Annotated in this window: 44 protein-coding genes and 1 pseudogene (1 of these 45 only partly in view); 12 read left to right on the forward strand and 33 right to left on the reverse strand. The window is 58.2% G+C overall.

Annotated elements, in window-relative coordinates; all coding sequences use genetic code 11:
* The 3 genes in view from lacZ to H7B67_RS15845 are tightly spaced (at most 38 nt apart) and all read right to left on the reverse strand, a layout consistent with a single transcriptional unit that may run on beyond the window.
* Positions 1–804 carry the 5' end (the start) of a beta-galactosidase, LacZ type gene (lacZ, locus tag H7B67_RS15835; protein WP_185120805.1) on the reverse strand. Its footprint begins 2,331 nt before the window's first position, so 804 of the gene's 3,135 nt are visible here — the first part of the coding sequence; the start codon lies at positions 802–804; the stop codon falls past the left edge of the window.
* 38 nt (positions 805–842) lie between these two features.
* Positions 843–3,242, reverse strand: coding sequence for a glycoside hydrolase family 95 protein (locus H7B67_RS15840; protein ID WP_185120806.1), 2,400 nt, complete (start codon positions 3,240–3,242; stop codon positions 843–845).
* Positions 3,243–3,246: 4 nt separating this feature from the next.
* Complete coding sequence (locus tag H7B67_RS15845; RefSeq protein ID WP_185120807.1) at positions 3,247–5,289, reverse strand: beta-galactosidase; 2,043 nt, start codon at positions 5,287–5,289, stop codon at positions 3,247–3,249.
* A 128-nt stretch (positions 5,290–5,417) separates the two neighbouring features.
* On the opposite strand from H7B67_RS15845, the gene H7B67_RS15850 reads away from it, so the two are divergent.
* Entirely contained in the window at positions 5,418–6,242 is an 825-nt protein-coding gene (locus H7B67_RS15850) for an AraC family transcriptional regulator (protein ID WP_245363647.1), read from the forward strand.
* Between the two features lie 22 nt (positions 6,243–6,264).
* A complete protein-coding gene (locus H7B67_RS15855) occupies positions 6,265–7,269 on the forward strand; it encodes a phosphotransferase enzyme family protein (protein WP_185120808.1) in 1,005 nt (334 codons plus the stop codon).
* Positions 7,270–7,374: 105 nt separating this feature from the next.
* Here the strand turns inward: H7B67_RS15855 and H7B67_RS15860 are convergent, their stop codons facing one another.
* The 11 genes from H7B67_RS15860 to H7B67_RS15910 all read right to left on the reverse strand — a co-directional run bounded on the left by H7B67_RS15860 (position 7,375) and on the right by H7B67_RS15910 (position 19,568).
* Positions 7,375–8,367, reverse strand: a complete 993-nt coding sequence (locus H7B67_RS15860; protein WP_185120809.1) for a sugar kinase — start codon at positions 8,365–8,367, stop codon at positions 7,375–7,377.
* On the reverse strand, positions 8,364–9,002 hold the full coding sequence (locus H7B67_RS15865) for a bifunctional 4-hydroxy-2-oxoglutarate aldolase/2-dehydro-3-deoxy-phosphogluconate aldolase (RefSeq protein WP_185120810.1): 639 nt from the start codon (positions 9,000–9,002) through the stop codon (positions 8,364–8,366). The genes H7B67_RS15860 and H7B67_RS15865 overlap by 4 nt, the downstream gene beginning before the upstream one ends.
* Positions 9,003–9,310: 308 nt before the next feature.
* Positions 9,311–10,099 (reverse strand): hypothetical protein, encoded by a 789-nt coding sequence (locus tag H7B67_RS15870; RefSeq protein ID WP_185120811.1) that lies wholly within the window; start codon positions 10,097–10,099, stop codon positions 9,311–9,313.
* Between the two features lie 588 nt (positions 10,100–10,687).
* Positions 10,688–12,607 (reverse strand): ABC transporter ATP-binding protein, encoded by a 1,920-nt coding sequence (locus H7B67_RS15875; RefSeq protein ID WP_185120812.1) that lies wholly within the window; start codon positions 12,605–12,607, stop codon positions 10,688–10,690.
* The gene (locus H7B67_RS15880) at positions 12,604–14,346 is read right to left on the reverse strand and encodes an ABC transporter ATP-binding protein (RefSeq protein WP_185120813.1); all 1,743 of its coding nucleotides are present in this window, start codon (positions 14,344–14,346) and stop codon (positions 12,604–12,606) included. The genes H7B67_RS15875 and H7B67_RS15880 overlap by 4 nt, the downstream gene beginning before the upstream one ends.
* A gap of 123 nt (positions 14,347–14,469) precedes the next feature.
* Positions 14,470–15,549 (reverse strand): Ger(x)C family spore germination protein, encoded by a 1,080-nt coding sequence (locus H7B67_RS15885; protein WP_185120814.1) that lies wholly within the window; start codon positions 15,547–15,549, stop codon positions 14,470–14,472.
* Positions 15,524–16,615: a GerAB/ArcD/ProY family transporter gene (locus tag H7B67_RS15890; protein ID WP_185120815.1), complete on the reverse strand. Its 1,092-nt coding sequence runs from the start codon at positions 16,613–16,615 to the stop codon at positions 15,524–15,526. Before H7B67_RS15890 ends, H7B67_RS15885 begins: the two co-directional genes overlap by 26 nt.
* Positions 16,608–17,939 (reverse strand): spore germination protein, encoded by a 1,332-nt coding sequence (locus H7B67_RS15895; RefSeq protein ID WP_185120816.1) that lies wholly within the window; start codon positions 17,937–17,939, stop codon positions 16,608–16,610. Before H7B67_RS15895 ends, H7B67_RS15890 begins: the two co-directional genes overlap by 8 nt.
* Positions 17,940–18,100: 161 nt before the next feature.
* Entirely contained in the window at positions 18,101–18,676 is a 576-nt protein-coding gene (gene clpP / locus H7B67_RS15900) for an ATP-dependent Clp endopeptidase proteolytic subunit ClpP (protein ID WP_185120817.1), read from the reverse strand.
* 32 nt (positions 18,677–18,708) lie between these two features.
* Complete coding sequence (locus H7B67_RS15905) at positions 18,709–18,960, reverse strand: hypothetical protein (RefSeq protein WP_185120818.1); 252 nt, start codon at positions 18,958–18,960, stop codon at positions 18,709–18,711.
* A complete protein-coding gene (locus H7B67_RS15910) occupies positions 18,957–19,568 on the reverse strand; it encodes a winged helix-turn-helix domain-containing protein (RefSeq protein ID WP_185120819.1) in 612 nt (203 codons plus the stop codon). The genes H7B67_RS15905 and H7B67_RS15910 overlap by 4 nt, the downstream gene beginning before the upstream one ends.
* A gap of 172 nt (positions 19,569–19,740) precedes the next feature.
* Here H7B67_RS15910 and lplA point away from each other — a divergent pair, with 172 nt between their 5' ends.
* Positions 19,741–20,727: a lipoate--protein ligase gene (lplA, locus tag H7B67_RS15915; RefSeq protein WP_185120820.1), complete on the forward strand. Its 987-nt coding sequence runs from the start codon at positions 19,741–19,743 to the stop codon at positions 20,725–20,727.
* 46 nt (positions 20,728–20,773) lie between these two features.
* Positions 20,774–21,601 (forward strand): aldo/keto reductase, encoded by an 828-nt coding sequence (locus H7B67_RS15920; RefSeq protein ID WP_185120821.1) that lies wholly within the window; start codon positions 20,774–20,776, stop codon positions 21,599–21,601.
* 105 nt (positions 21,602–21,706) lie between these two features.
* On the opposite strand, the gene H7B67_RS15925 is transcribed toward H7B67_RS15920, so the two are convergent.
* The 6 genes from H7B67_RS15925 to H7B67_RS15950 form a co-directional block, all read right to left on the reverse strand.
* Positions 21,707–22,861, reverse strand: coding sequence for an ABC transporter permease (locus H7B67_RS15925; protein WP_185120822.1), 1,155 nt, complete (start codon positions 22,859–22,861; stop codon positions 21,707–21,709).
* A gap of 28 nt (positions 22,862–22,889) precedes the next feature.
* On the reverse strand, positions 22,890–23,813 hold the full coding sequence (locus tag H7B67_RS15930) for an ABC transporter ATP-binding protein (RefSeq protein WP_185120823.1): 924 nt from the start codon (positions 23,811–23,813) through the stop codon (positions 22,890–22,892).
* 22 nt (positions 23,814–23,835) lie between these two features.
* Positions 23,836–24,576, reverse strand: coding sequence for an ABC transporter permease (locus tag H7B67_RS15935; protein ID WP_185120824.1), 741 nt, complete (start codon positions 24,574–24,576; stop codon positions 23,836–23,838).
* Positions 24,577–24,591: 15 nt separating this feature from the next.
* Complete coding sequence (locus H7B67_RS15940) at positions 24,592–25,287, reverse strand: ABC transporter ATP-binding protein (protein WP_185120825.1); 696 nt, start codon at positions 25,285–25,287, stop codon at positions 24,592–24,594.
* Positions 25,287–25,676: a GntR family transcriptional regulator gene (locus H7B67_RS15945; protein WP_185120826.1), complete on the reverse strand. Its 390-nt coding sequence runs from the start codon at positions 25,674–25,676 to the stop codon at positions 25,287–25,289. Before H7B67_RS15945 ends, H7B67_RS15940 begins: the two co-directional genes overlap by 1 nt.
* Positions 25,677–25,806: 130 nt before the next feature.
* Positions 25,807–26,778, reverse strand: coding sequence for an RluA family pseudouridine synthase (locus H7B67_RS15950; RefSeq protein WP_185120827.1), 972 nt, complete (start codon positions 26,776–26,778; stop codon positions 25,807–25,809).
* A gap of 217 nt (positions 26,779–26,995) precedes the next feature.
* Here H7B67_RS15950 and H7B67_RS15955 point away from each other — a divergent pair, with 217 nt between their 5' ends.
* Entirely contained in the window at positions 26,996–27,442 is a 447-nt protein-coding gene (locus H7B67_RS15955; RefSeq protein WP_185120828.1) for a MarR family winged helix-turn-helix transcriptional regulator, read from the forward strand.
* A 22-nt stretch (positions 27,443–27,464) separates the two neighbouring features.
* Entirely contained in the window at positions 27,465–28,694 is a 1,230-nt protein-coding gene (locus tag H7B67_RS15960) for an MFS transporter (protein WP_245363649.1), read from the forward strand.
* A gap of 93 nt (positions 28,695–28,787) precedes the next feature.
* Here H7B67_RS15960 and H7B67_RS15965 read toward each other — a convergent pair whose 3' ends face one another.
* The 5 genes from H7B67_RS15965 to H7B67_RS15985 all read right to left on the reverse strand — a co-directional run bounded on the left by H7B67_RS15965 (position 28,788) and on the right by H7B67_RS15985 (position 34,700).
* On the reverse strand, positions 28,788–29,753 hold the full coding sequence (locus tag H7B67_RS15965; protein WP_185120830.1) for an ABC transporter permease: 966 nt from the start codon (positions 29,751–29,753) through the stop codon (positions 28,788–28,790).
* A gap of 1 nt (position 29,754) precedes the next feature.
* Positions 29,755–30,858 (reverse strand): ABC transporter permease, encoded by a 1,104-nt coding sequence (locus tag H7B67_RS15970; protein ID WP_185120831.1) that lies wholly within the window; start codon positions 30,856–30,858, stop codon positions 29,755–29,757.
* A complete protein-coding gene (locus H7B67_RS15975) occupies positions 30,855–32,399 on the reverse strand; it encodes an ATP-binding cassette domain-containing protein (RefSeq protein WP_185120832.1) in 1,545 nt (514 codons plus the stop codon). The genes H7B67_RS15970 and H7B67_RS15975 overlap by 4 nt, the downstream gene beginning before the upstream one ends.
* A gap of 160 nt (positions 32,400–32,559) precedes the next feature.
* Positions 32,560–33,672, reverse strand: coding sequence for a BMP family lipoprotein (locus tag H7B67_RS15980; protein WP_185120833.1), 1,113 nt, complete (start codon positions 33,670–33,672; stop codon positions 32,560–32,562).
* 98 nt (positions 33,673–33,770) lie between these two features.
* Entirely contained in the window at positions 33,771–34,700 is a 930-nt protein-coding gene (locus tag H7B67_RS15985) for a nucleoside hydrolase (RefSeq protein ID WP_185120834.1), read from the reverse strand.
* Between the two features lie 282 nt (positions 34,701–34,982).
* Here H7B67_RS15985 and H7B67_RS15990 point away from each other — a divergent pair, with 282 nt between their 5' ends.
* On the forward strand, positions 34,983–35,357 hold the full coding sequence (locus H7B67_RS15990) for a DnaJ family domain-containing protein (RefSeq protein WP_185120835.1): 375 nt from the start codon (positions 34,983–34,985) through the stop codon (positions 35,355–35,357).
* Between the two features lie 51 nt (positions 35,358–35,408).
* Complete coding sequence (add, locus tag H7B67_RS15995; protein ID WP_185120836.1) at positions 35,409–36,437, forward strand: adenosine deaminase; 1,029 nt, start codon at positions 35,409–35,411, stop codon at positions 36,435–36,437.
* 87 nt (positions 36,438–36,524) lie between these two features.
* On the opposite strand, the gene H7B67_RS16000 is transcribed toward add, so the two are convergent.
* The 5 genes from H7B67_RS16000 to H7B67_RS16020 are packed head-to-tail and all read right to left on the reverse strand — an operon-like array spanning position 36,525 to position 42,606.
* The gene (locus H7B67_RS16000) at positions 36,525–37,052 is read right to left on the reverse strand and encodes a YfiT family bacillithiol transferase (protein ID WP_185120837.1); all 528 of its coding nucleotides are present in this window, start codon (positions 37,050–37,052) and stop codon (positions 36,525–36,527) included.
* 18 nt (positions 37,053–37,070) lie between these two features.
* Positions 37,071–37,955 carry an ABC transporter ATP-binding protein gene (locus H7B67_RS16005; protein ID WP_185120838.1) on the reverse strand — a complete coding sequence of 295 codons (885 nt, stop codon included), beginning with the start codon at positions 37,953–37,955 and terminating at the stop codon, positions 37,071–37,073.
* A gap of 4 nt (positions 37,956–37,959) precedes the next feature.
* Positions 37,960–40,857 carry an ABC transporter permease gene (locus H7B67_RS16010; RefSeq protein ID WP_245363651.1) on the reverse strand — a complete coding sequence of 966 codons (2,898 nt, stop codon included), beginning with the start codon at positions 40,855–40,857 and terminating at the stop codon, positions 37,960–37,962.
* Between the two features lie 29 nt (positions 40,858–40,886).
* Positions 40,887–41,930 carry an efflux RND transporter periplasmic adaptor subunit gene (locus H7B67_RS16015; protein ID WP_185120840.1) on the reverse strand — a complete coding sequence of 348 codons (1,044 nt, stop codon included), beginning with the start codon at positions 41,928–41,930 and terminating at the stop codon, positions 40,887–40,889.
* Positions 41,914–42,606 (reverse strand): ABC transporter ATP-binding protein, encoded by a 693-nt coding sequence (locus H7B67_RS16020; protein WP_245363676.1) that lies wholly within the window; start codon positions 42,604–42,606, stop codon positions 41,914–41,916. The genes H7B67_RS16015 and H7B67_RS16020 overlap by 17 nt, the downstream gene beginning before the upstream one ends.
* Before the next feature lie 314 nt (positions 42,607–42,920).
* Here H7B67_RS16020 and H7B67_RS16025 point away from each other — a divergent pair, with 314 nt between their 5' ends.
* On the forward strand, positions 42,921–43,256 hold the full coding sequence (locus tag H7B67_RS16025) for a LytTR family transcriptional regulator DNA-binding domain-containing protein (RefSeq protein WP_185120842.1): 336 nt from the start codon (positions 42,921–42,923) through the stop codon (positions 43,254–43,256).
* A 102-nt stretch (positions 43,257–43,358) separates the two neighbouring features.
* Complete coding sequence (locus tag H7B67_RS16030; protein WP_185120843.1) at positions 43,359–44,330, forward strand: aldo/keto reductase; 972 nt, start codon at positions 43,359–43,361, stop codon at positions 44,328–44,330.
* Between the two features lie 45 nt (positions 44,331–44,375).
* On the opposite strand, the gene cls is transcribed toward H7B67_RS16030, so the two are convergent.
* Complete coding sequence (gene cls, locus H7B67_RS16035; protein ID WP_185120844.1) at positions 44,376–45,836, reverse strand: cardiolipin synthase; 1,461 nt, start codon at positions 45,834–45,836, stop codon at positions 44,376–44,378.
* 181 nt (positions 45,837–46,017) lie between these two features.
* Positions 46,018–46,503 carry a nitroreductase family protein gene (locus tag H7B67_RS16040; protein WP_185120845.1) on the reverse strand — a complete coding sequence of 162 codons (486 nt, stop codon included), beginning with the start codon at positions 46,501–46,503 and terminating at the stop codon, positions 46,018–46,020.
* Positions 46,504–46,641: 138 nt separating this feature from the next.
* On the opposite strand from H7B67_RS16040, the gene uraA reads away from it, so the two are divergent.
* Both uraA and H7B67_RS16050 read left to right on the forward strand, forming a co-directional pair.
* Positions 46,642–47,931: a uracil permease gene (gene uraA / locus H7B67_RS16045; protein ID WP_185120846.1), complete on the forward strand. Its 1,290-nt coding sequence runs from the start codon at positions 46,642–46,644 to the stop codon at positions 47,929–47,931.
* A 104-nt stretch (positions 47,932–48,035) separates the two neighbouring features.
* Positions 48,036–48,308, forward strand: coding sequence for a CBS domain-containing protein (locus H7B67_RS16050; protein WP_185120847.1), 273 nt, complete (start codon positions 48,036–48,038; stop codon positions 48,306–48,308).
* 99 nt (positions 48,309–48,407) lie between these two features.
* Here H7B67_RS16050 and H7B67_RS16055 read toward each other — a convergent pair.
* Positions 48,408–48,969: pseudogene (locus H7B67_RS16055) on the reverse strand (alpha/beta hydrolase).
* Between the last annotated feature and the right edge of the window lie 123 nt (positions 48,970–49,092).

Raw genomic sequence — 49,092 nt, forward strand, 5'->3', positions numbered from 1 at the left:
GCGCGTCTCGGACTGCTCTTCCGGGTAATCCTCTACTTTGGCTTCGATTCGCAAACGGCCGTTTCGAAGCTCCTCGTCGAGCTCGGGACGGGCGAAGAAGTCCACGATGCTCGTCGCCCGGGAAGAGTACAGATAAACCTCGCGGAAAATCCCGCTTAACCGCCAGAAATCCTGGTCCTCCAGCCAGCTCGCGTCGCACCAGCGGTACACTTCGACCGCAAGCGTGTTCGTCCCCTCGACGAGATAGGGGGTCAAATCGAACTCCGCCGGGGTGAACGTGTCCTCGCAGTATCCGACCAGATCGCCGTTAAGCCAGACGTAGAAGGCCGATTCGACGCCCTGGAAGCTGATGCGAACGGGCTGTCCCTCCCAATGGCTCGGCACCTCGAAAGTCCGCAGATAGGAGCCGACCGGGTTGTACTTCGTGGGAGCGAACGGCGGGACGAGCTCCTCTTGGCGAATCCAAGGGTAATTGACGTTCGTGTATTGCGGGTAGTCGTACCCTTGCAGCTGCCAATGCGACGGAACCGGGATGTCGTCCCAACCGGAATAATCGAAGCCTTGCTCGTAGAAGTTCCGGACTCTCTCTTCCGGATTCTTCGCCCAAGAGAACTTCCAAGTGCCGTTCAGCGACAAGTAATAGGGAGATTGCTCCCGTTCGCCTCGCAGCGCTTCCTCCAAGGTGTCGTAGCTGATCAGGGTGGCATGGGCCGGAAGACGGTTCAGCTGGAAAATGTCCGGGTTGTTGTTCCATTCCGGGTACCCGTTCTCGGGCGGCGTGTAGCGGAATTTCGGTCGAGTCATGGTTATCTTTGCCCCGCTTCGCTTAAGATTGTCGTGCTTTACCGGTTCGTGCGAATCTCGTAGCATAAGCCTGCTTCGGTCAGCCATGTCGCATAGCCTTCTTGATCGCTGACCGCAAGCAGTCGTCCGTCCTGCGAGAATGCCGAGATGGACGCCTTGTCGCTTGCTCGCGCTTTAATCGTGCCGCCGAGCAGCGCACGGATCTTGGCGGTCAGCAGCCGTCCGTCCTTCCATTCCAGATCGACTTCGAACCCGCCGCGCGCGCGCAGACCGGAGATCGAGCCGTCCGGCCATGCGCTCGGAAGCGCGGGCAACAGCTCCATGCAACCCAAATGGGATTGCAGCAGCATCTCCGCGATTCCGGCGGTCGCCGCGAAGTTGCCGTCGATCTGGAACGGCGGGTGGGCGTCGAACAGGTTCGGATAGACGCCTCCGCCTTCAGGCTTCTCGCTATTCGAGCGAACGAGCGTCAGCAGGTTGGAAACCAGCTTCAGGGAGCGGTCTCCTTCCCGGAACCGGGACCAGAGGCCGATTTTCCAACCGAGGCTCCAGCCGGTGCCGGCATCCCCGCGGCGCTCCAGCGAGCGTCTGGCGGCCGCGAACAAATCCGGCGTCTCCTCCGCCGTCAGCTGCCTGCCGGGATAAACGCCGAACAGATGGGACACATGGCGGTGATGGACGTCCTCGTCCTCGAAGTCTTGGGACCATTCCTGAAGCTGGCCGTACTTGCCGATCTGAAGCGGAAGCAGCTTCTCCAACGCATCCGCCAGCTCCTCCCGGAAGCTCTCGTCGATTCCAAGGTCCGAGGCGGCCTGACAGCAGTTCGTGAACAAGTCCCAGATGAGCATGAGATCCATGGTGGAGGCGATGCTCAAACTCGTCCGGGGTCCGTCCGGATCGTGAGGATTGACGAATCTGTGCTCCGGCGAAGTTGACGGCGCCGTGACGAGTCGGCCTTCTCCGTTGTCATATAGCCAATCCAGGCAGAACAGGGCCGCTTCCTTCATGATCGGATAGCCCTTCGCTCGCAGCCACTCCTTATCCGGATGGAAGGCATAATGCTCCCATAGATGCTGCGAGAGCCACGCTCCGGCCATCGGCCAGAAAGCCCAGGACGGATCGCCGTGGCCGAAAGCGCCGACGGGGTCGGAGTGGGCCCAGATGTCCGAATTGTGGTGGGCGGTCCAGCCTCTCGCGCCGTAGTTGACCTCGGCCGTCCGGGCTCCGGTTACCGACAGGTTGCTTATAAAATCGAGCAGAGGCGTATGGCACTCCGCGAGATTGCACGTCTCCGCCGGCCAATAGTTCATCTCGGCGTTGATGTTCAGCGTCCAGTTGCTGCTCCACGGCGGACGGGTCTCCTCGTTCCAGATGCCCTGCAGGTTCGCGGGCTGGGTCCCGGGCCTGGAGCTGGCGATCATCAAATAACGCCCGTATTGGAACAGCAGCTCGACCAGCCCCGGATCGCCGGCGCCGAATCGCTCGATTCGCTCGTCGGTCGGCAGGTCCGGCTCGGCTACGGAAGGTCCCAGGTTCAGCTTCACCCGGCGAAAAAGGCTGCCGTAATCGGCTTGGTGGCCGGCCAGCAATTGCTCGTCCGAGCGGCTCAGGGCAGCCCGCAGCGCCGATTCCGCCTTGCCGAGCTCGTCGATGTCCGTCCGCCCCGGGACGCGGTCGAAGCAGCCGAAGCTTGTCGCCGCCGTCAGGATCAGCGTCGCGTTCGTCGCTCCGCATACGTACAGTCCTCCGGCATCGACTTCGGCTTGCCCGCCTTCCAGACGCACGCCCAGGAGAGCGGCGAAGCGCATTCCGTCCGTTTCTCCGGCGGCGTCATAAACGAACGGGGCATCGCTCGGATAATAGTTCGGATCGGCATGCTTGGGCGCGACTCCTCTCAGGACGAGATGGGAGCCCGGCGCCGACGTTCTCGAACGAAGCAGACTGTCCAGTCTCGCCGCGAAGCTCAACGCTCCGGGTTTGCTGCAGGACAATTTCAAGACGATTGCCTGATCGGGATGAGAGGCGTAAATCTCCCTCGTATACGTCGCGTCCCCGAGATCGTACTCGACCCGTACGACAGCATCGTTCAGGTCGAGCTCCCGCGTATAACGGGAGCGCGCGAAGTTGCCGTGCTCGAAGCTGATCGTCAGATGGCCGAGGGGCAAGTAAGATTGGGCATACGGGCCGAGCATCTCGCTGCGGCACCGCTCTACCGCCTCCGCGTATTTCTCCTCGGCGAGCAGCCTCCGGATTTCGGGCAATGCGGCCTTGGCCCGAGGGTTCGTGCCGTCCTTCGGCCCTCCCGACCACAGCGTGTCCTCGTTCAATTGAAGCTTCTCGGTCTCGATTCCGCCGTAGACCATCGCTCCCAACCGGCCGTTGCCGATCGGAAGAGCTTCGGTCCATTCCTTGGCTGGTTTGCGATAATGGAGTTTCATCGGTTTAGAGCACGGCTCCCTCTCTCTCGATAATCAGAACCCCTCTTGCCGGCACGACGACGGTGCCGGAAGCCTCCTTGCCCGTCAGCAGATCGACTCCTCCCGCGTTCGGTTCCAATTCGACCTTCGAATCCTCCGCGTTGTGGTTAAGCAGGAACAGGAACGACTTGTCTCCCTTGACTCGTTCGGCGGCTTCGACGCCGGAAGGAACGTTCGCCAGCGGCCTGATCCCCTTGTCCGCGCACAGCTTCGACATGAAGTCGACCATGAAGCGCTCGTCCGGGCTGGTCGCCACGTACCAAGCCTCGCCTTGGCCGAACTTGTTCACCGTCAGCGCCGGCATTCCCTTGTAGAAATCGGAGCCGTAGGAGGCCAGAACCTCCGCCCCTTCGGAGTGGATCAAGTCGCACAGAAGGCCGCATTCGTACGTTCCGTTAAGGGCGCCGTTCGATCCGTTCATGACGACCTGGTTGGTCGCTCCCGGGAATAGGGCATCGATCTCTTCGGCCCAGATTCCGAGCACCTTGCGAAGCTCGCCCGGATACCCGCCGACCGTGACGAGATCGTTCTCGTTCACGATGCCGCTGAAGAACGTCGTGACGAACGTGCCGCCCGCTTCCACGAACTTCTCGATCCGCTTGGCGTAGCCTTGCTTCACCATATACAGAACCGGAGCGATGACGATGTCATAGCCGGACAGATCCGTCTCGACGCCGATCATGTCCGCTTGGATGCCGAGCTTGAACAAGGCGTCGTAGTATTTGTGGACTTCGTTCTGATACTTCAGGGCGACCGTCGGACCGCTCGTCAGATCCGTCGCCCACCGGTTCTCCCAGTCGTAGACGAGCGCGACGCGCGCGTTGGGACGGGAATCGAGCAGGCGGTCTCCGAGCCGCCGAAGCTCGCGGCCCAGCTCGGCGGATTCTCGGAACACGCGGGTATGCTCGTGGCCGACGTGCTCGATCACCGCGCCGTGGTACTTCTCGCAAGCGCCGATCGAACGGCGGAGCTGGAAGAACATGACCGTGTCCGCGCCGCGGGCGACCGCTTGGTAGCTCCAGAGGCGCATGACGCCCGGGCGCTTCAGGGAATTGTACGGCTGCCAGTTCTGTTGGCTCGGCGTCTGTTCCATCAGCATGAACGGCTGGCCTTGCTTAAGCCCGCGCATCAGGTCGTGCGTCATCGCCGTCAGGCTGACCGGCGTATCGAGAGACGGGTAGTTGTCCCAGGAGACGACGTCCATGTGCTTCGCCCATTCGAAATAATCGAGCTCCGGATAGAAGCCCATCAGGTTCGTCGTGACCGGCACGTCCGGCGTATGCTTCTTGATGGCGTCGTATTCCAGACGGTAGCAGTCGAGCAGGCTCTCGGATTGGAAGCGGCGGTAATCGATCGAGATGCCTTGGAAGTTCGTGCGGTTGCCGTCCCATTCTTCCGACAGGGCGTTCGGAGGCACGATTTCGTCCCATTCGTAGAACGTATGGCCCCAGAAACGGGTATTCCACGCTTTGTTCAAGGCGTCGATCGAGCCGTAACGCTTCCGAAGCCAGACGCGGAACGCTTCCGCGCAGTTGTCGCAGTAGCAATAGCCGCCGTACTCGTTCGAGACGTGCCAGATAAGCAGAGCGGGATGATCCTTGTAGCGCTCCGCGAGCTTATCCGCGATTCGGGCGGAATACTTGCGGTAAACAGGGCTGTTCGGGCAGGAATTGTGCCGGCCGCCGAACTTGCGCTTGCGTCCGTTGTAGTCGACGCGCGTCACCTCCGGGTACTTCTTCGCCATCCAGGCCGGATGGGCTCCGGTGCTCGTCGCGAGGCAGATGCCGACTCCGTTCTTGTGGAGACGCTCGATAGTCTCGTCCAGCCATGCGAAGTCGTACTCGTCTTCGCTAGGCTGGCTCAGCGCCCAGGAGAATACGTTGATCGTCGCGACGTCGATGCCCGCGAGCTTGAAGAGGCGATCGTCCTCCGCCCATGTATCCGCTTCCCATTGTTCCGGGTTATAATCTCCGCCGTACCAGATTTTCGGCAATTTGTCGTTTATCAAGATGGACACTCCTTCGAAGGTAATGAGGATGATATAAGGATATCTCTATATTAATTCATGCCGGAGTGCGCTAAAATATAATCATCTTGTAGGCGAATATAAGAATATGACAAAGGAGTCGGAAGCCATTGAGAAGATTCGTGCTGACGAACGGACAAGGGCATACCCTGCCGATCTTCGTCGAGACGGTCGGATCGGCCAGGGAAGCGGACAAGATGATCCGCAGCGACGGATATCCTTATTATCACTGGCTTCAGACGGTCGGAGGCGAGGGCGTATTCAGCGTCGGCGGCCGAAGCTTCTCCCTTCCCGTGAACAGCGGCATCCTCGTCCAGCCCGGAGTCCCTCATTCGTACGAGACCAAAGGCAGCTCCTGGAATACCGCTTATCTCACGTTCGGAGGTCCTACCGCGCGCGAGCTGCTTCAATCCCTCAATCTGCTCGAGACGGCGCCTTTGCACTGGGAAGAGGACTCTCCCCTTCCGGACTTTCTCGAAGGGATGCTGGACCGGCTGGAGGAAGGCAATGACCTGTTCGGCCTCTCCGCTTCGGCGGATGCCTACCGCTTCCTCATCACGCTGCGTCAATACGGCTCGCTCGACAGCCGTTCCGCGATGATGCGCAGCTCCGAGAAGCTTCGTCCCTTGCTGGAATGGATGGAACGCAGCTACGTCAACGCCGATATCGGCCTCACCGAGATGACCGAGGTGCTGGGCATGCCCGCCAGCACGCTTAACGTCTTGTTCCGCAGCACGTTCGGCGTGTCGCCGTACGTCTATCTCATTCAGCTCCGCCTTCGCAAGGCGAAGGAGCTGCTGATCAACGAGCCGGGCGCCGCCGTGAAGCAGATCGCCGAGCTCGTCGGCTTCCGCGACTCCAGCCACTTCGTGGCCACGTTCAGACGCAAGACCGGACTGCCTCCGGAGCAATACCGCCGGCTGTACGGAAGTTAAGATGAGGAGGCCGATTCGGCAAATGAACGACGACAACCGAACGACAAAGACCTGGGCCGAGGAGATCTCCGCTCACTTGAAGGACCGATTCGGCTTGAAGGTTCTCGAAGCGTTCCCTATCGACAAGGGATGGATCAACGTGAAGTGGCGGATGATGACCGACGACGGTCCTCGTTTCGTTAAGTTTTATCATCCGGACCGGTACAAGCTTCATCTTCGGCCGGAACGCAGAAGCGCGATGGAGAACACTCTCCGGCTTCAGCAAGGCCTGCATTCGAACGGAGTGCCGAGCCCCCAAGTCTATCTGCATGAAGGGAAGGCTTTACAACAGACTCGCTCCGGGCTGATCTATACGTTGCAAGGATGGGCTGACGGCGCGACGCTCGAAGCCGGCGCCTTCAACTGCGCTCAGATGGCCGATCTGGGGGAAGCCGCCGGGCGAATGCATCGTTGGCTCGCTCAGGTTCCTCCCGCGGACAAGCCGGCATGGCAGCCGGACAAAGCCGCTTATCTGGAAGAATGGAAGAACAATTGGCGCAAAGCAGCCGAGGCGGGCGACCAAACGGTGCTGGGGTGGCTCGAACGGTCGCGAGCGCGGGTAGCGGCGATGGATTTCTCGTTGTTCGAGAACAGTCCGACCGGCTGGCTCCATTGGGACCTCTGGTCCGACAACCTGCTGTTCCGGGATCAGCGCCTCGCCGGCATCGTCGATTACGACCGCATGGCGATGGCTTATCCGGAGATCGACGTCGCCCGCGCGATTTTGTCCGGCGCCTTGCAGCGCGGCGAGCTTCGTTCGGACGCCGTTCAAGCTTTCATGGAGGGCTACCGCGCCCATCATCCCGCCCCTCCCGGCATGGTCTCGCGCGCGATTCGGATGCTCTACCTAATCGAATCCATCTGGTGGCTTCGCGCCGACGTCCGGCAAGAAAGCGAGCTGACCGGCTTGCTTCGGCGATTCATCGAAGAGATCCAATGGATCGAGGAGCATATGGACGAGCTGGCGGAGATGCTGGATGGAGAGTAGAAAAGAAGGAGATAGACGGAGGCGCCTCCTCCCAGATTGAATCGTACGCCATACGTTGTAAACAGAAACAGCGCAAGGATCGCTCCCTGCGCTGTTTCGATATTCTTATCGCGTCGTCTCACGGCCGCCGGACAGAAGCCTCTCGACTTCGGCCAGCTTCGGCAGCCCTTCCCAGTCGCCCTTGTATTGGGTAGCGAGCGCCCCCATCAGATTCGCTCGGTTAAGCGCATGCTGCAGCCGTTCGGCATCCTCGCCTTCCGGATCGCGAGTGAGCCAGGAGGACAGGAAGCCCGCGGCGAACGCATCCCCCGCGCCGACCGTGTCCACCACATGCTTGACCTTGCGCGGATTGGCCCGGTAGGCGGCCATCGGCGTGAAACCGATGGAGCCTTCTTCTCCAAGCTTGAGCACGACAGCCTTCGCTCCGAGAGCCAAAAAGTGGGCGCCGTAGCCCTCCTCCGTCATCTCGCCGACCAGGAATTCGGCTTCTTCCAGTCCCGGCATGAAAACGTCGCACAAGGGAATCAAGGAAAGAAGCGTTTCTCGGGCCAGCTCCTCGCTCCAGAGCTTGCGGCGCAGGTTCGGGTCGAAGGAGACCGTCAGACCTTGCTTCCGCGCTTCCTTCATCGCCGCTCTTACCGCATCGGCCGTGCCGTCTCCGAGAGCCGGGGTGATTCCGGTCACGTGAAGATGGCCCGCCCCTTCGAACCATTCGGCTTGGACATGGTCTGCCGTCAGCTTGCTGGCAGCCGAGCCTCTGCGGTAGTAATAGACGTTAGGATCGCCGTATCCTTTGAATTCCTTGAAATAGACCGCCGTCGGGAAAGCGCCGTCTCTCTCGGCCAAGCCGACGTCGATTCCTTCGCCCGCCAGCGTCGAGAGGATCAGATCGCCGAACGGATCCGTGCCGAGCCGGCTGATCCAGCGCACCTTCAAGCCCAGTCGGGAAAGGCCGATCGCCACGTTGGATTCCGCCCCCGCAATCGAACGGGTAAATAGCGGCGCGTAGGCAAGAGGCCCCTCGTTCATCGGCTGAAGGAGCACCATGCTCTCTCCGATCGTAACTACGTCCACGCTCCGTCCGTTGCCGTTGGTCATTTTGTCCCCTTAACCTCCGCAACGAACGCTTGGGCCAGCTTGGTCAGCTCGTCGAACTTGCCGTCCTTCACGAGCTGCTTGTCCACCAGGTTGCCTCCAAGACCGACGGCGATGGCCCCCGCATCGAGAACCGTCCGGATGTTGGTCAGATTGACGCCGCCCGTCGCCACCATCGGAATATGGTTCAACGGAGCCCGTACTTCCTTCAAATAATTCACGCCGAGAGCCCCCATCGGGAAAACCTTTACCGCGGACGCCCCCGCCTTATAAGCGCGAACGATCTCGGAAGGCGTCATCGTTCCCGGCCAGACGTCGACTCCCTGCTCCACGCCGTAATAGACGACCTCTTCATCCAGGTTAGGCGAAATGATATATTCCGCGCCGGCCGCTACCGCTTCCTTGGCTTGACCGAGGTCGAGCACCGTGCCCGCTCCGATTCTCATGCGTCCTTCATACTTTTCCTTAAAACGGGAGATCATGCCTAGCGCGCCGTCCGTATTGAGAGTGACCTCGAGAAAAACGATCCCCCCTTGGTACAGCGCCTCCGCTGTCGCGTCTCCGGACTCGGCGGAGATTCCGCGGATGATGGCGACGATTTTCTCTTCGGACAAAGCTTGCAATAAGTTCGTGGACATTGGATCAGATACCCCTTTCGGCCAAGTCTTGCGATAACTCGACCCTCGCTTTATTCTTATGTGCTCGCACTGTCAAGCCTTTCGTCAACAGTTTACCACTACCTGCGGAAGATTGGGAAGAAAATAAACCGAGTTCATCCATCACTTTTCCGCGTAAGACGGCCTATTCCGGACCGAGTAGCTTCATTGTAATCCGGCCTTGCGCAAGACGAAATAGCTCCTATTGACGCGAAAGTACTCTTTTTTAACCTAAAAAAGGCTCCCGCTCCATAGCAAGAACGGAAACCCGGTCATGATTCGTTTGGCGATTACTGGGCGGCTGACGAGCCCGAAGCGGCGGCTTGCTCGCCGGCTTGTCCCTGGCCTTGTCCTTGAGGTCCGCCTTGGCCGCCGCGCCCCATGCCCCCGCCGAAGCCGCCGAGCTTGATCGTCGCCGCTTCCTGCGTTCCTTCGGTCAGCCAGATCGTCAGAACATCGTCCGCCTTAAGTTCGGATAACGCCACGTCCGTCGTCGTCACTTCGTTGTTCTCGAAGGAAGTCTTCTGGATGACGGTGGCGTCGGTCACCGCGATGTCGACCGTCTCCTCCGTGAACATGTTCGCCATCCCGCCGCCTTGCGGGCGTCCTCCGCCGTTGCCGCCGTCCGGCGCTCCGCTCGGAGCCGCCTGTCCATCCGCCGCGGCTTGCGCGTCTGCCGAAGCTTGCCCATCGGCCGGAGCTTGTCCGCCGTTCGCGTCCGGAGCGCCGCTTGGCGGTTGTCCCCCATCGCCTCCCGGACCGCCCTGCCCTCCTTGGCCTCTCATGCCGCCGCCCATTTGGCTTGGATCGATGCTGGACTTATACACCGTGATCGTGTTGCCGTTGATGCTCTTGATCTTGCCCAGCATGTCCGCGGCATTGCCGTTCTCGTCGACCATGCCCCCGCCGAAGCCGCCGCCGGGTCCGCCTTGGCCTTGAGCCTGTTGAGTCGCGCCGGCGTCCGCCTGTACCTGGGCTCCTTCGCTTGCCGCGTTATCCGTATTGTTCGATCCGCAGCCGGACAGCAAGGCCACCGCGAGCGCGCCGCCAATCGCCAGATTCCATTTCTTGATCGCCATAGATTTATCTTCCTCCCATTTCGCTAACTAATAGGGAAGGTACCACGCTTGTGTGAACGGACGATGAATGGCAGCTTAGCGGCGGCTAAAAAATCTTCCCGCATTTGGCGGCGCCTGCGACGAGAAGTCGAGGGGGACGCGCTAGCGCGATGAGCGGGTCGGCGGCACTTGACGGAATCTCGCCTCAAGAGCCGTGCAGCGTTACTGCGAACATCGCCTCAAGAGTTGTTTAGCGATACTGCGAACATGAAATTTCATGTTTATTAAGCCCCCGGCACCCGATTCCGCCCCGCTGGACATGAAATTTCATGTTTATTTCGTTCCCAGCCTCCGTATTGCCTCGCTAGACATGAAATTTCTTGTTTATTCAGCCCCCGGCACCCGATTCCGCCCCGCTAGACATGAAATTTCATGTTTATTCCGTTCCCAGCCCCCGTTTTGGCTCGCTGGACATGAAATTTCATGTTTATTCAGCCCTCCCGCACCCACTCCCCCTCCATTCCCCCTTCATTTAAGCGTACCCCCGTCACAAAGCAAAAAAAGCCTCCCGGCCCTAAATCAGCCGGGAGACCCCGAATCCTTCTGCTCTTACATCGCGCCGGCGGCGCTCGCGGCCGCGCCGCCCGTGAACTGGCTGTTGTAAAGCTCCGCGTAGAAACCGCCTCGCGACAGCAGCTCCGCGTGCGTCCCCTGCTCGATGACCGTTCCCTTGTTCATGACGAGAATGAGATCGGCGTCGCGGATCGTCGAGAGGCGATGCGCGATGACGAAGCTCGTACGGCCTTCCATGAGACGGTTCATCGCCTGCTGAATGTGAATCTCGGTCCGCGTATCGACGCTGCTCGTCGCCTCGTCGAGGATAAGAATGGCGGGATCGGCGAGAATCGCGCGGGCGATCGTCAGCAGCTGCTTCTGGCCTTGGGAGATGTTCGACGCTTCTTCGTTCAGAACCGTATCGTAGCCGTCCGGCAGCGTGCGGATGAAGTGGTCGGCATAAGCCGCCTTCGCGGCCTGCACGACATCCTCTTCCGTCGCCCCCTCGCGTCCGTAGGCAATGTTGTCCCGGATCGTTCCGTTGAACAGCCACGTGTCCTGAAGCACCATGCCGAACAGGCTTCGCAGATCTCCTCTCTTGAGCTGCGCGATGTCCCGGCCGTCGATCGTGATCGAGCCCGAGTTTATCTCGTAGAACCGCATGAGCAGGTTGACGAGCGTCGTCTTGCCCGCGCCCGTCGGTCCGACGATCGCGATCGTCTGCCCGCTGCGAACGTCGATGCTCAGGTCGTCGATCAGCGGCTCTTCTTCCTTATAGCTGAAATTCACATGACGGAAGCGGACGTCCCCGTGAACCTCGGACGACTTCAATCGGCCCTGCTGCTCCGGCACCTCTTCCGGTTCGTCCAGCAGCTCGAACACCCTCTCCGCCGACGCGATGGTCGACTGGATGATGTTGGCGATGTTCGCCGTCTGGGTGATCGGCATCGTGAACTGCCTGGCGTACTGGATGAACGCTTGGATATCGCCGACCGTGATCGACTGCCTCGTGACCAGGATCCCGCCGACGACGCTGATGGCGACATAGCCGATGTTGCCGATGAAGCTCATCAGCGGCATCATGACGCCGGAGACGAATTGCGCCCTCCAGCCGGCTTGGTACAGCCTGTCGTTGATCTCGTTAAACTTCGCCTTGGACTTCTCCTCGTGTCCGAACGCCTTGACGATCGCATGTCCGGTATACATCTCTTCGACATGCCCGTTCAGCTGCCCAAGCTCCGCCTGCTGGTTCTTGAAGTACGTTTGGGAACGGCCGGCGATCGCCTTGATCACCAGGAAGCTCAGCGGCAACGTGAGCACCAGGATGAGCGTCAGAAGCGGACTGATCGTCAGCATCATGACGATGATCCCGACCAGCGTGACCACCGAGGTGATCATCTGGGTAAGGCTCTGCTGGAGCGTGTTCGCGATGTTGTCGACGTCGTTCACGACCCGGCTCAGAATCTCCCCGTGCGTCTTCGAGTCGAAGAATTTCAACGGAAGGCGATTAAGCTTCGCATTCACTTCGTTGCGAAGATGATACACGGTACGCTGAGCGACGCCCGCCATCAGGAACTGCTGAACGTAGGTGAACAGCGAGCTGACCACGTACAAGCCCGCCAGGAGCACGACGATCTGCCAGATGCCGGCGAAGTCGATGCTCGCGCCCGCTTCGCCTTGGATCTTGGCCATGATTCCGTCGAATAGCTTGTCGGTCGCTTGGCCGAGAATTTTGGGGCTGAAGATGGAGAAAACGGTACTTAAGATGGCGGTAATAAGCACGGCGAGCAATTTGAAGCGGTATGGACGCAAATACCCGAGCAGCCGCCGGAACGAGCCCTTGAAGTTCTTCGCCTTCTGGCCCGGCATCATCATTCCGGGAGGGCCGCCGCCGAAGCCGGGACCGGGACCTCTAGGTCCTCCATGCCCCTTGCCGCCCGGACCGCCGGGAGGACGGTTGTCGTGGTTGCTCATGCGATCTCCTCCTCCGACAGCTGCGAAGCGACGATTTCTCGGTAAACCTCGCAGGATTTCAGTAGCTCTTTATGCTTGCCGATTCCGACGACCCGCCCCTCGTCAAGGACGATGATTTGATCCGCGTCCATGATCGTGCTGACCCGCTGCGCGACGATCATCACGGCGGCTTCCGTCGTCTCCGATCTCAGCGCCGCGCGCAGCTTGGCGTCGGTCTTGTAGTCGAGCGCCGAGAAGCTGTCGTCGAACAGGTAGATGTCCGGCTTGCGGACAAGGGCTCTCGCGATCGAGATCCGCTGCTTCTGCCCTCCGGAGACGTTCGAGCCGCCTTGCGCGATCGGCGAGCCGAAGCCTTCCTGCATCTCCTCGATAAAGCCCGAGGCCTGCGCGATCTCCGCCGCGTGCCGGACCTCATCGTCCGAGGCGTCTTCGCGGCCGAACCGGATGTTGTCGGCGATCGTTCCCGTGAACAGCACCGCTTTCTGGGGGACGAGACCGATCTTGGCGCGAAGCTGCTCTTGGGTATAGTCGCGCACGTCCCTGCCGTCGATCCGGACGCTTCCGGAATCCGCGTCGTAGAAACGGGGAATCAGGTTGATGATCGACGATTTGCCCGAGCCGGTGCCGCCGATGATGGCGGTAATCTCTCCCGGATTCGCCTTGAAGGATATTCCGCTGAGCGCGGGCTGCTCGGCGCCCGGATAACTGAACGTGACGTCAGCGAATTCGATCGTGCCGCGTTTGGACTGAAGCGATCCCGCTCCGGCCCTGCCGGCGCCGTCCGTGTCGCGAATGACCGCCTCTTGCTGCAGCACTTCGTTGATGCGCACGGCGGAAGCGGACGCTCTCGGCACCATGACGAACATCATCGACATCATGAGCAGCGAGAACATGATCTGCATGCCGTATTGAAGGAACGCCATCAGGTCGCCGACCTGCATATGTTCGTGGCTGATTCGGATGCCTCCGAACCAGATGATCGACAGCGATACGAAGTTCATGATGAGCATCATGAGCGGCATCATGAACGCCATGATCTGATTTACCTTGATAGAGGTATCCGTCAACTCGGCATTCGCCGCCTCGAACCGTTTCTTCTCATGCTCCAGCCGATTGAACGAGCGGATGACCCGGATGCCGGTCAGCCCTTCCCGAAGCACCAGATTAAGCTTATCCAACCGTTTCTGGATGGATTTGAAGTGCGGCATCGCCTTGCGGACGATCAGGTAAATCGTCAGCGCGAGCACCGGAATGGCGACCGCCAGCACGAGCGTCAGCTTGGCATCCTTGGATAAAGCCATGATAAGTCCGCCTATGGACATCATCGGCGCCATGATCATCATCCGCATCATCATGATGAGAACCTGCTGGACCTGGTTGATGTCATTGGTGGTGCGGGTAATGAGCGAAGCCGTCCCGAGCTTGTCGAATTCCTGCAGCGAGAAATTCTCCACGTGGGAGAACACTTTGCCGCGAACGACGAGGCCGAAGCCGGAAGCGACTTTGGAAGAATAGTAGCTCGCCAGAATGGAGAAAGCCGTTCCTCCCAGCGTCACGAGAAGCATGAACCCTCCCATTTTCCAGATGTAGCCCTGATTCTCTCCGATGACCCCCTTGTTAACGATATCCGCCATCAGAGTCGGCAGATAAAGCTCCGACAGAGACTGCAGGAGAACCAGCGCCATGACAAGAGCGACGCCCCAGCGATAGGGCCTCAGAAACCGAAACAGCTTTAGCATTTGATCACACTCCAATAGGTTCGATCCTCTTGATCTCAAAGCAATAAAGTAACCCGAAAATATGAACTGAATATGAACTGGGCTTGCGGAGAGGATCTGCCGGGAATACGGCTGACGTTGAGGCTACTTTTGCTTCGTCTTGATGTAGCCGTCGTTCTCTATGTCGACGCGGGCACGAAAGTCGACCTTCAGGCGGCCGTAATCCTCTTCCCTCCAGTCGCGCAGCCGTTCCCTGGGAATGCAGCGGCGGAAATCCTGCCCGAAGGCGAAGATGTCGGCCTTCTCCTTGCGGACTTGCTCGAACAGGCGGTCGAAACGGCTCTTGAACTGCTCGGACAGCTGCCTCATGACCTGATCCTCGGTCATCTCTTCCTTCAGCTCGATCAGGTCCACGGATAGGTTCAAGGTCGCGGCCAGGCGGGGAGTGTCGCCGTCCATCCATCCCCTTCTCTTCACGCGGGTGCCGCTGATCATGACGCTCGCGTTCTTCATCACTTCGATTTTACCCTGTCCGCTCTCTCCGTTGAACACGTTGAACAAAAGAGTTTCGTCGGGGCTGATCCGGCCGACCATTCTTCCGTTGCGGATGACGGCGGAGCCGATGTGCTCGATGGTCGTTCGGCCGCCGGACCGGATGATCGGAACCACGACGTCCCGGGTATACGAATGAACGCTGCGGTACACCTGCCAGACCCGGGACAGCGCGATCTGCGGACTCCAGCCGGCGTTCTTCTCGAAGAAGTCGAACAGGTTGCTGACGTTCGGATCGGCCCGCTGCCCGATCTTCCGGAAGAACGGCTCCAGCTCTTCGTCGCATATAACGACGAGAGCCTTCGGGGAAATGTCGCGCGCCCGCATAAAAAATTCAAAAACGTCGCCCATCCCCATCTGCGCCAAATTCACGTGGACCAGGATGATTTTCAAATGAAGCAGATCCACCTCGGACTCCAGATTCATCGCCATCTGGTCGATCGCTTTCGTAATCGTATGCCCCTCCGAAGAAACGACCTTGACGTCGGTCCCCTTCTCCTTGGGCTCCGGCAGCTTGAGAAACACTCGGTACCCCTCCTCCACCGTCTGCAAGCCGAGCACGACCGGAAGCGACCTGTGGTTGATGTCCTTGTAATCCCAGCAGCCGGTGCCGGCTGCGACCGTCAAGCCTAACGCCGCGGCGAGCTTAAGAATTCGTTGGAATGCTCTCATAGTCCGGTTCCTTCTTCGCCCGTCTCCCGATCCAGTATACCGTAGCCGGGACGACAAGCATGATATAGGCGCGAATCCAAGTGTTCCACATGAACAGGAGCTCGATATCGTGCCAGGATCTGATTCTCAGGCAGCATCCGAAGACGATCGCCGACAAGACGAGAAGCGTCCACCCCCTGTTCATCCTCGGAAAAAATCGCACGGCAAGCTCGACGGACTGCCATAGCACCAACGCGACCAGCAGCATGACGAACGTAAGCAGGCTCATGAGAAAAAACACGGTGACCCGCTCGAACATAAGCCAGTTGATTTGGAGCGTATCGAGGGTGACGACGAACGGATAATGGAAGTTGGAAGCGGTCGCCTCCCCGAACGTAAGCACCGGTATGTAGACGGAGAATAGGAAAAACGGGACCAACAGGACCGATGCCCACATCAAGCCGCGGATGCGAAACGTAAAGTACGGCTGCACGAAGCCGAGGAACAAAAATACGCCGGCGAACGCGAAAAAGCTTTTGTAGAACGACGAATCCCATAAAAAACCGTAATGGCGGTCGAACAGCGGAAAAAAATAACGCCAATCCACGCTTTGGAACGAGGCGGCGAATATAAACAGAAACAACGGAAGGCAGACGATGGCGACCAGCGCCGTCGCATAGAAGATCGGCCGAATGCCGGCGTTCGCCAGCCAGACGGGAATCAGGAAAAGCAGCGCCATGACCGCCCATAGCGGCGTTTTCTCCAGGAAAACGATCGAGACGATCTCGGAATAGGCGCGAACGGTGATGACGTCGACCATGGCGTAATAGACAAAGACGGGCAAGAGCAGCAGGACGGCCGGCGCTTTGCCAAGCCCGAGGTATAGGCTCACCATATCCCGATTGCCGCCCAAGCTTAACCCTTTAACGAACAGCCAAAGAAAAAAAACATGCACGGCGAAGCCGACCAGGATCGGAACCCAGTGGCCTTCTTCCGCGCACGCGATAATATCTTCCGGGTAGATAAAAAAAATCAATCCCAAATGAGCGACGAAGTAGAACAGCAGGACGTGAACGCTCCTACTCATGGCGAACCTCGTCCTTCCATCCGGGAAACTGGAGGTAGTTGACGCCGTACGTGCTCTGGCTCGCGAGGTAGCCGCAGATCGCCAAGAACCCCGCGAAGATCCCGATGATCCCGAAGATCGCCGACAGGACTAGCGTCACGTACTTCAATACGCGAATCGCATACGAATTCTGAAACCCGGCGATCGTCGAATTCGCGATCGTCGTGGCCGCAAGCACGATGATGAGAAGATTGCTGACCAGCTTCGCGGAGACGACGGCTTGTCCCAGAATGATGCCTCCGACCATCGTGATCGTCGGGCCGACGCTCTTCGGCAGCCGGATGCTGCCCTCCAGTATCAATTCGAGGACAAGGAGCATCGTCAACGTTTCGAGGAAGGCCGGATAAGGGACGCCTTCCCGGCTCTGCGCGACCGACAGGGCGAGCTGAATGCGAAGCGCCTCGGGATTGATCGCCACGAGGGCGACGTATAGCGCGGGGAGAAGGATCGTCATCAAGGCGCCGATGACGCGTATCGCCCGAATTCCGTACATGATGTAGACGGGGAAGTTCTGATCGCTCTCCAGGGCGAACAGATCCCATAGAAGCGTCGGCATGATGAGCGCGTAAGGCATCCGGTCGACAAACAAGATGACCTTGCCCTTGCGCAGCATGCAGGCCGCCTCCGACGGCAGCTCGGTCGAATTCAGCTTGGTGATGAGGGAACGCTTGGGATAGCCGAGCGCCGCGATCAGGCCCTGCAGCGTGGATACGTCCTCGATCTTGTTCGTCCTTAGGTTCTCGTCCAGCTTGCGGACGAAATCAGGATCGGCTCGGCCCGCCATGTACAGAATGGCGACTCTCGTCGGGGAGTCGCGGCCTGTTCGAACGACATCGACTTTGAGCATGGCGGATCGAAGAAACTGGCGGGCGATGCCGATGTTGGTGTCGACGTTCTCGGTGAAGGCCGAGGCGGGACCCCGGATGACGTTCTCCAGATTCGGGCTGCTGACGGGCCTCTCCAGCATTCTTGCGACGGGTGTCAGCACCCAGCAAATTCCGTTCTCCTTCTCCGGAACGACAAGCAGCTTGCCGTCCAATACGGCTTGAACGGCTTCCTTGGAATCGTTGGCCGAGCTCTCGAAGCCGAGCAGCCGCTTCTCGGACAGGCCGTCTCCGGGCGTCGACGCCGCGAACTTCCAGACGGCGGATTTGGTCTCGGCCAGATCGACGAGCGAGCCGAAACCGAGCAGCCGTACCGTTTCCCCGAGCAAATCGTCGCGTTCGTCCAGCCAATCGATATCGTCCTTAAAGCGCCGCGACAGCTCCTCGATCCAATCCGCCATGCCCCGCCCTCCGCTTTGTGGGTTTTCTTCCAGTTTCTGCAGAGGGTGCTCTTTCTATTCGGCGGTTGCGGGAGGGCGTGACGGATCGCAACGAAGAGGCGGATCGCAGCGAAGGGCGGTAAAAAGAAAACGGGGCGTAAATCTCTCCGGAAAATCGATCGTCAGGCCAGGATCTTGTCGATCAACCCGTACTCGAGAGCTTCCTCGGCCGACATGAAGTTGTCGCGGTCCGAGTCCTTCTCGATCTTCTCGATCGGCTGCCCCGTACGTTCAGAATAGATCCGGTTAAGCCGGTCGCGAGTCTTCATAATATGGCGGGCGCGGATCTCGATGTCGCTCGCCTGCCCTTGGGCGCCGCCGAGCGGCTGGTGGATCATGACCTCGGCGTTCGGCAGCGCGAAGCGTTTGCCCTTAGCGCCGGCCACCAGCAAGAACGAGGCCGCGGAAGCCGCTATGCCCACGCAGATCGTCGAGACGTCGGGCTTGATGAACTGCATCGTGTCGTATATGGCGAACGCGGCCGAGACCGAGCCTCCCGGAGACTGAATGTAGAGGCTGATGTCCTTCTCCGGATCGTCCGCGGCCAAGAACAGCATCTGGGCGATAATGGCGTTGGCGACGTTGTCGTCGATCGCCGTTCCGAGAAAGATGATTCTGTCCTTCAGCAGGCGGGAGTAGATGTCATAAGACCGTTCTCCGCGGTTCGATTGTTCGACGACGATTGGCACAAAGCTCATGGGGATTCCCTCCTTTGGTTAGTAAAACGTTCTTATGCGGCGCTGCGAAGGCTCGCGATCGGGCCGCTTCCAAGCTTGCTTCTTCCCGCAACCGCTTGACCGAACCCGGATGCATGCACGCGCAGCAACGGAGCGTTAGGCTCGCCTTGCTCCCCTAACGGGACGACGGCGAAGGTCGCCTCCGATTCCCAGATCACGATGCTTCTCTTCCCTTGCGGCGCCGACTCCCTCGGCTCCGCTTCCTTGACGGCATCCTCTTGCTTCGTCTTCACGCTGTCGCTCATGGTTTGCTTCCTCCTTGATCCAATTGGGGGTAAACGGCGAGAATCGCCTTGAAGCCGCCTTCCTGCGCGCCTTGCGCCCGATACTTCCGGACGACCGACCGGACCGCTTCCTCGTAATCGCGCAGGAACTGCTCTCTCGTCTTCTCGTCCGGAAGGCTGAGGTCCGTCTCCAGCACCGCGCTGGGAACCTCCTCTTCGGAATCCGACACCTCCATGAGCCGCAGGGCATCCGTGCGGATCCGTTCGGATACGTTCACCAGCTGCCGCAGCGCCCCTTGATCCTTCATCCGTTGCGTCAGATCCTCGGACCATCCGAACGAATCCGGGATGACGTAGGAGCGCGCGATCGCTTGGTACAGCGCCTCGATGAGATTCTTCACCTGGCGCGTCCCGCTTCTTCGGATCAGGCCGACTTTCTCCAGGCTCTTCAGATGGTAATTCAGCTTCTGCGGCGTCTGGCTCATCTGCCGGGCCAGCTCCGCGGCGGAGGCGGGTTCCGCCAGCAGCTGAAGAATCTCCGCGCGCATCGGGTTCAGCAGCGCCAAGGCTTGCTCCGGAGTTTCCAGCCGGTATACGTCCGCAATGGGACTCGAGTTCGTCTTCGACATCCTGCTCATCACCATAAAAATTAATTTTTACGTAAATTCATTTTATTGCGACTCTCCCGGAAAGTCAAGGGCATGAGTCCTGCGCGCCGCCCATTTGTTCTGATTCCCGTCCTGGCGTAAAATAGAAGCATCATCGCTAATTAATCGCCCACAAGAAGGAGGAAGCTACGAGTTGTTATACGTCGATAACGGCAATGGGCACGACCCTTCTCTGAATCTGGCGTTGGAAGAATACATCCTGCGCAAGCTGCCCGCGGAGAACGATTATCTCTTGTTCTATATTAACGAGCCGTCCATCATCATCGGCAAAAATCAAAATACGGCGGAGGAAGTCAATTCCGAGTATTTGCGCGAGAACGGCATCCATGTCGTTCGCCGCTTAAGCGGAGGCGGCGCCGTTTACCACGACCTGGGCAACCTGAACTTCAGCTTCATCACCCGGGACGACGGCCAATCGTTCCATAACTTCATGAAGTTCACCCAGCCCGTCGTGAACGCGCTGCGCAAGCTCGGCGTCGATGCCGAGCTGAGCGGCCGCAACGACCTACAGGTAGGCGAACGCAAAATTTCCGGCAATGCTCAATTCTCTACCCGCGGACGCATGTTCAGCCACGGCACGCTCCTGTTCGATTCCCGGATGGAGAACGTGGCCGCCGCGCTCAAGGTCAACCCGATCAAGTTCGAGTCGAAGGCCACGAAGTCCGTGCGCAGCCGGGTCGCGAACATCGCGGAGTTCCTGAAGGAGCCGATGACGATCGAAGAGTTCAAGCAATTCGTGCTGGAATCGATCTTCGACGGCCAGCCGATCGAACGTTACGAGCTGATGGAAGCGGACTGGGCGGAGGTGCGCAAGCTGGCCGACGAGCGGTACCGCAGCTGGGACTGGAACTTCGGGCAATCCCCGGCCTTCAACGTGCAGAACGTGAGAAAGCTGGCGGCAGGATTGTTCGACGTTCGTCTCGAAGTGGTCAAAGGGGAGATTCGCGGGGCCGCTGTCTTCGGCGACTTTTTCGGCCGCGGCGAAGTGTCGGAAGTGACGGACAAGCTGATCGGCATCCGGTACGACAAGGAATCGATCGAACGGGCCATCGACGGCATCGACCTTGCCTTCTACTTCGGTCCCGTCGAGAAGGAAGAATGGCTCTCCCTGCTGCTCTAACTCGACCATAGAAAGTACATATCGAAGAGATCAAGGAGGAGAAAAAATGAGTTTGACCATCAAAAGCACGACGACGCTGAACAACGGAGTTCAAATGCCTTGGCTGGGCCTTGGCGTATGGAAGGTAACCGCGGAAGGCGAGGCGCGACGCGCCATTCATGCGGCTCTCGAGGCCGGCTATCGAAGCATCGACACCGCTCGCATCTACAAGAACGAGGAAGACGTCGGCGATGCGATCCGCACGTCGGGCGTCCCCCGCGACGAAATCTTCGTCACGACGAAGATTTGGAACGAGGACCAAGGCTACGACCGGACGCTGGTCGCCTTCGAGGAGAGCCGCAAGCGGCTCGGCCTTGACGTAATCGACCTCCTTCTCATCCACTGGCCGGGCACCGACAAGTTCCAGGACACCTGGAGAGCGTTCGAGAAGCTGTACAAGGATGGCTTCGTCCGCGCGATCGGCGTCAGCAACTTCAAGGTTCATCATCTGAAGAAGCTGGCCGAGACGAGCTCGATCGTTCCCGCGGTCAACCAGGTCGAATACCATCCCCTGCTTACGCAGAAGGAGCTGCTCGCCTACGCGAAGCAGAACGGCATCCAGCTCGAGGCCTGGAGCCCGCTCATGCAGGGCAATCTCGACCAACCGGTGCTGCAGGAGCTTGCCGCCAAATACGGGAAGACCGTCGCGCAGATCATCCTTCGCTGGGACATTCAGAGCGGAGTCGTGACGATCCCGAAGTCCGTGACTCCTTCCCGCATCGCCGAGAACGGCAACCTCTTCGACTTCTCGCTGTCGGACGAAGACATGGCGAAGATCGACGGCTTGAACCAGGATCATCGCTTCGGCTCGGATCCAGATAAGCTATTGTTCTAAAACAAAAAATAAGCGCCCTCCGTTTGGCTTTAAAGGCCGACGGAGGGCGTTTGTTTTATCTTGCTAAGTGTTGCCTATTTTGACCCGTGATCGTCTCGGCCGAGATTATCCACTTAGAGCCGACTTCATAAAGCCGCGGAACCTTAGCAGCGCGATCGCGATGCAGGCGACGGCGAAAGCCGCGAGCACCGCGAGAGACGGCAGGATGCCTGACAGATGGTCGCCCCGCACCATTATGTCCTGGAACGCTTTCTGCGCCCAATATTGCGGGATGAAATGGCTGACCGTCTGCATCGCCTTAGGCATATATTCGAGCGGGAACCACAGCCCGCCGAGCACCGCGCCGCCCATCGTGATCAGCTGGACGAACGCCATGCCCTGATTCTCGCCGCGCACGACCATCGACAACGCGAGGCCGATCCCCGTGCCGCACAGCGCCAGCATAAAGACGAGAGCCGCGATAGCCGACAAGTCGCCAAGCTGTACGTCGTACGCATAGTGACCGAACGCAAGCAGTACCGTGCATTGAACGAGCGCGACGCCCAGGTAGGCAAGCCACATGCCGAGCAGGTAATTCAGCGGACTCATCCGGGTCGTGCGAAGGCGAGCGGTCATTCCGGTGGTCTTATCCGTGACGAAGCGGCGAATCATGGAGATCATGACGAAGAAGACGAACATCACCGTATATCCCGGCACGACTTGGGTCACCGTGTTGCTTTCCGTCGAATTCTGCGGCTTATCCTCGATCCGAAGCGGCGATTGAAGCGCCTGCTTGCGCGACTCCTCATTCGCGCCAGCCGACTTCAACGCATCGTCGATCCGCTGCTCGCGATAATCGCTCGCCACGTTCTCGAGGGTGGTCCTCAGTCCGGCGACCGTGTCGGACGCGGCGTCGCTGTAGAGTACGACCGACGCTTGGCTGTTGCCCCCCTCCGCCAGCGCGCCGTCGAACCCCTTAGGGATAACCAGCAGGGAGCTCAGCTTGCCTTCGCGGATGCGGGACAGTTCGTCGTCCAGCGTTCCGGCATCCTTGGCCTCGAGCTTGTAGCCGCCCTTTGCTTCCAGTGAGGCCAACAAGGCTTCGGAAGCGCTCGAGCGATCCATATCGATGTAAGTCAACGTTTGAGGAGTGCTGCCGAGTTGGCCGAGCACGGTGCCGAACAGGACGATGAACATGACCGGCATCAGCAGCAGCCAGAAGAACGTTCCTTTCTCTTTAAGAAGCAGCTTCCACTCTTTCGTCGCGATACTGAATATCATGTCGTTAATCCCCTTCCGTAATCGATCGTCAATTGTCCCTTAGGGTCGTGCCGGTCAGCGTCAGGAAAACGTGTTCCAGGGACGGACGAACCATCTCCAGCCGCTTGACCTTGAGCGATCGCTCCTTGCACACTTCCGCCCAATCGGCAAGCGCGTCGAGCGGCGTTGCCGTCTCCAGAATCCAACCGCCGTCCTTGGCTTCCGCCTTGCCGTATTCGGCCAATGCCGGAGGCGCCTTCCCGTCCTGAAGCTCCAGGTACACGGCTTGCGTGCCGAATCGATCCATCACCTCGCCGAGCGTGCCACCCGCGATGACCTGGCCATTATCGACGATCGCAAGGCTGTCGCACATGGACTCGACTTCTTCCATATAGTGGGTGCTGTACAGAACGGTAACGCCCGATTGCTGCAAGGAACGGATCATCTCGAAAATATGATTGCGGGACTGGGGATCGATGCCGACGGTCGGTTCGTCCATGATGATCAGTTTAGGCCGGTGAAGCAACGCGGCCGCGATGTTAACTCTTCGCTTCATCCCGCCGGAGAATTTCTCGACTGCGTCCTTCGCCCGATCGGCAAGGCCGACCTGCTCCAAAACTTCATCGATTCGGCGCTTCAGCTCCTTGCCCTTGACACCGTACATTTCTCCGAAAAAAACCAGGTTGTCGGCGGCGCTCAGTTTCTCGTACAGGGTGATGGATTGGGGAACGTAACCGACCTGTTTTCTCACTTCGTTCGCCGCCGTGCCCAGATCGTTGCCGAAGATGCGAGCTTTGCCCTGATCGGGCTCAAGCAGTCCGGACAAGATTTTCATCGTCGTCGATTTGCCCGCCCCGTTCGGGCCGAGCAGGCCGAAGCAGCTCCCGGCTTCCACCTTGAATCCGATTCCTCTCAAAGCCGCCTTGTTCTCGTAAGATTTCGTCAGCTGCTCGACTTCGATCGCGTAGCTCATGATTGGCTCTCCCATCCGTCCTTTACAGGACCAAATATTTCTTGCAGACGTTCACGGCTCCCGCGAACAGCAGCGCGGCAACCAACCAGATTACCGGTACAGCCAGCCAAATCCAGCCCGTCACGGAACCGCCGAACAATCCCCAGGCTTCGCCGTGCTCGATGTCGGCTGGTCCGTTGAGATAATTCAACACGTTGCCGAACAAGCCGAACGTGATCCAGAGCAGCGGAGTCAGGGGCCTTAAGCTCGACTTGCTGACAGCCGCGATCAACAATCCCAAAGCCTGCATTATTGGAGTTATGACGACGAGAATCAGCAGGAAATGCAGTTCAAGCTTGACGAACTTGCCGAAGCCCCCGAAGCCAAGCCGGTGTACGAGCAGGTTGAACGTCTCGACGATCGCCACGCCCGCGAAGAACAGAACGGAGATCCCGACAGCCAGCCCGAACGAAGCGGCAAGCTTGGCCAGCAGAAGCCGCGAACGCGGATACGGCAGCGCGAGCCACCAGCCTAGCGTGTTGCCCGTCCATTCCCGCTTCAGCTTCTGGAACGCGATCATGCAGAAGACGAACGGAAGCCCGAAGCTAAATAACAGCAGATATTCGGACTTTAAGCCCTCCGCTCCTCCCCATATCGCTACCGCGACAAACAGTACGACCGCTACTGCCGCTATATAAATCCAGTACCAGGATCTCGCGAATCGCTTGCACGATTCGAGCTTAAGTTCATGCCGGATCAAAAAAGCAAATTGCCCGTTGTTCATCGAATCCTTCTCCCCCTATCCGTAAATGCGGCGGTAGATGTCCTGCATGGATCCCCGTTCCGCGCGGAGATCTTCGACGCTTCCGGCCAAGGCCGTCCTGCCGTCGTTGACGAACACGGCATGGTCGAACAAGCTTTCCGTCTCCGCGATCTCGTGCGTGCAGATCAACACCGTCTGCCTCCGCGTCGAGAACGAATCGATCAAGGCCGCCACGATTTTCTCTCTTGACAGCATGTCGATGCCGGAGAAAGGCTCGTCAAGGATGAGCAGAGGCACTTCCCGGGCGAGGCACAGCGCCAGCATGAGCCGGGCTTCCTGCCCCTTGGACATGCCTTCCGTCTCCAGATCGGCTTCAAGCCCGAGCGAGCCCGCAAGCTCCCATGCCTCGTCCTTCCGGAACTCCGGCAGCAGCCGAGCTCCCCATTCGATCGCTTTCTCGACCGTGTGTCCCTGATACCATCGGGCCCGGTCGGGCAAATACGAAATACGGCGATTATTCTGCCAGGACGGCCGTTCGCCGAGCACCGTCAGCGTACCGGAGTCCGGTTCGACCATGCCGGTCAGCATCCTCATGAACGTCGATTTGCCGGCTCCGTTCGGGCCGAGGATGGCCGTAATCGCGTACTCCGGCACTTCGATGTCGAAGCCGTCCAGCGCCCGCCTCTTGCCGTAACTCTTCGTGATTCCCGCTCCCTTGATCGCGACGGTCATTATCCCTCGCCCCCTTTGGCTCTCAGAATGTTAGCGATGTCCGCCGCCGTGAAGCCGAGGCTGCTCATCCTTGCAAGGAATTCTTCGACCGCCTCTTCGGCAAGACGATGCCGGATATGGCTCACTTTATCGGCATCGGTCGTGATAAACGTTCCCTGTCCCCGCCTTGTCTCTGTCAATTGATCCCTCTCCAGCTCCTGATAGGCTCTCATAACCGTATTCGGATTGATCTTCAGCGCCTGCGCCATCTCCCGGACGGAAGGTATTTTCTCTCCCAATGCGATCTCACCCTTCGCGATCGAACTTCTCACTTGCTCCAATACTTGTTCGTATAGCGGCTGGCTCAGATCGAGCGCGAACCGCATCCCGCCGACTCGTATCTCATTCAAGCGGGCACCTCCTCGCTCACGTATATCACTTGACTTAAGTGTATTATATCACTTAATACACTTAGTGCAATAGGAAGCCATAAAAAAACCAGCCGAATCCTTCGGCTGGCTTAACGATCATTAAAGATGATCAAGATTCATTTTGGAGAGACTGCATGGACAGCCCCGCCCGCTCCATCGTGGATCTCATGAGAGGGGGGACGGGCGCGCGGAATTCTCGCCCGTCGGGAAGCTTGACTCTCCAGGCGTGAAGCAGTTGATGGTTGACGCCGCCGAACGGCTTGCCGCCGTACTTCACGTCGCCCAGCAGCGAATGGCCGATGCTCTGCAGGTGGGTTCGGATCTGGTGGGTACGGCCGCTGACGAGTTCGACTTCGATCAGCGTGTATCCTTTGCCGTGCTGCAGGACCCGATAATGCGTAGTCGCCGATTTCTCCTGCTGCGGAATGACGCCGAGCCGCTTGCCGTTGTCGGGGCCGGCCACGATCGTCCGATTGCTTTTCTCGTCGCGGATCAGGCTTCCGGTTAACGTTCCTTCCCCTTCCAGACGTCCTTCCACGATCGTTATGTAATACTTCTCCATCTCGTGCTTCTGAATCCACTGATTCAGCTGATGAAGCATGCCTGCCGTCTTGCCCACGAGCACGATGCCGCTCGTGTTGCGGTCGAGCCGGTTCGCGGTTGCCGGCATGAACAATGCGCTGTCGAGTTCTCCCTTGCGGTACAAATACGCATGCACGCGGTTGACGAGCGTATCCTTCTGGTCCGAGCTGTCCGGATGCGTGAGCATCCCGGCCGGCTTCAATACGACGAGCAGCTGCTCATCCTCGTAAATGACGTCGATGTTCGCGTTGACGCCGATGTACTTCGTTTTTTTCTGCCCCTTGGAGGCCTCTTCGTACTGGGATTCCTCCACGTATAAGGTCAGCTCGTCACCGGCGGCGAGCTCGTAGTTCTGGTTCTTGCGCTTGCCGTTCACTTTCGCTTTGCCTTGATCGATCATCTTATAAATCTGCCCTAACGGAATGTTCGGCATCAAGTTGCGCAAGTAACGATGAAGCCGCTTGCCGCTCTCCGATGCGGTAATCTTACGGGTAATCATGAACGCTGCCACTCTCCATCCTATCGCTTAGCCTGACAACAGATTATCAACAACGAAAGGAATGTTCAAGTCGCCATGCAGAGCACACTAGGCATAAATATCATAAACGAAGCTTTTCGCGCGACCTCATTTACTTGCTATAGCAATATTGACAATTGAAACTATCGGATCTAAAATTAATTGCTATGACAACTACTTTGGAAGGAGGCTTATTCACATGCTGCTTGACGACTCCATCGGCTTTCTCATTAGCCGCACCGGCCGAAGAGTAACGCAATTGCTGGCTTTGCATCTGGCCTCCACCGGCATTACGACCGAACAATGGTCGGTCTTGGCCCGGCTATGCGAGGAAGACGCCCTCAGCCAGAAGGAATTGGCTTCGAGAGTCAGCAAGGATCAGACGAACGTCACGCGAATTCTGGATCAGTTGGAGCGCAAGGGATTGATCGTTCGCGTCGTGAACCCCGAGGATCGCCGTTCCCATCTGCCTTCGGTAACCGCGGAAGGCCGGGCCGCCTACGGAGAGATCGCTCCGCTGGAGGAGAACGTCATCTCGCTTGTCACCGAAGGACTTACCCCGGCGCAATTATCCACCCTCAAGGAGCTGCTGAATCGCATCGCCGATGCTGCCGGCCGCCATCTTAATGACAACAAACCAGAATAACAGCAAAGAAGGCGAATACATCTTGGACAGTAAGCAAAGTTTATGGACACGCAATTTTTTCAGCATCTGCTTCAGCAGTTTTTTTATTTTCATTACTTTTTACGCGATGACGGCCACCCTTCCGACCTTCGTCACCGACGAACTGGGGGGCAACCAGCAGCAAGCGGGCTGGGTGCTTACGTTTTACGTCATCGCAGCCGTCATCATGCGGCCGTTCGCGGGACGTTTGATGGACGGTCCGGGAAGAATGAAGCTGCTCTTGATCGCGACGGCGCTCTTTATGGTCTGCAGCTTTTTCTACCCGATGATTGCGGGATTCGGCATCCTGCTCGTCCTGCGTTTCATCCATGGGCTTAGCTTCGGAGCCGCGACGACCGCCAACGGGACGATCGTGGTCGAATATATCCCCGCCAATCGCCGGGGAGAAGGAATGGGGTATTACACCTTGGCCATGAATCTGGCGATGGTGCTCGGGCCGTTCATGGGTCTCCTCCTCATTCAGAATGCCAGCTTCGATCTCTTCTTCTACGTGCTGATGGTATTATGCGTGCTGGGCATGATCCTCGCCGTCGTCGTTTCGAGAAGCCGCCGCGACCGCGCTGACGCCAAGCCGGCGCAGGCAGCCAACGAAGTTAAAGCGGCCGGGCAGAAGCCTCGTTTCTCATGGCGCAGCTATATCGAACCGAAGGCGATTCCGATCTCCTTCGTCGCCATGTTCCTGTCCATGGCATACGCAAGCATTCTCTCCTTCGTTCCCAGCTTCGCGAAGGAGATCGGCTTGGAATCGTACTCGAGCTACTACTTCATCGTCTATGCCGTCATGATCGTCGCCGTCCGGCCGTTCACGGGCAAGATCTTCGACCGGCTGCACCGGAACTACATCGTCTACCCGACCTTGCTCTTGTACGTTATCGGACTTATCGTTCTGGCGACCGCGCATTCCGGATTCATGTTCCTGCTGTCGGCCGCCATCATCGGCCTCGGCTTCGGAAGCCTGTCCCCGTGCCTGCAGACGATCGCCATTCAGATGGCGCCAAGGGAGAAAGTCGGGCTGGCTACCGGAACGTACTTTATTTTCTTCGACGGAGGCGTCGGCATCGGCTCCGCCGTGCTCGGCAGCATCGCCGCCGCGACGAACAATCGCGTCATGTATCTGTGCAGCATGGTATCCGTTCTGCTCGGCGCCATCGTTTACTTCTGGCTCATGCATCGCAGGCCTTCCCATCAAGCCGAAGCCGCCGATGCCGCCTGACGCCTGACGCCGGTTACCCGCATCGACAAACGCAAAAAAAGCTGTTCCCGCCCGGCTGGGCGAAGGAACAGCTTTTTTGGTATTTTGACCTCGCTAACGCTTGGATGGATCGTAGGCCTCGCCGGCTGCGGCCGGACCTTTGACTCCCTTGCCGACGGCTCCCGCAAGCACGAGAAGCGTTAGTAAATAAGGAAGCATGTAGAGGAATTCCATCGGAATGTCCTTCGACCAATCATAAAGCTTAACGAAATTGCGAAGCGCTTGAGCCATTCCGAAGAAGAAGGTCGCCCCAAGCACTCCCCAAGGATTCCAGCGCCCGAAGATCATGGCGGCCAGGGCGATGAAGCCTTGACCGGAGACGGTGGTGTGCGAGAAGTTGCTCGTTGTCGTCAATGCGATTGCGGCGCCGCCTATGCCGGCTAGCACGCCGCTGATGATAACGCCAATGTAACGGTACTTTATGACGTTGATGCCGACCGTGTCCGCCGCACCCGGATGCTCGCCGACCGAACGAAGACGAAGGCCGAACGGCGTCTTGTACAGCAAGTAAGCGCTGATCGGAATAAGCAGGTAGGCGATATACGTCGTCGGATACGTGTTGAACAAAGCTTGGCCGAGGAACGGTATATCCGAGAGAAGCGGAACCGGCCACTTCTTCAACACTTCTTTAAGAGTTTCCGTATCGCCCGCGCCGTCAAAGATGACTTTTACTAAATACAGAGTGATCGCGACCGCCAGAATGTTGATGACGACGCCGACGATAGCTTGATTCGCCTTTAATGTGACGGTCGTATAGGCTAGCAGCAGCGAGAAGAGGACGCCGCACGCAATACCGGCCAAGATCCCGATCCAAGGCGACACCCAGCCGTAGCCAGCGTTCTCCGCGTAATAGGTCGCGATGGCCGCTCCGAACGCTCCTCCTGTCATCATCCCTTCCAGCCCGATGTTGAACACGCCGGACCGTTCGCTGAACAATCCGCCCATCGCTCCAAAAATGAGAGCCGTCGTGAAGACGAAGGTCGAATTGGTAAGATTCGCGATGTCGTTAAGCCAATCCATCTTACGCCGCCTCCTTCCGCTTCGCTTCGCGTCTCGCCATGAACGGCTTGTACAGCATCTGAATCAATCCTTGGGAAGCGACAAAGAAGATGATGCAGCCGATGACGATTCGCACGATCTCTGTCGGCACGCTAGCCGAGAAGTTCATACCCGCAGAGCCGTAAGTCAGAACTCCGAATAGGATGGAGCTGAGCAGAATGCCGACCGGATGATTCCCTCCGAGAAGCGCTACGGCGATACCGTCGAAGCCGTATCCGGCGGAAGCCGCGCTGATGACTTGGTAATGGAAAACGCCAAGCACCTCGAAGACGCCGCCGAGCCCAGCAAACATGCCGGCGATCATCATCGACTTCAACATGTTCTTCGGCACGTTGATGCCGGAGAAACGCGCCGCTTCCGGATTGAAGCCGACCGCGCGAAGCTCATAGCCTTGCTTCGTGCGCCACAATATGATGTAGAAGAGGCTCGTGCAGATCAGACCGATGACGATACCCCAGTCCATCCGCGCATTATCCATGAACGTGGACAGCCAGCCGATGGACATCGACGCGGATTCTTGAATCGTCTCAGAGCGCTGGGTCCCCGGCTTAAGCACCACGGTGCGAATCAGATAATTGGATAGATAAAGGGCGATCCAATTCAACATGATGCAAGAAATAACCTCATTTACTCCACGGCTCGATTTCAGATAGCCGGCAAGAGCCCCCCAGAGTCCGCCGATCAGCATTCCGCAGATAACGGTTAGGGGAGCGTGCACGATCCATGGCAGGAAGTCGATCTTGACACCGACGATCGTCGCGCCTGTCATCCCCATGATGAGTTGGCCGTCGGCGCCGATATTGAACAGGCCTGCGCGGAAGGCGAAGCCTACCGATAAACCGGTGAATAACAGCGGCGTAATCGTGCGGATCGTCTCTCCGATGTCATATTTGGAACCGAACACCTTATCGAATAACGCTTGATACGCCTCCATAGCGTTGAAGCCCCCGATCCACATGACGATGGCTCCGCAGATGAGACCAAGGACGATCGCGATGATCGGCACCCATATGTTATTGGCGACGAAGATCCTGCTCCACTTTTTAACGCTCTGGTTGTCGCTCATGCCGCACCTCCGTCTTTTGCGCCTAGCTTGTTGCCCGCCATCATGAGACCGAGCTTCTCGTCGTTGACTTCCTCGCGGTCGAGCACGCCCATGATTCGTCCTTCATTAATGACCGCGATTCGGTCCGACATCTTGTACAACTCGTCCAGCTCGTAGGAGATAAGCAGGATCGCCTTGCCCTCGTTCTTCGCTTGCATTAAGCGCTCATGGACGAATTCGATCGCCCCTATATCGAGCCCCCGAGTCGGCTGTACGGCGATCAGCAATTGAGGATCGCGCGTCAGTTCTCTCGCGATAATCGCCTTCTGCTGATTGCCCCCGGACAGGGAACGCATCGACACTTGAATGCCGGCGCTTCTCACGTCGAACTCGCTCGTCAAACGGGAAGCGTGCCGTTCGATCTCCTTATCGTTAAGGAAGCCGTTCTTCCCGAATCTTGAGTCTTTGTAGGTGGTCAGCACCATATTCTCGCTGACCTTGAAATCGAGAACGAGACCATGCTTCTGCCGATCCTCCGGGATTTGCGCGATTCCAGAGACCATACGCTCGCGGATGCCGACCTGCGTCAAATCGGCGTTGCCGAGCATAACGCTTCCGGAATGAATCGGGCGAATGCCGGTGATTGCTTCCACCAGTTCTCTCTGCCCATTGCCGTCGACCCCTGCCAAGCCGTAGATCTCCCCGGAACGAATCACCATCGAGATATTCTCAAGAATGTTCTTGCCCTTGTCGGCTCCTTGTACCGTCAAATTGTCGATCTTGACGAGAGGAGATCCCGGCTCTTTACGCTCCATCGCCAATTCGAACGATACGCGGCGTCCGACCATTTTCTCGGCCAGCTCGTTCTCGTTCGTCTCGGCGGTAACGAGCGTATCGATGACCTTGCCGCGCCGAATAACCGTGACCCGGTCCGACACTTCCATGATTTCCTTAAGCTTATGCGTAATGAGAATGATGGACTTGCCTTCGGCTGCAAGGCTGCGAAGGATTTGCATAAGCTCCTGAATCTCCTGAACGGTAAGAACCGCGGTCGGTTCGTCGAATATGAGAATTTCCGCGCCGCGATACAACGTCTTCAGAATTTCGACCCGCTGCTGCATGCCGACGGTAATATCCTCTATCTTCACCTTTGGATCGACCTTAAGTCCGTATTGCTCGGACAGCTGCTGCACGCGATCGTTCGCATTGCGGTAGTTGATCGAGAGCCCTTTCTTCGGCTCGATCCCGAGTACGATGTTCTCGGCGACCGTGAAGTTCTGCACCAGCTTAAAATGCTGGTGGACCATGCCGATGCCGAGTTTGATCGCCTTGCCCGGACCGTCGATCGTCTCTTTAGCTCCGTTAATATATATTTCGCCTTCGTCAGGCTGATACAGCCCGAACAAAATACTCATGAGCGTCGATTTGCCCGCTCCGTTCTCCCCCAGCAGCGCGTGAATTTCCCCTTTGCGCAGTTGAAGGCTGATGCTGTCATTGGCAACGATGCCCGGGAAGCGCTTCGTGATCCCTTTCAACTCGACAACCGGTACCGCTTGGCCCACGGCGTGTCAACTCCTCTCCGAAATGAAGGCAAATCATCAATGAATTCGATCCTTCAGGAATGGATAAGCCCCTGCTCGTTCCTTACCCATTCGTGAAGGATTAAATGGAACAAGGACAAGGCGAATGGCTGCCTTGTCCTTGCGGCTGATCGGCTGCGAATTATTCTGTAGGAACAGTGATTTCACCGCTGATGATCTTCTGTTTGTACTCTTCGACCTTGTCCAGAACGTCTTGCGGAACGTTCGGGTTCTCATTCGGCAGGCCTACTCCGCCTTCGGCAAGGCCAAGTTCCGTCGTCGTGCCGCCTTGGAAGTTGCCGGCAAGCGTATCGGCCGTAACCTTGTAAACAGCCTCGTCAACCTTCTTCATCATGGAAGTCAGGGTGATCTCGTTACCGAATTCAAGAGCCTGGTCTTTGTCGACGCCGATAACCCATACCTTCTGGCCGGCGCTCTGACGATCCTTCGCTTCGGTGAACACGCCATTGCCGCTTCCGCCTGCAGCATGGAAGACGATATCGGCTCCGCCGTCGTACAATGTGGCGGCAGCAAGCTTGCCCAGGTCAGGCTTGCTGAAATCGCCGACGTAGTTGCTAGTGACGACAGCATCCGGGTTAACGGCCGCTACGCCAGCCTTAAAGCCCGCTTCGAACTTCTTGATAACCGGCAGCTCCATGCCGCCGACAAAGCCGATCTTGTTCGTCTCGGTCATCAAGCCCGCAACGACGCCAACCAGGTAGGAGCCTTCATGCTCCTTGAACAGAACGGATTGCACGTTCGGCATGTCGACCGTGGAGTCGATCAGCGCGAGCTTCGCATCCGGGTTCTGTTCCGCGACGGTCTTCATGGCTTCGTCGAACAGGAAGCCGATGCCCCAAGTCAGCTCGTAGCCATCCTTAACGAATTGGTTCAGGTTCGGTTGATAGTCGGCATCCTTCTTGGATTCCAGATACTTCTCTTCCGCGCCGGTATCCGCAGCTACCTTCTGGAGAGCTTCCCAAGCTTGCTGGTTAAAGGACTTGTCGTTTACGCCGCCCGTGTCCGTAACCATGCCGATTTTCTTGCCTTTGCCGTCGACGGTTCCCGCGCTTCCGGAATCGCTTGGCGAAGCGCTCGGAGACGCGCTGGCGGACTCGCTTGCAGGTGCGCTCGCGGACGGGCTGGCCGCGCCGTTATTGTTGCTGCCGTTGTTGCCGCAACCCGACAACACGAGACCAAGCGACGTAACCACGCTTAGAATCAGACCCGCGGACTTCAAACTTTTCTTTTTCATTCGACAATCCTCTCCCCACATCATTCATATCATGTATTTGGTGCGCTCCGCGCAAACCGTACGATGACGGCTTGTCCGGAACGCTTAATACCGAGCAGTTAGGCTTGCTTCATCAATTCTGTAATGTAATCGAAGAACGCGTCGCGGTCAACATCGTAAATAAGATTGACCGGTCTGCCTTCCGGCGACTCCTGCGTGCGGCCTTGGCGGACGCCGTCCGTATAAACGACGCTGTTCACCGTCTTCACCTTGACCAGGTCGGGCTTGCCGATGTAAGCGGCGGTCAGCACGTCCCACAAATAATAGGTGGAGTTCGTCTCGAAGAAAATGAGCGGCGGTACCAACGCATAGCATTGTCCCACGAAATCTATCGCTTCATACTTGCGCTGTTTAGCCCAAGCGGCGCGAACGTCTAGAGTGAGTGGAACTTGATTGGTGCTCTCCAGAGCGACCATGTCGATGCGCAGGGAGCTCTTCCAGACGCGATCGACGGCTTCCGGGTCCCAGAAGGCGTTCCACTCCGCGGTTCCGTCGTGCTCCGGCTCCATCACGTTGCCCTTCGGAAGGAAGGTGCCTCCCATCCAGACGACCCGGTCGATCTTCTCTTCGATGTCCGGCGCCTCGTCCAGCGCTCGGGCCAGATCCGTCAATGGTCCCGTCAGAAGCATCGTCGTCTTGCCTTCCGTCGCCCTTACCTTCTCAATTAGGTGAAGATGGGCGGGAAGCTCGGATACCGGGGCTTCCATCTTGCCCGATTCATTCAGGATCGGGAACGCATCCACGTAGAAGCTGTGAAGCCTCCATTCCTTCGGGAACGGATTTTTGCCTCGCGAATTGGATTTGGCGACCTCGACGGTTTGCTTGCCGAAGCGGTCGATAATCTTGCGGCTGGCGTCGAATGAAGGCTCAAGATAGCCGTCCGCCGCGATAACGGATACTCCCGTCAATTGTACGTCCTGCATCTGAAGTAGGAGCAGCAAAGCGATAAAATCGTCGCCGCCGCCGTCATGGTTGAAATAAACGTTCACGCTGGACCTCCGACCTCCGTTAATACCTCACATTGAATTTACACAAATTCCCTTTTTGCTTACATAATTTCAAAATCGAATTGCACATTTGTTAAAACACATTGAGTCTATTATCTATTCATTGTGAAAAAAAATCAATTCATTTTTTAAACATGTTAGGGAATGTGACATGTTTTTGAACGTACAGCGGCATTCCGCTTTATTCGGACCTTTTCTCGTGCTACAATCCTATAAAAGCTTTATAACGCACCCGTCAATTTGTGCCGAAAGGAGGACGACGTCATGGATTGGGCGACTTCCATCGCGGAACAGCGAATCCGCGAAGCGATCGAGAGCGGAAGCTTCTCCGATCTGCCGGGCAAGGGCAAGCCTCTGCCGAAGGACGAACTGGAAGGCGTTCCGGAGGAGCTGAGAATCGGATATCGGATTCTTAAGAACGCCGGCGCCCTCCCGCCCGAGCTCGAGCTTCGCAAAGAGATGGTCTCCCTGGAGCAGCTGATTCTCGCTTGCGACGACGAAACCGAGCGGGCGAAGTATCGCGAACGTCTGACTCCGATCAAGCTCAAATATCAGAGCCTGATGCGGGAGCGAGGCTGGACGGGACTAAACGCCTTCGAAAACTATCGTGGTCAAGTCGAGCATAAATTAACCAAATAAATAGGAGGGCGGATCGCTTATGCGTCGTCTCCTATCGAGGAGGGGTGCCGCATGCATCTTATAAAGGAACTGCCGAAGGTCGATCTGCACCTGCACTTGGACGGGGGCATTCTGCCGAGCACCATTCTGGAGTTAGCCGCGGCGAGCGGAGCGTCCCTGCCGGCTTCCGGAACGGAGGGGCTTCTCCCCTACATGCAAGTGGATGCGAATTGCGAGAGCCTGGTCGATTATCTGGAGAAGTTCAATTTCGTGCTTCCGTTCCTGCAGGATCGCGAATCGCTCAAGAGAGCCGCATTCGAGATCGTCGAGAGCGCGGCGGCCGACAATTGCATTTATATCGAAGTGCGCTTCGCCCCACTGCTGCATATTCATAAAGGCTTGACCGTCCCGGACGCTATCCGGAGCGTCATCGAAGGCTTGAATGAAGGCGAGGCTCGATACGGCGTCAAAGCGCGGGTCATCGCCATCTGCATGAGGCATCAACCGATCGACGACAATTTGGAGGTCGTGCGGGCGGCCGCGTTATTCCTGGGAAAAGGGCTGGTAGCCGTCGATCTGGCGGGAGACGAAGCGAATCACCCTCCCGCCCGATTCCGCGAAGTGTTCGCGTTGGCGCGTCAGCTCGGAATTCCGTATACCATCCACGCCGGGGAGGCCGCCGGAGCGGACAGCATCGAGGAAGCGATCGAGGGCCTCGGGGCGGTCCGGATCGGGCACGGGGTTCGGCTCCGGGAGAATCCCGCGCTGCTCGAGGTCGTTCTAGCGCGCCAGATTCCGCTTGAATTATGTCCGACCAGCAACATTCAGACCAAAGCCGTATCCGGCTGGGCCGATTATCCGATCCGGGACTACTGGGATCGCGGCCTGCTGCTGACGGTCAACACCGATAACCCGACGGTCTCCGGCACCTCGATGACCGGGGAATGCGAAGCGCTCGCGGAGCGCTTCCGATTCACGATCGAGGAGCTCGCGTCGCTGATGCGCAACGCGCTGAACGTCGCCTTCCTGCCGGCGAACGAGAAAGCCGCCTTGCGGGAGGAGTTCGACCGAAGGCTGTCGGCTCTGGGGATTGCCATATGAGCTTCTAAATACGTGAAAATGGCGGCATTCGGGAGGTGATCCCGGCACCGCCATTCTTCATTTGGAGACATTGCAAAAAAGTAAGATTTACCAGCCCATCCGCTCGCGAAGCTTCGCGATATGCGCCGTGTGATGGCGTCCATGCCAGGAGTACATTCCTGTTGCCCGCTCCAAAGGCACGGTCTCTTTGCTTCCCGGATGATAGAACGTGCGGGCGAAGTCCGCATCGGTCATCGAGTTCAGCAGCGCGACCCAGCGGGTATGCATCGCTTCCAGCCAGACGAGCGACACCTCGACCGGCAGCGACTTGCCGTCCGCGAGCTCGGCCCAATCCGCTTCCTCGTACGGCTTGATGGTCGGGTTCGGTTCGGTCAAAGCCAGCTTGAACCGGGTCAGGCTGTTCGAGTGGGAATCGGCCACGTGGTGAACGACCTGGCGCAGCGTCCATCCGCCGTCCCGGTACGAAGTGTCGAGCTGCTCGTCGGTCAGACCCGCGACGGCCGCGCGCAGCTCCGCCGGCAGTCTCTCGATGTCGCCGATCCATTGCCGCCTCAGATCCGCGCTAATGGCGCCTTCATGTTCGAACTTGCCGATCGGATACTTAGATGAGTCCATGTTCAATCGCCCCCGTGCTTAGGATGCTTCGTCGGGCGGGGTCAGAACGATCCTTCCGTCCTCGAGCTCCACCTTCACTTTATTGCTGTTCTTGATCCCGATTGATTCGAGATAGCCCGTCGGCACTTGAAGCCTTCCGGCTTTATCCAGTATAGCATATTCGACGTGGGAATCTTCCTCTTGTTCGATGCCTCTCTCCAGCTCCGCCAGCTCTTCCGCATACGACTTGCGGCGCAGCATCTCGGAGGAGATCTTGCCGTCGCGGATCGCCACGACGCGATCCACCTTCTTCGCGAGCAGCGGATCGTGCGTGACGATGACGATCGTGATGCCGAGCGTGCGGTTCAGCTCCCGGAACAGGTCGAGAATCTGGTCCGCCATCCTCGAATCGACGGAGCCCGTCGGCTCGTCGGCCAGCAGCAGCCTCGGCTGGTTGGCGAGCGCGATCGCGATGGCCACCCGCTGCTGCTCGCCTCCGGAGAGCTGGTGCAGCTTGTTGTTCGCCCGATGGAGAAGGCCTACCGCCTCGAGCAGCTCCAACGCGCGCATGCGCTTGCGGCGCCCGGACAGCAGAATGGGCAGCTCCACGTTCTCCAGCGCGGTCAGGTACGGAATCAGGTTACGCGCGTTGTTCTGCCAGACGAACCCGACGCTTCGGCGCTTGTAGCGCACGAGCTCCCTCTCGGTCATCTTCAGCATATCCTTGCCGTCCACGGTCAGCACGCCCGCCGTCGGGCGGTCGAGTCCCCCCAGCATGTTGAGCAGCGTGGATTTGCCGCTTCCGCTGTTCCCGATGATCGCCATCAGCTCGCCGCTCTCCACGTGAAGGTCAAGCCCCTGAAGCGCGAACACCTCGAGATCGTTGGCCTTGTAGATTTTGACCAGTCCGTCGCAATGAATCATTCGTTCAATCCTCCCCTAGCTTAAGCGCTTGATGGATTCTCGTACGGGACACCATGGCACCTAGGATGATCAAGCCGATAATCAGCATGATCGCCACGACCGAATAAAGCCTCGCGAAGTCCAACGTCTCGAAAATCACCGCGAAAGGGGGAACCATCGTGCTCGGATTGAAGGCGACCTGGAAGTTCGGCACGTACAGCAGGCTGGACAGATTGCCGACAAGAACCCCGATGAGGACGGCGATCCCCGAAGTCAGAACCTGCTCGGCGACCAGCATGCCGATCATCTGGCGGACGGACAGCCCGATCGCGCGCATGACCCCGTTCTGAAGCGTCCTTCCTCTCAGCGACAGAACCCAATAAAGCAGGAACCCGCAGAAGCTGACCGCGATCGAGATCAGGAACCCGAGCGTCAGAATGCCGTTGATCGCCATGAGGAACGGGTCGTTCTTCGCCTTGTTCCAATCGATCGTCGCGTTCACGACCTTCGTGACGGGAAGCGATTGATCGGAGATGGCTTGGTAAAGCTCCTCAGAGGAAAAGCCAGGCTTCATCTTGAGCCACACGTCGTAGGGCTCCAGCGACAGCTGGAATTGAATCCGGGGCAGATGACCGACGATCAGCATCGGAGCGTTCGCTTTCGTCTCCTCGTTTCCGGCGTCCACGGAGCCCGCCGGAGGAAGAGGATTGAACGTCGGAAAATAATCGACGATTCCGTAGACCACGAAAGAAGTCGAACCGACATCCGTCCAGCCGACCCAGATCGTATCCCCCACCTTGACGTTTTTCTGTTCCGCAAGGGTGCGGGAGATCAGAACCGCCTTCGAGTCCGGAGCGATCAGGTTCAAATAATCGTTCAGCGGATAGCTGAGCAGGCTGTCGCGGAACCAGGTCGTCATGCCGAACTCGTCCGTGTCGATCCCCATCAGGGTCACGCTGGCCGATTGGTCTCCGAACGAGAAGAAAGCGTCCTTCTTCGTGAATACTTTGGCCGCATGCTCGACTCCGGGCAAGTTCGCATAGGGCTCGAACGCCGGTTCCAGATAGTTGATTTTCCCCGACGCGCCGAAGCTTGCCGTCTCCGAACCGCCGGGCGGCCCGCCCATGGAGGACGCCGGCGGAGGAGCGTCGTTCGGCCAGGAGGAGGCGAGCACGATATCCGCGCCGCTTCCGTAGCGGATTCGGTCTTCCGTGTTGCCGTTGATCGTCCTTGCCGCGCTGGCGCTGAACACCCCGGTCGCGATCGTCAGGATGAGAAAGACCATCAGGAATTGATATTGGCTGCTAGAGCGGCTGACTTGGATCAAGGTGGCGTACATGGATGGCTTCCACCATCGTCGGCCGAGCCAATAGATTAAGCTTAGAAGATAGGGATAGAGCCTTAGCAGCAATAGGCCCGAGCCCACGATAAATAGCGCCGGGACGACGAATTGCAGCGGATCGAGATTCAGGTCCGTCTGGTTGAGCCCCAGGCTCTGCAGATTGTCCAGTCTCTCGCGGAAGCTGAACAGTCCGTAGACGGCGACCGCGACGAAGAGGACATCGAGGAACAGCTTGTGCCAGAGCGGCGTCTTCGCTTGCCTCGCAAGCTGCTGCTTGTGGCCGACGATGCTGACACGGGTGGCCAGCAGCACCGGGATCAGAAGCAGAACGAACGATACCGCCGCCGCAGCGGCTCCGTAGAGATAGGCTTCGCGCGTGATCTTGACCGGAAGAGCCGCGCGGGACACGAAGGACAGGAAGCCGCTCGACGCGCCGAGCATCTTCGTGAAGAAGAGCCCGATCGCCGGTCCCGCCGCCAGCGCCGCAAGGCTCAGGATCACGCCTTCGACCGCGAAGGAGGCGACGATCTGCCATCTGGCGGCTCCCCGGCTGCGCAGCACCGCGATCTCGTTCTTCTGCCTGCCGGCGATCAGGTTCGCGACCATGAACATGTAGAATCCGAGCATGATCAGAACGGGAACGTAAAGCGACCACATCAGCGTCCGAAGCTTGTCGGCCCTCTGCTCGTAGCTCTCGATCGTGCCGATGGCGGGCGCCTTGAATTCGGTCTGGAACGACCCGACGTAGGATTTGACCTTGTTCTCCATGTCCTTGCTCGCTTGGACGAAGCTGTCCACTTGGCTCAGCTCCATCTTCGAATAATCGAGCACGGTATACCAGATGCTGTTGGTGATCGTCACTTTGTTGCCTTCGAGGAAATCCTTCGCGAACAGATCCTCGTCGATCAGCAGCGTATTGCCCAGGCCGGATAGTCCGGGGTCGTAAAAATAAGGGTCGTCGTCGCGAAGCTTCTCGAACACTCCTACCGGCTTGAAACGAAGAACCCCCGATACCTTTTCCCCTTCGCTGATGAATACGGAGTCGAGCACGGTTCTTAAATTATTGAGCCCGACATCGGTAACGAGCACCTCGTAGACGCCGTCGACCGGTTCGGCAGCGGGCATTCGGCCGTCGGTCAGCTTGATATGCTCCTCCAGACCGGACATGGACGAGAGCCGGAACGAGCGGACCTTCTTCCGGTCCGAATCGCTCCCCGTCTCGGGAACGGAATCGAACGATTTGGTGTTCCGGTGGACGACCGTCTCCAGGACCGGCAGCGTCGAGGCCGCCGCTCCTTCGCCGAGCATGTAGGAATCCAGGCTCTCCGCGATCATTCGGCGCTTGTCGGGCTCCTCGTTGGAGAAGGTGGCTTTGGCGTAGAGGGAGGCGGGATAGACGTTCTTCTCCTGCTGCATCGTCTCGAGATCCTTCACCAGCATGCGGGAGAGAATCGCCTCGGAATAGATGGGCATCGTGCTGATGAGCGCCACGCTGATGACCATCCCCAGGAACAGACTGAGGACGAGCCACTTGTTTTTGACCATTTTGCGCAAAATCATGACGAACAAGGCCACGGACATAGCCTCCCGTTAATAGGATGACGACCTAGCTATTGAAGAACGACCACGTCGCCTTCCTTCAAGCCATTAAGGATTTCGATCTGGGTCGAGGAGGTCAGGCCGACTTCGACGTCGACCTCGCGCAGCTTCGTGCCGTCCACGAGCGTTCGCACGAAGGTCCGTCCGAGCGAGTTGCGGAGGCCGCTTCTCGGAATCTTGACGACGTCCTCCTTCTGCTTGGTGACGATGGTGACGTCCGCCATCATCCCGATCTCGACGTTCTCGGGAAGCTTGTCGGGCTGGATATAGAGCGTGCGCGCGTATTTCTCGGCCAGATCCTTATTCAGCGTCTGCGGAGCGGAGGAAGGCGTCTGGACCACCTTGCCCGTAAAAGCGGACGATTGGCCGTCGCGGCTTACCCTCACTTCCGCGGGAAATCCGACGCTTACGTCCTTGATGTTATCGGAGCTGTCCACGCCAAGCGTCAGCCGAAGCTGCGTCGGGTCCGCCACGATGACCAGCGTCTGATACGTATCCACGTAATCTCCCGGCTTCAGGTCTTCGACGAAGGTAACGACGCCGTCGATGGCCGAGACCAGCTGCTTGTTGTCGTACTTGTCTTTAAGGCGATCGTATTTGAGCTGCTCGATCTGGGTCTGAAGAATGGCCATCTGCAGTACCTCGGGTTCGGTCGACGGATTGGTCCGCACCTGCTTCAGGTTGTACTTGGCCTTCTCCAAGGCGAGCTCCTGCTCCTTCAATTGAAGGTCCAGATCGTCCATCACCAGCTGAACGAGCACGTCCCCCTTCTTCACTTCCTGTCCGGAGCTGACGAGCAGCTCCTGCACGCGGCCTCCCGTGCCGGTGAACTGGGCGACCTCCGTATGGACGGACTCGAAATACGCCGAACCGTTGATCGACACCACGATATCGCCCTTCTCGGCGTTTACCGTCTGGTAGCTCTCCTTCGCGGGCTTCACGAGGGGCGGAGCGAGCGCCTCCTCCTCCTGGGGAAGCAGCGAGCAGCCGGAGACCGCAGCGGCCAGAACGAGGGATAAAGCCGAGCAAGCGATTCTTCTATTTAGAAGCGGCAATTTGTCCATCCTCCAATTCGTAGACTTGATCGACGATCTCCATGATGGCCGGATCGTGCGTCGTCAGCACGACCGAAATTCCGTGCATCGTGACCAGATCGCGAAACAGCTTAATGATATGCAGGCCGGTCTTGCTGTCCAGCTCCGCCGTCGGCTCATCCGCCAGCAGCAGCTTCGGCTTGTGGGCGATGGCGCGCGCGATCGCCGTCCGCTGCTGCTCACCGCCCGATAGCTCGAAGGGACGGTGATGCATGCGGGCCTTCAGCCCCACCTGCTCGAGCGCGAAGACCGCCGCTTCCTTGCGTTCCTTGGCCGGATAGTCGCCGACCCGCAGAACGAATTCGACGTTCTCGTAAGCCGACATTAGAGGAAACAAGGCGAAGGATTGGAAGATCAGCCCCATCTTCGTGCGGCGAATCCGGTCCCGCTCCCGGTCCGTCAAGCTCGTCAGATCGCTTCCGTCGAACTCCAGCTTCCCTTCCGTCGGCCGATCCAGCGCCCCCAGCAGGTTGATGAGCGTCGTCTTGCCCGAGCCGGAACGCCCTTTAAGGGCGATCAGACGCCCTGCCGAGATCTCCAGATCGACGCCCTTCAGCACGGTAACGGAGCCGCTCCCTCGCCCGAAGGTACGAACCAGGCCTTGAGCGCGGATAATGCTTGAATCCAGTGCCTCCATCAAGCTCTCGTTCCTCCTTGCAAGCATAGTTTTGCAAGAATAGTTGTAAGCGCATTCATTTGGTTTGGACGCTAACATTCCATTCGGTTGTTATGAGATGCTCCGCGCTATTCGGCAAACATAAATCTAACATACCCGCTCCCCGACGGACTTGTCAATTTAATCCTGAACTGCCTATAAAATCATTCGATCGCCTAAGCAGCCCATGTTAAAAATTCGTTAAATTTTTCTTACAAAAAGGGATTGCCGGCGCCCCATAATATGTTATACTGTAAGCGCTACCAAGCAACCTTTCTGAAGGGGGATTTGGAAAGATGGACGTAGCCTCGAATCTTTACGACACTTTCGAGCCGCAAAAGGATTCGCTTTACTTCAAAGTAGGAACGCACGGTCTTATCAGCTTTCACGGGCGCAATTACAACATCAAAAAGAGAATGTCCCCGGAACAGCGAAACGGCCTCTTGCGCGACGATACCTTCTTCCGGTTGACGTCGGATTGCTACGTGAACGTCGATAAGATCTCGGACATCGCGGAGGATTGCCTGATCTTCGGAGACCGCTCCGCCGGCTCCAAGAAGCTGCCCGTCTCCAAACGCAAGCAGCAGATCATCAAGCAATTGCTGAGCGAACGAGCAGGCAAGCCGCACTGATAAGAAAATACGCAACGAGGCGGAACGGGAGAACCTCTCCTGCTCCGCCTTTTTGTTATGGTATAGTGGGTAGAAAAGGAAACCGAAAGCAGGCGATAACCTATGAATTACCGGAAGCTGGGCTGCAGCGGCCTCAAAGTATCCGAGCTTGGACTCGGCACGAATTCGTTCGGCAAGCGCGCCGATCGGGAGGAGTCGATCCGGATCGTTCGCGAAGCGATCGATCTGGGAATCAACTTTATCGACACCGCCAACATTTACGCGGGTACTGCGTCCGAGACGATTATCGGGGAAGCGCTCGAGGGCAGAAGGAATGAAGTCGTCTTGGCCACCAAGGCCGGACTCGTCTTTGGCCCCGGACCTAACGACCGAGGCTCCTCCCGGTTCCACTTGCAGCGTCAGCTGGACGAGAGCCTGAGACGGCTGAGGACGGATTACGTGGATCTTTATCAGATCCATACCTTCGACCCGGACACGCCTCTGGAGGAGACGCTTCGGGCGTTGGACGACATGGTGAGAGCCGGCAAGGTTCGGTACATCGGCGCTTCCAACTATGCCGCATGGGAGCTGATGAAAGCGATCGGGATCAGCGAACGGCTCGGACTGAACCGCTTCGTCTCCACCCAGGTCAGCTATTCGCTCGCCGATCGGACTCCCGAGCGGGAACTGGTTCCGATGTCGCTCGATCAAGGAGTCGGCATCATTCCGTATTTTCCTCTTGCGGGAGGCATCTTGACGGGCAAATACGGCTCCGACCGGGCGCCCGCGGGCTCGAGAGCGGCAACCGATCCGAACTTCTCCCGTTTCTTCGACGATGGGCGCCTCGAGCTCGGACGCCGGGTCCGGCAGCTTGCCGGGGAGGCAGGCGTCGCTCCGGGCGTGCTGTCGATCCGCTGGCTCATTCGCCGGCCGGCCGTCGCCACGGTAATCGTCGGCGCGACCTCGGCGGCGCAGCTGAGAGAGAACGCCGCTGCCGTCGGGCTCGACCTGAGCTCCTCCCAGCTAGCCCAGTTGGACGAGGCTAGCCGACCCTACAAGCTCGGCGAACCGTTCGCGAATTACCGTTTAACCTAATAAAGGAGCTGCTCCCGCGCAGGGACAGCTCCTTATCTTTATCGCTTATAGAATCGGAGACAACAGCCGGGTGACCGATTCGCGCAGCCTGTGCATCCATGGGCGCTTCAGATACTCCTCATAGGTCCACAGGCGGGAATGCTCGATGTCCCTTAAGTAATTTTGCTCCAGCTGCTTAACGATCTCCCTGTCGTAGAGGAAGGCATTGATCTCGAAGTTCAGCTTAAAGCTGCGGATATCGAAGTTGGCCGTTCCGACCGATGCGACCTTCCCGTCGATGATCAGCGTCTTGGCATGAAGGAATCCGTTCTCGTACAAGTAACACTCCACGCCGAGCGGCAGCAGATCGCCCACGTACGAATGAGTCGCCCAATACACCATCTGATGATCGGCTATCGCGGGGATGATCATTTTCACATTGACGCCGGACAGGGCCGCGGTCTGAATCGCGTTGATCAGGCTCTCGTCGGGCACGAAGTAGGGAGTTTGAATCCAGACGCTTTCCCGGGCTCTGTGGATCATCTTGATATAAGCGTTGCGGATGTGTTCGTAGCTTTGGTCCGGCCCGCTGGCCACGATCTGCACCCCGATGCCGCCTTTCTCTTCGTCCCTGACGGGAGGAAGGAAAAATTCCGTCTCGACCAGCTGACGCTTGGACGCCGTATTCCAATCGCGGATAAAATGCCCCTGCATCATCCGAACGGCGCTGCCCGTCATTCTCAGGTGCGTGTCCCGCCAATAGCCGAATTTGGGCACCAGCCCGAGGTACTCGTCCCCTACGTTGATTCCGCCGATGTAGCCGATCTCCCCGTCGATGATCGCCAGCTTGCGATGATTGCGGTAGTTCACACGGAAGTTCAGGTAAGGCACCTTGGAAGGGAAAAACGCCGCCACCTGCCCGCCCGCCCGAATGAGAGGCTGAAACACCCGGGTGGACAAGCGATGGCTGCCGATCGGGTCGTAGAGGAACCGCACTTCGACTCCCTGCTCCGCTTTCTCTCGCAGCAGCTCCAGAAGCCTGCGGCCGGTGCTGTCGTCGTTGATAATGTAATACATCAAATGAACGTGGGTTTTGGCGGTCCGAATGTCCTCGTACAAGGAATAAAACTTCTCGTTGCCGTCCTTGAACACCTGCACGGAGTTGTCCTGCGTGAAGAGCGCCTTCGCGCTAGACAGGTTCATGTAGATCAGGTCCTCGTAGGAGGACATCGAAGGGTCGTTGTATTCGATCCGGTGCTGCCGGAACTCCTTCTTCTGATGATCCGTCATCTGCTGATGGAGCTTGCGGCTCCACTTCTTGTCTTTATAGATTTTCAGCCGGCTCAGGTTCTGCCCGAAAATCAAATAAATGATGAATCCCCCTACGGGGAAGAACAGGAAGACCATGAGCCATGCCCAAGTCACCCCGACGTTGCGGCGTTCGATGAAGATAACGCTTATGGCCAAGATCATATTTATAAGCGTAATAACCGTATAAATATTTTGCGTGATGGACGACACTGACATCCTGCTGCGACCTCGTCTCTCTGAATTGGCGGGAAAAATGGCGGGAAAAAGGCGGAAAACAAACTACAACCCCAATCCTAGCATAAGGTCGCGATTTTAGCGATCCTTAAGAGGAATGGGGCTGACAGGATCCGGCGGATTCTGGCGAAATGTCGCGTAAAAGATGAAAATGCCGGGCTGTTTACGGAAGTTCGACGATCTTCTCCGCGATGGAGATCCGTTCCTTGGCTTCCGGGACTTCCTGAGGATAGCCGACCCCGAAAATCCCGATCACGACGTCTTCGTCCGGAACTTCGAGGATCTCTCTCATCTTGGGCGCGGCGGCGAGGGACGACCAGAACGTTCCGGCTCCTTCGCTGGCGGCGGCCAGCATGAAGCTCTGCGCGAAGCAGGCGACCGCGTACGCGTTCTCTTCCTTCTCGATCGGCATCGCCGAGCCTTTGGAGGTGAGCAGCAGGACGAGCGGAGCGCCTCCGAAGTCCGTTTTATGGTTCAGCTTGGCTCTCGTCTCCGGGCCGACGAACGCGACCTTCCAAGGCTCGGTCATCCGGTGGTTCGGAGAGAAGGTTGCCGCCTCCAGCCACGAGATCACCTTGTCTCTATCGATCGGGTCCGCCTTGAATTGTTTAATGTTGCGGCGAGTCTTAATCGCTTCGATCGTATTCATGCGTGAACTCTCCCTTGCTAACGATAATAAACGATATATCGTATTTATTGGATTTAGGTTGCATTGTATACGCGCCCCCAATCTTTGTCAAGACTTCTAATCCGAAGACACCGACATCCCGGGAGGCCGAATGCGCCTATGAAAAAAGAAATCGGAATCCGCGAGGTCCCGCCTCTCGGACAGAGCTTTATGCTCAGCCTGCAGCATTTGTTCGCGATGTTCGGTTCTACGGTGCTCGTCCCTAACTATCTTGGCGTCGATCCCTCGATCTGCCTCTTGATGAACGGGATCGGAACCCTGTTGTATATCGCGATCTGCCGCGGAGGCATTCCCGCCTACCTAGGCTCCAGCTTCGCCTTTATCGCTCCCGCGGGGGCGGTCATCGGCGCCCATTCGGACATCGGGGACGGCTATGCCGCCGCGCTCGGCGGCTTCATCGCGGCGGGCATCGTCTTCACGGCGGTCGCCCTCCTCGTTCAAGCGGCCGGAACCCGCTGGATCTATATCGTCTTCCCTCCCGCGGCGATGGGAGCGATCGTCTCCATCATCGGGCTCGAGCTCATTCCTACGGCGGCCGGAATGGCCGGATGGACGTCGGGCGGCGCGGCCGATTGGAAGCCGGATGCCGATTCCATCCTGCTCTCGACCGTCACCTTGCTCGTTACCGTTCTCGGTTCCGTGCTGTTCCGCGGCTTCCTCGGCATCATTCCCATCCTGATCGGAATCGTCGTCGGTTACGCCTTGGCCGCCGCCATCGGAGTCGCCGACTTCTCCGCCGTCCGGGACAGCTCGTGGTTCGCATCGCCGCAATTCGCGTTTCCGATCCTCGAATGGAGCGCCGTTCTGACGATTCTTCCCGCGGCGCTCGTCGTTATCGTCGAACACATCGGTCATCTCGTCGTTACCGGCAATATCGTCGGCAAGGACTTGTCCAAGGACCCCGGCTTGCACCGCTCCATGCTCGGCAACGGGCTATCCACGATCCTGTCAGGCTTCGTCGGCTCCACGCCCAACACGACCTACGGCGAGAACATCGGAGTCCTCGCCATTACGAAGGTGTACTCTACTTTCGTCATCGGTGGAGCTGCCGTTATCGCCATTCTTCTGTCCTTCCTGGGCAAGGTGTCCGCCTTGATCGCCAACATCCCCGTCGCCGTCATGGGCGGGGTCTCCCTGCTGCTGTTCGGGGTGATCGCGGCTTCCGGCTTCCGGATGCTGGTCGAAGCCGGAGTGGACTACAGCCGTCCGACGAATCTATTCCTCACCACCGTCGTTCTGGCTACCGGCTTATCCGGCGCCAAGATTACCGCAGGCGATTTCTCGTTGTCCGGTATGGCGCTCGCCACCGTCGTCGCTATCGCGATGAGCTTGCTTTTTAAACTGTTCGAAGCGATGAGATGGTCTAATGATGCCGCTGCCTCCGAATGAGGACTGGTTTACACTCCATTAACGCAGTTTAGGATCCTCGTTTACGTTCCTCTGCTAAGCTCAAAGCGGCCCCCTTCATTTTAGCGAAGCGAGAGGAGAACGAGATGTCCTTTAACGCCTTGGGAGAATTCGCCGACACTTCTTCGTCTACCCGATTCGTGCCGCACCTGCCGGCCAAGATGTCCTGCCGCGAGGCTCTGCGAACGATCAACGGTTACCCGGATGTCGAATTCTTTATCGTGTGCGACTCCTCCTCCAAGCCCCTAGGCTACCTGGAGAGGAAACCATTCCTGCTGGCGTTGAGCGGACGCTTGGGCCTTGGCTTTTATTCCTCGAAGCCGGTGCGCCTCCTGATGATCCCGTTTAAAAAACGATAAAGGCAGAAGGAATCGATCGACAAGCGATTTTCCTATCTGCCTTTTTGATTTAGACCCCGAATCCCGCCCGATATAGCAATCCTCCGCAGCTTGAACCTCCTAGCCCGTCAATTGATGCCCATAGCGCTCCCAATGAACCTCGACGCTCGCCCCGACTCCTGTCAATAGCTGACTGAGCTCCTCCTTCTCCTGCGGCGCGCAGATCGGATCGTTCGTTCCGGCTCCGATGAAGACCGACACTCCGCTTAATTCCGGCAGCTCCAGCCCGCGCATCGGCACCATCGGGTGATGCAGGATCGCCTTGCGGAACGCGTCCGGGTAGTGGAACAGTAGGCTTCCCGCGATGTTCGCGCCGTTGGAGTAGCCGATCGCGATAAAGTTATTCCGATCCAGGTTGTATTCCTTCGCCGCTTCGCTTAGGAAATCGTACGTCTCCTTCGTGCGGAACTTGAGGTCCTCCTCGTCGAACACGCCTTCCGCCAGGCGCCGGAAAAACCTCGGCATGCCGTTCCAGAACATTTCCTCTTACCGACAAGACGGCGGCGTTCGGATCGATCCTCCCCGCAAGAGGGAGGAGATCTCTCTCCGTCCCTCCCGTGCCGTGGAACAGCACCAGCGTCGGGGCATTCGGCGTCTTGGCCGGCTCGAAAAGATGCTTCATGCTCATGCTTATCGATCCTCCTTCAGCACGCGGACTTCGATCGGAATCAGGTTGTCTTCGATCAGCTGGCGGTGCTTCTCGTACCAAGCCGGAAGCTGCAGCTTCTCGCCCAGATGCTCAAAC

The sequence above is a fragment of the Cohnella thailandensis genome, from assembly GCF_014212135.1.
GTDB lineage: Bacteria > Bacillota > Bacilli > Paenibacillales > Paenibacillaceae > Cohnella > Cohnella thailandensis.

Bases quoted from the DNA above. Each gene is read 5' to 3' on its own strand.
- H7B67_RS15870 (WP_185120811.1), bottom strand. From the start codon at position 10,099: ATGGCGATCAAGAAATGGAATCTGGCGATTGGCGGCGCGCTCGCGGTG.
- H7B67_RS15880 (WP_185120813.1), bottom strand. From the start codon at position 14,346: ATGCTAAAGCTGTTTCGGTTTCTGAGGCCCTATCGCTGGGGCGTCGCT.
- H7B67_RS15965 (WP_185120830.1), bottom strand. From the start codon at position 29,753: ATGGATTGGCTTAACGACATCGCGAATCTTACCAATTCGACCTTCGTC.
- H7B67_RS15860 (WP_185120809.1), bottom strand. From the start codon at position 8,367: ATGACCAACGGCAACGGACGGAGCGTGGACGTAGTTACGATCGGAGAG.
- H7B67_RS15890 (WP_185120815.1), bottom strand. From the start codon at position 16,615: ATGAGTAGGAGCGTTCACGTCCTGCTGTTCTACTTCGTCGCTCATTTG.
- H7B67_RS15940 (WP_185120825.1), bottom strand. From the start codon at position 25,287: ATGACCGTCGCGATCAAGGGAGCGGGAATCACGAAGAGTTACGGCAAG.
- H7B67_RS15950 (WP_185120827.1), bottom strand. From the start codon at position 26,778: ATGATTACCCGTAAGATTACCGCATCGGAGAGCGGCAAGCGGCTTCAT.
- H7B67_RS15875 (WP_185120812.1), bottom strand. From the start codon at position 12,607: ATGAGCAACCACGACAACCGTCCTCCCGGCGGTCCGGGCGGCAAGGGG.
- uraA (WP_185120846.1), top strand. From the start codon at position 46,642: ATGAAAAAAGAAATCGGAATCCGCGAGGTCCCGCCTCTCGGACAGAGC.
- H7B67_RS15990 (WP_185120835.1), top strand. From the start codon at position 34,983: ATGGATTGGGCGACTTCCATCGCGGAACAGCGAATCCGCGAAGCGATC.
- cls (WP_185120844.1), bottom strand. From the start codon at position 45,836: ATGTCAGTGTCGTCCATCACGCAAAATATTTATACGGTTATTACGCTT.
- H7B67_RS15840 (WP_185120806.1), bottom strand. From the start codon at position 3,242: ATGAAACTCCATTATCGCAAACCAGCCAAGGAATGGACCGAAGCTCTT.
- add (WP_185120836.1), top strand. From the start codon at position 35,409: ATGCATCTTATAAAGGAACTGCCGAAGGTCGATCTGCACCTGCACTTG.
- H7B67_RS15885 (WP_185120814.1), bottom strand. From the start codon at position 15,549: ATGAGAGCATTCCAACGAATTCTTAAGCTCGCCGCGGCGTTAGGCTTG.
- H7B67_RS16020 (WP_245363676.1), bottom strand. From the start codon at position 42,606: ATGGAGGCACTGGATTCAAGCATTATCCGCGCTCAAGGCCTGGTTCGT.
- H7B67_RS16005 (WP_185120838.1), bottom strand. From the start codon at position 37,955: ATGATTCATTGCGACGGACTGGTCAAAATCTACAAGGCCAACGATCTC.
- H7B67_RS15910 (WP_185120819.1), bottom strand. From the start codon at position 19,568: ATGTCGAAGACGAACTCGAGTCCCATTGCGGACGTATACCGGCTGGAA.
- H7B67_RS15925 (WP_185120822.1), bottom strand. From the start codon at position 22,861: ATGATATTCAGTATCGCGACGAAAGAGTGGAAGCTGCTTCTTAAAGAG.
- H7B67_RS15905 (WP_185120818.1), bottom strand. From the start codon at position 18,960: ATGAGCGACAGCGTGAAGACGAAGCAAGAGGATGCCGTCAAGGAAGCG.
- H7B67_RS15980 (WP_185120833.1), bottom strand. From the start codon at position 33,672: ATGAAAAAGAAAAGTTTGAAGTCCGCGGGTCTGATTCTAAGCGTGGTT.
- H7B67_RS16000 (WP_185120837.1), bottom strand. From the start codon at position 37,052: ATGGACTCATCTAAGTATCCGATCGGCAAGTTCGAACATGAAGGCGCC.
- H7B67_RS15855 (WP_185120808.1), top strand. From the start codon at position 6,265: ATGAACGACGACAACCGAACGACAAAGACCTGGGCCGAGGAGATCTCC.
- H7B67_RS15935 (WP_185120824.1), bottom strand. From the start codon at position 24,576: ATGAACAACGGGCAATTTGCTTTTTTGATCCGGCATGAACTTAAGCTC.
- H7B67_RS16050 (WP_185120847.1), top strand. From the start codon at position 48,036: ATGTCCTTTAACGCCTTGGGAGAATTCGCCGACACTTCTTCGTCTACC.
- H7B67_RS15955 (WP_185120828.1), top strand. From the start codon at position 26,996: ATGCTGCTTGACGACTCCATCGGCTTTCTCATTAGCCGCACCGGCCGA.
- H7B67_RS16040 (WP_185120845.1), bottom strand. From the start codon at position 46,503: ATGAATACGATCGAAGCGATTAAGACTCGCCGCAACATTAAACAATTC.
- H7B67_RS15895 (WP_185120816.1), bottom strand. From the start codon at position 17,939: ATGGCGGATTGGATCGAGGAGCTGTCGCGGCGCTTTAAGGACGATATC.
- H7B67_RS15930 (WP_185120823.1), bottom strand. From the start codon at position 23,813: ATGAGCTACGCGATCGAAGTCGAGCAGCTGACGAAATCTTACGAGAAC.
- H7B67_RS16010 (WP_245363651.1), bottom strand. From the start codon at position 40,857: ATGTCCGTGGCCTTGTTCGTCATGATTTTGCGCAAAATGGTCAAAAAC.
- clpP (WP_185120817.1), bottom strand. From the start codon at position 18,676: ATGAGCTTTGTGCCAATCGTCGTCGAACAATCGAACCGCGGAGAACGG.
- H7B67_RS16025 (WP_185120842.1), top strand. From the start codon at position 42,921: ATGGACGTAGCCTCGAATCTTTACGACACTTTCGAGCCGCAAAAGGAT.
- H7B67_RS16030 (WP_185120843.1), top strand. From the start codon at position 43,359: ATGAATTACCGGAAGCTGGGCTGCAGCGGCCTCAAAGTATCCGAGCTT.
- H7B67_RS15920 (WP_185120821.1), top strand. From the start codon at position 20,774: ATGAGTTTGACCATCAAAAGCACGACGACGCTGAACAACGGAGTTCAA.
- H7B67_RS15970 (WP_185120831.1), bottom strand. From the start codon at position 30,858: ATGAGCGACAACCAGAGCGTTAAAAAGTGGAGCAGGATCTTCGTCGCC.
- H7B67_RS15865 (WP_185120810.1), bottom strand. From the start codon at position 9,002: ATGTCCACGAACTTATTGCAAGCTTTGTCCGAAGAGAAAATCGTCGCC.